At 70.0% G+C, this 57405-nt stretch carries 46 protein-coding genes and 7 pseudogenes (1 of these 53 only partly in view); 33 read left to right on the forward strand and 20 right to left on the reverse strand.

Annotated features, from left to right (window positions below):
- Positions 1-136 precede the first annotated feature (136 nt).
- Entirely contained in the window at positions 137-289 is a 153-nt protein-coding gene (locus AQJ91_RS55805) for a hypothetical protein (RefSeq protein WP_234382683.1), read from the forward strand.
- On the opposite strand, the gene AQJ91_RS20945 is transcribed toward AQJ91_RS55805, so the two are convergent.
- From AQJ91_RS20945 to AQJ91_RS20955, 3 genes are all read right to left on the reverse strand, one after another.
- Positions 279-2276 carry a PE-PGRS family protein gene (locus AQJ91_RS20945; RefSeq protein WP_067023839.1) on the reverse strand — a complete coding sequence of 666 codons (1998 nt, stop codon included), beginning with the start codon at positions 2274-2276 and terminating at the stop codon, positions 279-281. The genes AQJ91_RS55805 and AQJ91_RS20945 overlap by 11 nt on opposite strands.
- A 24-nt stretch (positions 2277-2300) precedes the next feature.
- Positions 2301-4019: a DUF2264 domain-containing protein gene (locus tag AQJ91_RS20950; RefSeq protein WP_067023842.1), complete on the reverse strand. Its 1719-nt coding sequence runs from the start codon at positions 4017-4019 to the stop codon at positions 2301-2303.
- Between the two features lie 72 nt (positions 4020-4091).
- Entirely contained in the window at positions 4092-5135 is a 1044-nt protein-coding gene (locus tag AQJ91_RS20955) for a rhamnogalacturonan acetylesterase (protein WP_067023845.1), read from the reverse strand.
- A 189-nt stretch (positions 5136-5324) separates the two neighbouring features.
- On the opposite strand from AQJ91_RS20955, the gene AQJ91_RS20960 reads away from it, so the two are divergent.
- Positions 5325-7001 (forward strand): rhamnogalacturonan lyase B N-terminal domain-containing protein, encoded by a 1677-nt coding sequence (locus AQJ91_RS20960; RefSeq protein WP_067023847.1) that lies wholly within the window; start codon positions 5325-5327, stop codon positions 6999-7001.
- A gap of 12 nt (positions 7002-7013) precedes the next feature.
- Here AQJ91_RS20960 and AQJ91_RS20965 read toward each other — a convergent pair whose 3' ends face one another.
- Both AQJ91_RS20965 and AQJ91_RS20970 read right to left on the reverse strand, forming a co-directional pair.
- Positions 7014-8426, reverse strand: coding sequence for an RICIN domain-containing protein (locus AQJ91_RS20965; RefSeq protein WP_067023850.1), 1413 nt, complete (start codon positions 8424-8426; stop codon positions 7014-7016).
- A 1-nt stretch (position 8427) separates the two neighbouring features.
- Positions 8428-9516: a glycoside hydrolase family 43 protein gene (locus tag AQJ91_RS20970; protein WP_067023854.1), complete on the reverse strand. Its 1089-nt coding sequence runs from the start codon at positions 9514-9516 to the stop codon at positions 8428-8430.
- A 217-nt stretch (positions 9517-9733) separates the two neighbouring features.
- Between AQJ91_RS20970 and AQJ91_RS20975 the strand changes: the two genes are divergently transcribed.
- Positions 9734-11845 (forward strand): autotransporter, encoded by a 2112-nt coding sequence (locus AQJ91_RS20975; RefSeq protein ID WP_067023857.1) that lies wholly within the window; start codon positions 9734-9736, stop codon positions 11843-11845.
- Positions 11846-11849: 4 nt separating this feature from the next.
- Here the strand turns inward: AQJ91_RS20975 and AQJ91_RS20980 are convergent, their stop codons facing one another.
- Positions 11850-12956 (reverse strand): aminoglycoside phosphotransferase, encoded by a 1107-nt coding sequence (locus tag AQJ91_RS20980; RefSeq protein ID WP_067023860.1) that lies wholly within the window; start codon positions 12954-12956, stop codon positions 11850-11852.
- A 262-nt stretch (positions 12957-13218) separates the two neighbouring features.
- Between AQJ91_RS20980 and mmuM the strand changes: the two genes are divergently transcribed.
- The 4 genes and pseudogenes from mmuM to AQJ91_RS21000 all read left to right on the forward strand — a co-directional run.
- Positions 13219-14139 (forward strand): homocysteine S-methyltransferase, encoded by a 921-nt coding sequence (mmuM, locus tag AQJ91_RS20985; RefSeq protein ID WP_067024325.1) that lies wholly within the window; start codon positions 13219-13221, stop codon positions 14137-14139.
- 112 nt (positions 14140-14251) lie between these two features.
- Positions 14252-15340 carry a LacI family DNA-binding transcriptional regulator gene (locus AQJ91_RS20990; RefSeq protein ID WP_067023863.1) on the forward strand — a complete coding sequence of 363 codons (1089 nt, stop codon included), beginning with the start codon at positions 14252-14254 and terminating at the stop codon, positions 15338-15340.
- Positions 15341-15649: 309 nt separating this feature from the next.
- Entirely contained in the window at positions 15650-16030 is a 381-nt protein-coding gene (locus AQJ91_RS20995; protein WP_234382686.1) for a hypothetical protein, read from the forward strand.
- A 450-nt stretch (positions 16031-16480) separates the two neighbouring features.
- A pseudogene (locus AQJ91_RS21000) lies at positions 16481-16813 on the forward strand (helix-turn-helix domain-containing protein); the annotation flags it as partial.
- Here AQJ91_RS21000 and AQJ91_RS49750 read toward each other — a convergent pair.
- Positions 16813-17454, reverse strand: a pseudogene (locus tag AQJ91_RS49750) (aldo/keto reductase); the annotation flags it as partial. The pseudogenes AQJ91_RS21000 and AQJ91_RS49750 overlap by 1 nt on opposite strands.
- 22 nt (positions 17455-17476) lie before the next feature.
- Here AQJ91_RS49750 and AQJ91_RS21005 point away from each other — a divergent pair.
- Positions 17477-18379, forward strand: a complete 903-nt coding sequence (locus AQJ91_RS21005) for an acyl-CoA synthetase family protein (RefSeq protein ID WP_159054617.1) — start codon at positions 17477-17479, stop codon at positions 18377-18379.
- Positions 18379-19491: a glycosyltransferase family 2 protein gene (locus AQJ91_RS21010; RefSeq protein ID WP_067023872.1), complete on the forward strand. Its 1113-nt coding sequence runs from the start codon at positions 18379-18381 to the stop codon at positions 19489-19491. Before AQJ91_RS21005 ends, AQJ91_RS21010 begins: the two co-directional genes overlap by 1 nt.
- A gap of 54 nt (positions 19492-19545) precedes the next feature.
- Here the strand turns inward: AQJ91_RS21010 and AQJ91_RS21015 are convergent.
- Positions 19546-19935, reverse strand: a pseudogene (locus AQJ91_RS21015) (family 43 glycosylhydrolase); the annotation flags it as partial.
- A 389-nt stretch (positions 19936-20324) separates the two neighbouring features.
- Between AQJ91_RS21015 and AQJ91_RS58315 the strand changes: the two are divergent.
- Positions 20325-20591 carry a hypothetical protein gene (locus AQJ91_RS58315; protein WP_407696888.1) on the forward strand — a complete coding sequence of 89 codons (267 nt, stop codon included), beginning with the start codon at positions 20325-20327 and terminating at the stop codon, positions 20589-20591.
- On the opposite strand, the gene AQJ91_RS21020 is transcribed toward AQJ91_RS58315, so the two are convergent.
- From AQJ91_RS21020 to AQJ91_RS21050, 7 genes are all read right to left on the reverse strand, one after another.
- The gene (locus AQJ91_RS21020; protein WP_234382689.1) at positions 20473-22221 is read right to left on the reverse strand and encodes a carboxylesterase/lipase family protein; all 1749 of its coding nucleotides are present in this window, start codon (positions 22219-22221) and stop codon (positions 20473-20475) included. The two genes, AQJ91_RS58315 and AQJ91_RS21020, sit on opposite strands and share 119 nt — an antisense overlap.
- Before the next feature lie 151 nt (positions 22222-22372).
- Complete coding sequence (locus AQJ91_RS21025) at positions 22373-23614, reverse strand: alginate lyase family protein (protein WP_067023878.1); 1242 nt, start codon at positions 23612-23614, stop codon at positions 22373-22375.
- 26 nt (positions 23615-23640) lie between these two features.
- A complete protein-coding gene (locus AQJ91_RS21030; RefSeq protein ID WP_067023881.1) occupies positions 23641-26970 on the reverse strand; it encodes a putative Ig domain-containing protein in 3330 nt (1109 codons plus the stop codon).
- 14 nt (positions 26971-26984) lie between these two features.
- The gene (locus AQJ91_RS21035; protein ID WP_067023884.1) at positions 26985-28769 is read right to left on the reverse strand and encodes an Ig domain-containing protein; all 1785 of its coding nucleotides are present in this window, start codon (positions 28767-28769) and stop codon (positions 26985-26987) included.
- 23 nt (positions 28770-28792) lie between these two features.
- Positions 28793-29665, reverse strand: coding sequence for a carbohydrate ABC transporter permease (locus AQJ91_RS21040; protein ID WP_067023887.1), 873 nt, complete (start codon positions 29663-29665; stop codon positions 28793-28795).
- Positions 29662-30663 (reverse strand): carbohydrate ABC transporter permease, encoded by a 1002-nt coding sequence (locus AQJ91_RS21045; protein WP_067023890.1) that lies wholly within the window; start codon positions 30661-30663, stop codon positions 29662-29664. The genes AQJ91_RS21040 and AQJ91_RS21045 overlap by 4 nt, the downstream gene beginning before the upstream one ends.
- Positions 30660-32009, reverse strand: coding sequence for an extracellular solute-binding protein (locus AQJ91_RS21050; RefSeq protein WP_067023893.1), 1350 nt, complete (start codon positions 32007-32009; stop codon positions 30660-30662). Before AQJ91_RS21050 ends, AQJ91_RS21045 begins: the two co-directional genes overlap by 4 nt.
- A 436-nt stretch (positions 32010-32445) precedes the next feature.
- Here AQJ91_RS21050 and AQJ91_RS21055 point away from each other — a divergent pair, with 436 nt between their 5' ends.
- The 14 genes from AQJ91_RS21055 (at position 32446) to AQJ91_RS21115 (ending at position 45463) form a co-directional block, all read left to right on the forward strand.
- Positions 32446-32634 (forward strand): hypothetical protein, encoded by a 189-nt coding sequence (locus AQJ91_RS21055; RefSeq protein WP_067023896.1) that lies wholly within the window; start codon positions 32446-32448, stop codon positions 32632-32634.
- The gene (locus tag AQJ91_RS21060; protein ID WP_067023899.1) at positions 32625-32951 is read left to right on the forward strand and encodes a hypothetical protein; all 327 of its coding nucleotides are present in this window, start codon (positions 32625-32627) and stop codon (positions 32949-32951) included. Before AQJ91_RS21055 ends, AQJ91_RS21060 begins: the two co-directional genes overlap by 10 nt.
- Positions 32952-33193: 242 nt before the next feature.
- Positions 33194-34207, forward strand: coding sequence for a hydroxyacid dehydrogenase (locus AQJ91_RS21065; protein WP_199847985.1), 1014 nt, complete (start codon positions 33194-33196; stop codon positions 34205-34207).
- A 297-nt stretch (positions 34208-34504) separates the two neighbouring features.
- Entirely contained in the window at positions 34505-35593 is a 1089-nt protein-coding gene (locus AQJ91_RS21070; RefSeq protein ID WP_067023906.1) for a LacI family DNA-binding transcriptional regulator, read from the forward strand.
- Between the two features lie 410 nt (positions 35594-36003).
- Positions 36004-37344: an ABC transporter substrate-binding protein gene (locus AQJ91_RS21075; protein WP_067023909.1), complete on the forward strand. Its 1341-nt coding sequence runs from the start codon at positions 36004-36006 to the stop codon at positions 37342-37344.
- 10 nt (positions 37345-37354) lie between these two features.
- Entirely contained in the window at positions 37355-38239 is an 885-nt protein-coding gene (locus AQJ91_RS21080) for a carbohydrate ABC transporter permease (RefSeq protein ID WP_067023912.1), read from the forward strand.
- Positions 38239-39177 carry a carbohydrate ABC transporter permease gene (locus tag AQJ91_RS21085; RefSeq protein ID WP_079085088.1) on the forward strand — a complete coding sequence of 313 codons (939 nt, stop codon included), beginning with the start codon at positions 38239-38241 and terminating at the stop codon, positions 39175-39177. The genes AQJ91_RS21080 and AQJ91_RS21085 overlap by 1 nt, the downstream gene beginning before the upstream one ends.
- A complete protein-coding gene (locus AQJ91_RS21090) occupies positions 39174-40799 on the forward strand; it encodes a glycoside hydrolase family 43 protein (RefSeq protein WP_067023914.1) in 1626 nt (541 codons plus the stop codon). The genes AQJ91_RS21085 and AQJ91_RS21090 overlap by 4 nt, the downstream gene beginning before the upstream one ends.
- A gap of 162 nt (positions 40800-40961) precedes the next feature.
- Positions 40962-42005, forward strand: a complete 1044-nt coding sequence (locus AQJ91_RS21095; RefSeq protein ID WP_067023916.1) for a LacI family DNA-binding transcriptional regulator — start codon at positions 40962-40964, stop codon at positions 42003-42005.
- Between the two features lie 168 nt (positions 42006-42173).
- Positions 42174-42515 (forward strand): helix-turn-helix domain-containing protein, encoded by a 342-nt coding sequence (locus AQJ91_RS49755; protein ID WP_079085089.1) that lies wholly within the window; start codon positions 42174-42176, stop codon positions 42513-42515.
- A 54-nt stretch (positions 42516-42569) separates the two neighbouring features.
- Positions 42570-43172 (forward strand): maleylpyruvate isomerase N-terminal domain-containing protein, encoded by a 603-nt coding sequence (locus AQJ91_RS21100; RefSeq protein WP_067024332.1) that lies wholly within the window; start codon positions 42570-42572, stop codon positions 43170-43172.
- Positions 43173-43379: 207 nt separating this feature from the next.
- Positions 43380-43814, forward strand: coding sequence for a VOC family protein (locus AQJ91_RS21105; protein WP_067023918.1), 435 nt, complete (start codon positions 43380-43382; stop codon positions 43812-43814).
- A gap of 568 nt (positions 43815-44382) precedes the next feature.
- Positions 44383-44946 carry a DoxX family membrane protein gene (locus AQJ91_RS21110; RefSeq protein WP_067023920.1) on the forward strand — a complete coding sequence of 188 codons (564 nt, stop codon included), beginning with the start codon at positions 44383-44385 and terminating at the stop codon, positions 44944-44946.
- 19 nt (positions 44947-44965) lie between these two features.
- Complete coding sequence (locus AQJ91_RS21115) at positions 44966-45463, forward strand: VOC family protein (RefSeq protein WP_067023922.1); 498 nt, start codon at positions 44966-44968, stop codon at positions 45461-45463.
- A gap of 69 nt (positions 45464-45532) precedes the next feature.
- Here the strand turns inward: AQJ91_RS21115 and AQJ91_RS21120 are convergent, their stop codons facing one another.
- On the reverse strand, positions 45533-45862 hold the full coding sequence (locus AQJ91_RS21120; RefSeq protein WP_067024335.1) for an ATP-binding protein: 330 nt from the start codon (positions 45860-45862) through the stop codon (positions 45533-45535).
- Between AQJ91_RS21120 and AQJ91_RS55810 the strand changes: the two are divergent.
- From AQJ91_RS55810 to AQJ91_RS21135, 3 genes and pseudogenes are all read left to right on the forward strand, one after another.
- A pseudogene (locus AQJ91_RS55810) lies at positions 45851-46228 on the forward strand (DUF5753 domain-containing protein); the annotation flags it as partial. The gene AQJ91_RS21120 and the pseudogene AQJ91_RS55810 overlap by 12 nt on opposite strands.
- Positions 46225-46416 carry a DUF397 domain-containing protein gene (locus tag AQJ91_RS21130; RefSeq protein WP_067023923.1) on the forward strand — a complete coding sequence of 64 codons (192 nt, stop codon included), beginning with the start codon at positions 46225-46227 and terminating at the stop codon, positions 46414-46416. The pseudogene AQJ91_RS55810 and the gene AQJ91_RS21130, both read left to right, overlap by 4 nt.
- 46 nt (positions 46417-46462) lie before the next feature.
- The gene (locus AQJ91_RS21135) at positions 46463-47485 is read left to right on the forward strand and encodes a DUF5954 family protein (protein ID WP_067023926.1); all 1023 of its coding nucleotides are present in this window, start codon (positions 46463-46465) and stop codon (positions 47483-47485) included.
- 53 nt (positions 47486-47538) lie between these two features.
- Here the strand turns inward: AQJ91_RS21135 and AQJ91_RS55815 are convergent.
- A pseudogene (locus tag AQJ91_RS55815) lies at positions 47539-48609 on the reverse strand (IS200/IS605 family accessory protein TnpB-related protein); the annotation flags it as partial.
- Between the two features lie 294 nt (positions 48610-48903).
- On the opposite strand from AQJ91_RS55815, the gene AQJ91_RS21140 reads away from it, so the two are divergent.
- Entirely contained in the window at positions 48904-49308 is a 405-nt protein-coding gene (locus AQJ91_RS21140; RefSeq protein ID WP_079085091.1) for a VOC family protein, read from the forward strand.
- Here AQJ91_RS21140 and AQJ91_RS21145 read toward each other — a convergent pair.
- Positions 49288-49976: pseudogene (locus AQJ91_RS21145) on the reverse strand (DUF6597 domain-containing transcriptional factor). The gene AQJ91_RS21140 and the pseudogene AQJ91_RS21145 overlap by 21 nt on opposite strands.
- Positions 49977-50030: 54 nt before the next feature.
- The gene (locus AQJ91_RS21150; protein WP_067023930.1) at positions 50031-50969 is read right to left on the reverse strand and encodes an AraC family transcriptional regulator; all 939 of its coding nucleotides are present in this window, start codon (positions 50967-50969) and stop codon (positions 50031-50033) included.
- Positions 50970-51050: 81 nt separating this feature from the next.
- On the opposite strand from AQJ91_RS21150, the pseudogene AQJ91_RS55820 reads away from it, so the two are divergent.
- A pseudogene (locus tag AQJ91_RS55820) lies at positions 51051-51143 on the forward strand (NmrA family transcriptional regulator); the annotation flags it as partial.
- 7 nt (positions 51144-51150) lie between these two features.
- Here AQJ91_RS55820 and AQJ91_RS21155 read toward each other — a convergent pair.
- Complete coding sequence (locus tag AQJ91_RS21155; protein WP_079085092.1) at positions 51151-52290, reverse strand: YihY/virulence factor BrkB family protein; 1140 nt, start codon at positions 52288-52290, stop codon at positions 51151-51153.
- Between the two features lie 257 nt (positions 52291-52547).
- On the opposite strand from AQJ91_RS21155, the gene AQJ91_RS21160 reads away from it, so the two are divergent.
- The 4 genes from AQJ91_RS21160 to AQJ91_RS21175 form a co-directional block, all read left to right on the forward strand.
- A complete protein-coding gene (locus tag AQJ91_RS21160) occupies positions 52548-54182 on the forward strand; it encodes an acyl-CoA dehydrogenase family protein (RefSeq protein WP_067023936.1) in 1635 nt (544 codons plus the stop codon).
- Positions 54183-54418: 236 nt separating this feature from the next.
- On the forward strand, positions 54419-55708 hold the full coding sequence (locus AQJ91_RS21165; RefSeq protein ID WP_067023939.1) for a helix-turn-helix domain-containing protein: 1290 nt from the start codon (positions 54419-54421) through the stop codon (positions 55706-55708).
- A gap of 190 nt (positions 55709-55898) precedes the next feature.
- On the forward strand, positions 55899-57185 hold the full coding sequence (locus tag AQJ91_RS21170; RefSeq protein ID WP_067023941.1) for a hypothetical protein: 1287 nt from the start codon (positions 55899-55901) through the stop codon (positions 57183-57185).
- A gap of 75 nt (positions 57186-57260) precedes the next feature.
- Positions 57261-57405, forward strand: the start of a protein-coding gene (locus tag AQJ91_RS21175) for a GNAT family N-acetyltransferase (protein ID WP_067023945.1). The gene runs 428 nt beyond the window's last position; 145 of the gene's 573 nt are visible here — the first part of the coding sequence; the start codon lies at positions 57261-57263; its stop codon lies off the right edge, out of view.

Below are 57405 nucleotides of genomic sequence, written 5' to 3' on the forward strand. Positions count from 1 at the left end.
CTGAAGCCCCAGGGTTCCTCGCAAGAATCCGCTGAAGAACGCCAAGTGCGCGAGCGGCACCTGCACCGGTACCTTCACGGGCACGCGCTTCCGGCTCATCGACTGGAACGGCAAGTTCCAGAGCGCGACCAAGGTCGTGAGCGCGCGGATCACGGGTGGTGACATCGCGGTACAGAAGGACGGCACGCTGACGTGGGCGTACGTCCCGGTCACTCCGTCCTACGCGAGCGCGCTCAACGGCGCGTCGCCGACGTCGACGACCCTGCGGATCGCGAAGCTCAAGCCGTAGCGCCAGGGCCCTGGCTCAGCCGCTCGGCCATCCGGCGCATGACCTCCTCGGGCAGTGCCGGGTTCCGGGCGGCTGTCTTCGCGGTGGCGGTGTCCCGCAGCAGCCGGGTCAGGGCGTGGGCCGGCAGGTGGGGGTGGCGGGCCGCCGCGTGACGTATGTACTCGTGGGGGTCCTCCAGCAGTCGCATCGCGCCGACGGCCGACAGCCGTGGATCGGCGGCGGCACGGTGGCGTACCTCCTCGCTCACGTCCCGGCTGAGCCGTTCCACCAGGTCGGGCGTCGACTCCGGATCGTCCAGGGCCAGCCTGCGCATCCGCGGGCTGGGATCGTCGGCGTACCGCAGGAGGTCCTGACGGGGGAAGTTCGGGTGGCCGCGCGGGCGGTCGGGGGCGCTGAGGCTGCCGGTCCACCACTGCCACACCTCCAGCAGCATGTCGGCGGGCGCGTCGTCGCAGGATTCGGCGAGGAAGAGGCGTACGACACGGTCCTCGTCGTGGGCGAGGCGCTCGACGACGTCCGGCGGCAGGTGCCGGGCTCGGGCGACGCTTCTGCGTACGAGGGGGTGGGTGGAGGCGGCCAGGCGGCGCATGGCGTCGGTGTCGTCGTGGAGGGCCACGATCCAGTCGAGCTCGTAGTAGTGGACGCCCGGGTCGAAGTCGATGCGGATACCAGCGCGTTGGTCCTCGGTGAGATCTGCCCGTGTGGACACCGCGAAGCGGACGGCGGGGTCGGGGTCGTCGCCCAGCAGCGCGACCAGGTCCGGGTCCAGGCGCGGGTTGGCGGCCAGGGAGCGGCGCTCGGCGGACTCGCCGTGCCGCGCCAGGTGTTCGGCGAGGTCGCGTTCCAGGCAGTACGTCTCCAGGTCACGGGTCGTGAGGTCCTGGGCCTCGAACACCGACCGGGGCATGGGGTGCTCCCGGTGGTGCAGCAGCAGCGCCGCCGCGCGCACCCTGCTGTCGGGATCGGCCAGGAGTGTCTGCCGCCCCGGGCCGTTGACATGCGGCCAGACCACCGGACAGGCCGCGGCCCGTACGGCGCCGTCGGGGTCGGCGGCGAGGGCGGTCGCCAGGGCGGGGGGCAGGCCCGTGAGGCGGGCGGCCTCGGCGCGGACACGCGCGGACGGATCGGCGACGAGCCTTCGGTAGGTGTCCTCGGTGAGTTCGGCGCAGCGGTCCGCGGCGAGCAGGGTGAGGACCCACCGGTGCCGGTCGTTCTGCTCGCCGGTGATCACGCGGGCCCACTGCTCGGGGGTGATGTGCGGCTGGCACTCGGCCGCCCGCCCCCGGATCTGCCAGTCCGGGTGGGCCAGGGCCGCGTCCACGACCTCCGTCGGCAGCGGGCTGTAGAGGACGGAGGGGGCCCTGATGAGCAGTTGGGTACGCACGTCCACCGGGAGGGACGGGTTGAACGAGAGGCCTTGTGCCCACGCGTCGAGCAGCTTCTCGGTGGGCCCCGGCCCTTTGAACAGCCACTCCCAGGCGGCAGCCCACAGCTCGGGCGTCTCCCGTCCGGCTTCCTGCGTGGCCTGCTCCTGCCGCTCCGTGATCCGGTCGACGGTGACCAGCCAGACGGACTCCTCCTCGGTCGTGACCCCCACCATGGCGTCCCCGTCCAGCGACAGCGTGACGAACTCCGGCTCCCCGGGCCGCTCACCCAGCACGCCGGCGAGATCCCAGCCGACGGTGAGCCGGACCCGGGTCCAGCGCCTGGGCATACAGCCCGTCCAGTTGCCGGCGACATCGATGAGGAACACCCCGTCCCCGGCGAGGAACCCCGACTCAGACGCCAGCCGGTGCCACTCCCGGTTGAGCTCCTCGACCAGATCGGGCCGGTCCGAGCGAACCGTCACGGTCGGCTCGGTCTCCCACCGGACCATGCGGTGCCACGCGGACCGCGGAGGCAGCACCTCCTCGACCCGCGAGTCCCCCACGATCTCCAGCCCGGCCCGCCGCAGCAGTCCGGCGAGCTCATCTCTCCCACCCGTCATGATCCCTATAGTGCCGGAGACGGCTCAGGCGACGTCCACCCCAGAGCCGTCCAGCCGGACCCGCACCTCGGTCCCGTCACTCCAGCGGACCGTCAGCTCCCCTTCTCCGTCCGCCTCCACGGTCACCGTCTCCGCCAGCGGAACGGGATCGGCCTCCGCGGTCAGTCGCGCCAGCGCGACGAACAGCGTGTCGCCCTCGCCCGTGACGCCGGTGAGCTCGGCTCCCAGTCCGATCGCGGGCAGCAGCTCAGCCCGGACGCCCTCCCTCCCCCACGCTCGAATCCGCTCGCGCGGGGGGACCCCCATCGCCCACCCGGTGACCCGTACCGTCGTCCCGGGTTCCGCGCCCGCGACCAGATGAGCCCGCACCTCCACGGCGCCGCGCGCCAGCACGACGCTCGTCACCTGCGCTCCCCCGCCCGCCGAGTGCCGCGAGGCCACCCAGCCGTCGCCCACGCCCAGCGGCACGATGTCCGTACGGCTCGGATCGTCGCCCACGATCACGCTGTTGTCGTACGCCGGTGAGGGCTCCGTCACCGTCGAGTAGGCGAGGCGCGTGTAGTACGGGTCGTAGCGGACGTCCTCGCTGCCGTGGTTGTGGAGGCGCACCAGGCCGTCCGAACTGGTCGCCTGGATCAGCCAGTTGGGGGCTGCGATCGGCGTGATCGCGTCGGACCGTTCGGCCGGGCCCGGTGTCTCCTGCGCCGTCCACACCTCGTGGTCCGGCGGGAGGAGCAGGCCGAGGAAGCCCTTGCTCGCCCAGTACGGGGATGCCGGGCCCGAATAGCCTTGCAGGACCGCCTCGTCGGGACCGTGCCAGCCCAGGGTGAGCAGGCCGTTGGCGTCCACCGCGCCCCGGTCCAGGAAGTACTTCAGCGCCCCGGACGCCAGCCGCCGCGTCTCCCCCGGCGCCAGCGGCGTACGGCCCGTCAGGGCACCCAGCCACAGTGGGGCCGTGGTGGCGAAGCGGTAGGTCAGGGAGCGGCCCTGGTGCATGGGGGCGCCGTCGCCGCCGAACAGGCGGGCGTAGTCGGCGAGGTGAGCCTCCAACCGTCCACCGTATACATTCAGCAGTCGGCTGTCGTCCGCCAGCCACGCGTGCAGCACCGGATACAGGTGCATCGCCCAGCCGTTGTAGTAGTCGTACTTCCGGCCGTCGCCGTCCGTGTACCAGCCGCCGCCGACGTACCACTCCTCGATGCGCTCCAGTCCCCGGTCGATCGCCTTGCGGGACTCGTCGGCCTCGTAGCCGATCTCCTGGAGGAAGCCGCCGACCGTCACCGGGAACAACTCCCAGTTGCACGGCCAGGCTTCGGCGGTCAGCGCGTCGCCGAGCCAGGCCGCCGCCCGCTGCCGTACCGAGTCGTCCAGCCGGTCCCACAGCAGCGGCCGCGTCAGCCGCAGGGCGAGGGCGATCGACGCCGCCTCCACCAGGGGCTGGCTGCGGTCCTCGATGCGGGGCCAGACGCCCGCGACGCCGGCCGCGAGTCCGTCGGCGTACCGCTGCAGTGCGGTCTCGTCGCGGCGGAAGGCCGCCAGGAGGAGCGTACGGGCATAGCCCTCCAGGCCGTCGGAGAGCCGTCCGGACCAGCTCGCCCGGTCGCCGGGGAAGTGGTACAGGGCGCGGTCCTCGGTGGCGTACGGCTCCACCGCGGCCAGCAGGGCGTCGGCGGCCGCCTCCCAGTGGGCGCGGGTGTAGCCCGTGTGCGGGCTGCGGGTGCGGTCGTCGGGGGGCAGGTGCATCGGCTCTCTTTCTTGCTCCACTTGCTTCAAAGGCCTGGGGCGCCCCGGTTCCGGTCGAGGCGCCCCAGGGGCTCATTGCACCCGCACCAGCCCCTCGGGCACCAGATGCCGGGCGACGAGTTCGTCGCGGACCAGGTTCGCGTACGCCGTGGCCCCGTGTACGGAGGTGTGCGTGTTGTCGCGCTTCTCGTTGTACAGGTACAGCGCCTTGGAGGCCTCGACTCCGAGGGACTCCACGAGCGCCTTCGTCTTCGCCGTCAGGTCGATCAGCGGGACGTCCTCGGCCTCCGCGACCGAACGGATGACGGCCGGATGGTCCACGCCCAGGCCGTTCACCAGCAGCGCGGTGTTGTTGTTGAGCGTGCCGTCGGCGTTGAACCAGCGGCGCACGATGGGGGTGACGAGGACCGGCTCGCCGCCCTTCTCGCGGACGCCCTCCACGAGTGTCCCGAGATTGGCGCGGTATGTCGCCTCGTCGGTCGTCTTGTCGTTGTGGGCGAGCTGGATCAGGACCAGGTCGCCGGGGCGGATCTGCGGCTGGACGGTGGCCCACAGCCGCGAGTCGGACAGGTACGTCACCGTACTCTCCCCGGAGTCCGCATAGTTGGCGACGGACAGGCCCTTGCGGAGGTACTGCGGGAGCTGCTGGCCCCAGCCGGTGTACGGGGCGCCGGGCTGGTCGCAGACGGTGGAGTCGCCGACGAGGAAGATCTGGCGGGCGCGCCGGGCCGGGGTGACGCTGATGTTCGCGAGGGCGGGGGCCGAGCCGCCGAGGACCAGGTCCAGGCCGGGGGTTCCGCCGGCGCCGGTGGGCTCGCCCTCGGGGGTGCGGACGTTCACCGTGAAGCTGCGGGCGACGGGCTCGCCGGCCGGGGCGGGGGTCTCGGGGAGCAGGGCGCGCCGGGTCTCGCCGGCGACGCTCGTGCTGGACGCGGTGTCGCCGCCGAGGAGGACCTTCACGTCGTAGGTGCCGGGCGGGACGTCGAAGTGGCATGCGGTGGCGGTGCAGTTCTCGATGCCGAGGGGTCTGTGTTCCTGCTGTGCCTGAGCGGGTACGGCCGACAGGCCGGTGCTCAGGGTCACCACCGCCAGTACGGCGAGGTTGAAACGTCTCATTGCGGCTCCTCCGTCAGCGCGACAAGGCCTGGCGGCTGGACGGTACCGCTCCTGGCAAGCGCTTTCTAGACCTCGGCACATTTTCACAAGATTGCCAACTTCGAGGATGCGAAAGCCCTTTCGCGAAATCGATTCAACTGTCAACCTGCGAGACACCCGCACCCCACACCTCTCGAAGGAGGCACCCCCATGTCCGGATCCTCGAACAGACCGGTCCGACGCCGTACCTTCGTGCTCGGCTCCGCGGCCGCCGCCGGCTCGGCCGCCCTCGCCGGACCGCTCTCGAACTCCGCGTCCGCCGCAGCCTTCGGCTACTCGGACGACGGCTCGAACTACGTCGTCGACACCGGCGCCAACCTCGTCTTCAAGGTCGGCAAGTCCAACGGCGACCTGACCTCGCTGGTCTACCGCGGCACGGAGTACCAGGGCTACGGCGGCATGAACTCGCACATCGAGTCCGGCCTCGGCTCCTCTACCGTGACGATCAGGCAGTCCGGGTCGACGATCCTGATCTCCGTCGCGTACGGCACGCTCAGGCACTACTACGCGGCCCGCAGCGGCGAGAACAACATCTACCTGTGGACCAACAAGGCCGACACCTCGGTCTCGGCCACCCGTTACATCCTGCGCGTCAAGAAGGGCCTGTTCCTCAACGACGAGCCCGACTCCTACACGTACACGAACAGCACCATCGAGGCCTCGGACGTGTTCGCGAAGTCCGACGGCCAGACCCGCTCGAAGCACTTCTCGAAGCTGCGGGTCATGGACTACGACTACGTCGGCTGGAGCAGCGGCGGCGTCGGCCTGTGGATGGTGCGCAGCAACCACGAGAAGGCCTCCGGCGGCCCGTTCTACCGCTCCCTGCTGCGCCACCAGAGCGCGGACGGCGGCGGCCTGTACGAGATCCTGTACTACGGCCAGAACCAGACCGAGGCCCAGCGTTTCGGTCTCCAGGGCCCGTACGTCATCGCCTTCACGGACGGCGGTGCTCCCTCCTCTTCGCTGTTCCCGGGCACCCTGACCACGTCGTGGGCGGACTCGCTCGGCATGTCCGGGTACGTCGGCGCGGGCGGCCGGGGCCGGGTGGCGGGCGTCGGGATCACGGGACGCAACACGGCGTTCCCGTACACCGTCGGGCTCGCCAACTCGGCGGCGCAGTACTGGGGGTCGGCCCGGGCCTCGGACGGTTACTTCTCCATCGGCGGGGTGCTGCCGGGGACGTACACGCTGACCGTCTACAAGGGCGAGCTGGCTGTATACAGTACGACGACGACCGTATCCGCCGGTGGCACGACCACGCTGAACTCGATCGCCATCCCGTCCTCCAACGACCCGGGCAACGCGAGCGCGATCTGGCGGATCGGCGACTGGAACGGCACGCCCGGCGGCTTCAAGAACGCCGACCTGATGACGTACGCCCATCCGTCCGACGTCCGGGCCGCGTCCTGGACCGGCAACGTGGTGATCGGCAACAACGAGACGGCGTCCTTCCCCTGCTACATGTGGAAGGACGTCAACAGCGGCCTGCTGGTGTACTTCAGGCTCACCGCGGCCCAGGCCGCCGCCGCGCACACCCTGCGCATCGGCGTGACGACGGCCTACGCCAACGGCCGCCCGCAGGTCACCGTCAACGACGCCTGGACGTCGGCCATCCCCTCGCCGCCCACCCAGCCGAACACCCGGTCGCTGACCAACGGTTCCTACCGGGGCAACAACCACACGTTCACGTACAACGTGCCGGCGTCCGTCTGGAAGACGGACACCAGCCAGTACAACGTGCTCAGGATCGACGTGGTGAGCGGGTCGGGGACGACCGGCTTCCTCAGCGCGGGGACGGCGATCGACGCGCTTGATCTGCTGTCCTGATCCGACGGACCGTCATGTTCCGCGCGTCCACTGCTGGTTGGCCGCTCCGTTGCAGCTGTACGTGATGATCGCGGTGGAGTTGGCGGTGGACGCGCCGTTCACGTCCAGGCACTCACCGGTCGCGCGGGACCTGATGTTCACGTAGGAGCCGGTGGTGGTCAGCGACCACTGCTGACTGGTCGCCGAGGCGTTGCAGTTCTCCTGGGTGACCGTACTGGCGTTCTCCTGCACGCACAGGGAACTGCTCCTGACCATCAGCTGGTAGTAGCCGCTGCCGACGGACTTGAACCAGTACTTCTGGTTGTTGCCGCCGTTGCAGTCGTACTGCTTGACCTGGGCGCCCTGCCACAGCGACTGACTTGTCACGTCCGCGCACCTGGAGGAGTGGCGGGCGACCAGCGTGTTGTACGTGGCGCTGGTGCCGCTGACCGAACCGGTGGCCGTGTCGACGGTGACCTCGGGGGTCCAGGACATGGACATCGTGGTCGAGTTCGAGAAGGTCAGCGGCAGCCAGACGTAACGGGAGTCGTTGACCGTCCCGCCGAAGGAGTTGCCCCAGCGGTCGCCCATGTAGAGGTACGAGGTGCCGGAACTCCCCTGCACCGGGAGGACGTACATGGTCTGCGAACCGTAGGTCGTCGAGTCGCCGATGTTCCGCATGGCCGTCCAGGGGCCGGCGAGGCTGGTGGCGGTGGCGTACTGCTGCTGGTTGGGGCTCCAGCCGGTGGCGCCCGAAGTCAGCATGAAGTAGACGCCGTTGCGCTTGAACAGGGCCGGGGCCTCGCGGTGGCCGCCGTGCCAGGGGTCCGCGACGAGGCTCGCGATGCCGGTGTAGTCGGCGGTGAGCCGGTAGATGTGCAGGTCGTAGTTCTCGCGGGCGGCGGAGATCATGTAGCCGGCGCCGTCGGTGTCGACGAAGACCGTGATGTCGCGGGACATGTGCTGGCCGAGCGGGCGGAAGCTGCCCTGCCAGGTGTAGTCGCCGTCCACGGTGTCGGAGACGGCGACGGCGGCGCGGGCCTCGCTGTAGTCGGTGCCGTTCTCCTTGTGCATCCACATCACGAACTTGCCGGTGGACGCGTTGTACATGACCTTCGGGCGCTCGATGTTGGCGGTGGCCAGCTCGGGGGCGCTCGACTCGGTCAGGACGTGGTTGCGGAACTCCCAGTTCTTCAGGTCGGTGGAGCGGTAGGCGTCCACGTACCGGAAGGTGTTGTCGGCGTTGCGGTGCTCGCCGAACCAGTAGTAGTAGTTCCCGACCTTGAGGACGCCGCCGCCGTGGGCGTGCACGGGATTGCCCGAAGTGTCCGTGAACTGGGTGCCGTTGGTGATGGTCTGGGGTGCGGCCTGGGCGGGTCCGGCGGTGGCCAGGGCGCCGGCGAGGGAAAGACAGAGGGCGAGCAGAACCGCGTACGCACGTCTCATGTCACGCACTCTCCTTGAGGGCCTCTGAGGCGGTGTCCGCCACCGGGATGCCGAAGTTCGGGGTGCCGTCCGCGTTCCAGCGCAGCTTCTGGATGCGGGTGTGGCGGTTGGGGTCGTTCAGGGGGTCGCCGGTGATCTCCTTGTACTGGCGGGCGTGGTAGACGAGGACGTCGGTGCGGCCGTCCTCGGCGACGGTGAAGCTGTTGTGGCCGGGGCCGTACTGCTTGGTGGTGTCGTTGCTGGTGAAGACCGGGGTCGGGGACTTGGACCAGCTGGCGGGATTCATCAGGTCGGCGTCCGCGTCGACGGTCAGCAGGCCGAGGCAGTAGTTGTGGTCGGTGGCGCTGGCCGAGTACGTCATGAAGAGGCGGCCGTTGCGGGCGATGACCGAGGCGCCCTCGTTGACCTTGAAGCCGATGCACTCCCAGTCGAACTCCGGTGTGGTGAGCCGGATCTGAGGTCCCGTCAGAGTCCACGGGTTCGCCATCCTGGAGAGGAAGATGCCGGTGTTGTTGTCCAGGCCGGGCTCGTGCTGGGCCCAGGCGAGGTAGCGGCTGCCGCGGTGGGTGAAGGTGGTGGCGTCGAGGGAGAAGGTCTCCCAGGCCGTCTTGATCTGACCCTTCTCGACCCAAGTGCCCTTGAACGGGTCGGGGTTGGCGTTCTCCAGGACCCACATACGGATCTTCCACACGTCCTCGGCGGGCGCCGCGGCGAAGTAGATGTACCACTTGCCGCCGATGCGGTGGATCTCCGGCGCCCAGATGTGCGCGCCCATGTCGCCGGTGGCGTGCTTGGTCCAGATCGCCGACTCGGCGGCGGTGGTGAGGCCACCGAGGGTGCGGGAGCGGCGCAGGATGATCCGGTCGTACTCGGGGGCGGTGGCCGTGAAGTAGTAGAAGCCGTCGGCGTGCCGGTGGATGTGCGGATCGGCGCGGTTGGGGACGAGCGGGTTCACGTACGGGGCTGCCTTCTTCGGGCTCGGGGCGGCGGCGGCCACGGTGGGGGTGGCGGCGAGGGCGCCCGCGGCCAGGGCGCCCTTCAGCATCAGTCTGCGGCTGGGGATGTCGGGCACGTCGTCGTCGCGGCTCATGCGGACTGCCTCTCAGTGGGGGCTCTCAGAGGGGCTCTCAGAGGAGATGGTGTTCGAAATAGCGGACCACATCTGCGATTACGAACGCCGAAAAGGTAAGGGCGTGGAACCAAGAGGTCAACGGGTCGGACGCGACAAAAAGAGAGCGCTTTCCATCTCGCGGAACCGGAACGTCGATTTTCTGTTATCGGCGGCGTTCCCGTTCGTCTCCTACGGTGTGCACAGCCATACCCACAAGACAGCAGCAGCCGTAGGCGCCCTCGCGGCGGTCGCCGCCCTGACCGTCGCCGCTCCCCCCGCGGTGGCCGCCGGTGCCCGGGACGTCACCGCCGACGTGCTCGCCGGCCGGGACGTGACGCTCGGCGGCGACACGGTGGTCACCGTGCCGGCCGGTACGACGACGTACGACGGCGTGTTCCGCGGCGAGGGGACGCTCACCGTGCGCGGCAGCGGGACGCTGATCCTCACCAGGAACAGCGACATCACGCTGCCCAGGTCCCGGCAGCGGCAGAAGGTGTCCACGCAGGGCGGCAACCACCCGTACGTCACCGTGTCCAACCCGGACCCGCCAGCGATCACCGTCGAGCGCGGCGCGACGCTGCAGTACGGCAACGGCGGGTCGACCGGCGTGATCGGCCACTTCCCTTACAACACACCGGCGTTCCGGCTGAACCAGGACAACATCCGGGTCGACGGCACCCTGCGCCTCTCCCTGAAGAACACCGACTACAACCTGGGCACCATCAGCGGCTCCGGGCTGATCACCCAGCCGCGGTTCCTCTGGGCCACCTGGGACCTGTCGGGCACCCACCCCTTCTCCGGCGTGATCGACAACGGCACGCAGCTCAACGCCGGACGACCCGAGTACGCCACGTCGCTGCCGAACATGCGCAAGGTCCTCAACCAGGGCACCTGGACCGTGGACACCCCGCTGGGCCAGACCGTCACCATGGGCATGGACTTCTACCAGCGCGAGTACGGCAGCGACATCAACGTCCAGTCCCGGCCCGGCAGCAAGGTCGTTCTGACCGGCCAGTACAGCTGGTCGAACCAGGGCGGCGACACCAACCCCTCGCTCAGCGACCCGGCCCTGAACTGGACGCCCGCCCGCAAGAACATCAACAAGCGCGGCACCAACATCAAGGGCGCCAACGTCCAGTGGGGCGACGGGACGACGAACAAGATCTTCATGCCGGGGACCGCGGAGACGGTCTACATCAACCTGCTGGCCGCCCGGTCCCGTTCACTGCTCACCTTCAACTACAACGGACCCGTGACGCTGGGCGCCCCTATCGGCGGCGGCGTGTTCCACGACACGCTGTCCGCGCCCGGTGCCGGGGACATCGTCATCAAGAGCACGAAGGGCAACGACGTCACCTTCGCCGCCGTCCAGTACTACAACGGCTCGACGACCGTCGAGAAGGGCGCCGTGCTGCGGCTGGGCAGCGGGAGGTCCGGCGGCGACAGCGGGCTGTACACCCAGGGCGACCTGTACAAGGTGGTCAACAACGGCTCGCTGGTGCTGAACAACGTGAGCAAGCCCCTGACCCTGTCCCGGATCGGCGGCAGCGGGTCGCTCACCCAGACGGGGGCCGCGACGACGACGCTGACGGGGTCGGCGGTGACGTACACGGGCACGACGACGGTCAAGAAGGGCACCCTGTCCCTGCGCGGCGGAGCAACTCTGGCCCGCAGCAAGGCGATCCGGCTCACCTCGGCCAAATCCCGCCTGGACGCGGGGACTTCGGGACTGCGAGTGACGGCCACACTGACCGGCAAGGGCACGGTGAAGGGCTCGGTCACCAACGACGGCGTGGTCGCGGGCGGCCTCACCGTCTCCGGCGCCTACACCCAGAGCGCGAAGGGCGAACTGGTCCTGCGTGACCGGCCTTTGAAGGTGACCGGCGCGGTCCGGCTGGCCGGCGACCTCGACCTCGCGGCCGCCGTTTCCAAGCCGGCCAGGAAGATCACGGTCCTGAACCACACCGGTGGCGCGAAGACCACCGGCACCTTCACCGGCCTGAAGGAGGGCGCGAAGCTCAAGCTCGGCGACACCACCTACCGGATCAGCTACCGCGGCGGCGACGGCAACGACGTCGTCCTGACCGCGGTCACCGCGAGCAGCCCGTCACCGAGCGCCGCCACCCGCTCGGAGCCGAAGTCCGGCGCCGCGGCCACGGAGACCCGCACGGCGAACACCGCGAGCAGCGGCCTCGGCTGGTGGCCGTATGTCCTCTCCCTCGGGCTGCTCCTCGGGCTCGTGGTGCCGGCGATGCGACGCCGGCGCGGCGGGCGCCGCGGGGGTGGACGGCACGCCGCCCAGGGATAGGTGATCAGCGGCCGCTCGGCGCCTCGGGGAAACCGAGGCGCGGGGCGAGGGCGCGGGCCTCGGCGGCCCAGCCCGCGAGGAAGGTGAGGGCCGATCCGCGTTCCCGGTAGCGGAGCCCGGCGGAGACGGTGCGGTGACCGCCGTAGTCCAACTGCTCGGCGTCGGCGCGGGCGAGCATCCCGGCGGTGAGCCAGTCGTACTTCACCGCGGAAGCACACACCGCCAGCCGTACGAGGTGCTCGTCGCCGCGCCAGCCGCTCTCGCGCAGCCCGTGCAGGTACGCCTCGTAGGCGGCCGCCGCGTACTCGGGCAGACGGTCGGCGGGCACGAACAGATCGAATACAGAATCCGGCAGATAGTTGCCGAGATCCTCGCCGAGCGCACCGTCGCCGGCGAACGCCCAGTCGAACAGAACACCGTCCGGGCCGTGGGCGCGGACGTTGGCCGGCCAGTGGTCGAGGTGCCCGAAGGCGCGCGGCAGGGACTGCATGACGTCCAGGAACCAGTCCCGGTCGTGGTGCAGCCGGACCATGTCGCGGCGCAGTCCGGCGGGGAAGTGGTCGCGGACGAGCGGCTGCCGCCAGGCCTCGTCGTCGTCGAGCAGGTCCTGGCCGAGGTTCTTGCCGCCGACGTAGTCGCGCAGGAAGCGGCGCGAGAGCCACGGCTCGTCGGACGGGCGCGCGGCACCCTGGGCGACGCCGAGCCGGCGGGCGTGCTCGATGTGCCGGGCGAGCGGCCAGGACGTGCCCGGCTCTCCCGGTACGTCCTCCAGCCACAGCGCGACATCGCCGTCCGGCCGCTCGACGCTGGCCAGCAGCCGGGGGGCGCGGATGCCGTACGGCTGCCAGACCTGCGCGAGGCCGGACTCGTAGACGTGGGCCTCGCGCCGCCAGTAGTTCCAGTGCCGGGGGTCGTCCGAGGCCGCCCAGTGTCCGTCGGTCTCCTTGGTCCGGGTCAGCACCTTCAGGACGGCGGTGCGGTCACCGGCGCGGACCCGCCAGACGCCGGCGGTGACGCCGTCCCACGGGTTGTGCACGAGGGGTTCGGCGGCGGTCCGGCCGGTTCCGAGGACGTCACGGGCCTCGGTGTCCAGTAATGCGGTCTCAGGCATGCGGCCAATCTAGTGCCCCAACAGGCGACATTCGCCCCGTCGCGACGCCCGGCACGCTCCCCCACTGCCTTAAGGGCGTGGGAGGTGCCCCCACTCGCCGCACCGGGCACAAACCCAGGTACGTCCAGTACGAGGGCATGTACCCGGCACGCCGAGAGCACGCACCGGACGCCGCTCCCTAACGGGCGAACGTTGCCTGCCGGGGCACTAGGGGGTGTCCCACATGCTGGACTGCCCTCACACCTCGACTACCGTCGTCAGCATGACCAGCGACACCACCCTCGCCGAAGCCCTCGCCGCCGGGACCGTCGTCCTCGACGGCGGTATGTCCAACCAGCTCGAGTCCGCCGGGCACGACCTCAGCGACGAACTGTGGTCGGCGCGGCTGCTCGCCGAGCGGCCCGAGGCGATCACCGAGGCGCACCTCGCGTACTTCATGGCGGGCGCGGACGTGGCGATCACATCCAGCTACCAGGCCACCTTCGAGGGGTTCGCCAAGCGCGGCATCGGCCGGGAGCGGGCGGCCGAACTCCTGTCGTTGAGCGTGGAGTCGGCCCGGGACGCGGCCTCGCAGGCGCGGGCCAAGGGCGTCGCGCGACCGCTGTGGGTGGCCGCGTCGGTCGGCCCGTACGGGGCGATGCTGGCGGACGGCTCCGAGTACCGGGGCCGGTACGGGCTGACCGTCGACGAGCTGGAGCGCTTCCACCGGCCCCGGCTGGAGGTGCTGGCGGCCGCCCGGCCCGACGTCCTGGCCCTGGAGACGGTGCCCGACGCCGACGAGGCCCGGGCGCTGCTGCGGGCGGTGCGCGGACTGGATACGGCTGCCTGGATCTCGTATACCGTCGACGGTGTACGGACTCGTGCCGGCCAGCCGCTGGAGGAGGCCTTCGCCCTGGTCGCCGAGGTGGACGAGGTGATCGCGGTCGGCGTGAACTGCTGCGCGCCGGAGGACGTGGACGGCGCCGTCGAGATCGCGGCCCGCGTCACCGGCAAGCCCGTCGTCGTCTACCCGAACAGCGGCGAGACCTGGGACGCCGAGGCCCGCGCCTGGCACGGCCGCTCCAGCTTCGCGTCCGAACAGGTCCGCGGCTGGCGGGACTCCGGGGCCCGGCTGATCGGTGGCTGCTGCCGGGTGGGCCCGGAGGCGATCACGTCGATCGCGCGGACGCTGACGCCCGCATAACTCCTGCCCGTTCGCCCTCTCCGCTGCTAGCCTCCGCTCGGGAACCGGTTGCTATCCATGTTGCCGCTGTTCCAGAGGGGCGGGCGACGATGCCCGGAGAAGAGGGGCAAGCATGACGAGGAAGAGTGAGGACGCGGGCCGGAGCACGATCCGGGACGTGGCCGCCCGCGCGGGGGTGTCCGCGTCGACGGTGTCCCGGGTGCTCGGCGGGATGTACCCGGTCAGTTCGGCGACCCGCACCCGGGTGATGCGGGCGGTGCGCGACCTGGACTACGTCGCGGACGCGCGCGCCAAGGCGGTCGCGGGGGTCGCGACGCCCACGCTGGCCTTCGTACTGGAGGACATCACCGGACCGTCGTTCGCGCTCATGGCGCACGGCGTGGAACGCGAGGCGACCCGGCTCGGTCATCTGTGCCTGGTGTGCAGCACGGAGGGCGACGTCCAGAACGAGCTGGAGTTCGTCGAGATGATGCGGGCTCAGCGGGCCGCCGCGGTGATCCTGGTCGGCGGGGCCGCGGACACCGCCGAGTACCGCGACCGCACCCGCCGCATGGCCGACTCGCTGGCGTCGGCGGGCTCGCGGCTGGTGCTGTGCGGGCGGCCGCCGCTGGGCCCCGGGGCGCCGGTGACGGTCATCGAGTACGACAACGAGGGCGGCGCCTACGCTCTCGTCGCCCACGTGCTGGCCCAGGGCCACCGGCGGGTCCTGTTCCTCGGCGGCAAGTCGGACCACACCACGGCTCAGGGCCGCGAGCGCGGCTATCTCGCCGCCCACCGCGCCCGCGGTCTGGAACCCGACCCGGACCTCGTCCGGCACGGCGACTTCACCCGGGACTCCGGCCACCGGCTGATGCGCGGGGCACTGAAGGACGAGCTGGAGTTCACGGCGGTGGTCGCCGCCACCGACATGGTCGCGGCCGGCGCGCTCACCGCGCTGCACGAGGCGGGCGTGGACGTGCCCGGCGACGTCTCGCTGGCCGGCTACGACGACATCCCGTTCGCCCGCGACCTGCATCCCGCCCTGACGACCGTCCATGTCCCCTACGAGGAACTGGGCCGCCTCGCCGTGCGCACCGCGCTGGGCCGCACGCCGGAGAACTCGGACCAGCACCTGCTGCTGGGCACACATGTGGTGGTACGGAACTCGGTGGTGCCGCCTCGGGAATCCGGTGGCGCCCGAGAAGCGGCCTCATTGGGCTAGTGCCCCGACAGGCAACATTCGCCCCGTCGCGACGCCCGGTACGCTCCCCCACTGCCTTAAGGGCGTGGGAGGTGCCCCCACTCGCCGCACCGGGCACAAACCCAAGTACGTCCAGTACGAGGGCTTGTACCCGGCACGCCGAGAGCACGCACCGGACGCCGCTCCCTAACGGGCGAACGTTGCCTGCCGGGGCACCAGCACCAGCTCGGCAGCGGCAAGGCCATCGGCCTCTTCGCAGGTCGGCTGAGGGGGCCGAAGTCCGGAGTAGGCTCATGTGTTTCCTTTGGATCCGCAGTGATGTGCTGTCCGTTGGTCCGGCACTTCTTGGCCGACTCGTCCCCGCAGCCGGCCGACGGAGCGATCGACGACGACCGGCTGGAGCTGTACACGGCGTGGGCGGTGGCGCTGGGCGAGGTGTCCGGCTGGCAGCAAGCGGTCACCGCGTCGACGGCGGCACCCGCCGCCACCGACACCGTCCGCTGCTCGACCGCGCTGGCACGGTACGGCCCGACGCTGGCGGTGGGCCTGATCGCCGCCGCGCTGGTCTCCGGAACACCCCCGTCCTCCAGCGGGTCCGGCAGCTCCAGCGGGTCCGGCAGCTCCAGCGGGTCCGGCGGCTCGGGCGGCTCGGGCGGCTCCGACGGACGGGTCGGCGGCGGCGAAGGGGGAGGCGGCGGAGGTTCGTGGTGACCGTCCGCGCGCGGAGGCATCTTCCGTAACTCATGAGTCATGGCCATCCAGTAGGACTCGTCAGGGCCGTCTGAATCTTGAAAGGTGACGCCCGTCGACGGGGTTTGCGGGGGCGGCCGCGGGAGGAAGCCGCGGCCGGGCGGGACGCCGTGGACCAGGACGTTGGTCACGAGCTCACTGACGCACACCAGCACGTCGTCCGCGCGGCCGCGCATGCTCCAGTCGGCGAGCGCGTCTCGCGCGAACGCGCGTGCGGCGGGAACGGACTGGCGCTCGCGGCGATAGAAGCGCTCACATGGGGACGAGGGTTGGGGCAGGGGTGGAGCTTCGTCATTCACGGGACGCCAGTCACGCTCCGTGGCCGTCATGAAACAGTGCGTGCGCCCGTACATCCTGTTTGTACGGGCGCACGGCGGTGAAGGTACGTACGCGGGCGGGGAGTTGGACCGCATGAGGACCACGACACGATCACGGACAAGGGCACGGGCACGCAGGAACGCCTCGGCGATGAAGATGGTGGGCGCGCTGCTCGCCCTCTTCCGCGAGGCCGCCGGGCACACACAGAAGTCACTGGGCGAGATCTTCGTCGTGGGCGAACAGCAGATCGCCTCGATCGAGCAGGGCAGACGGCCGCTGAAGCCGGATATCGCCGAGCAGCTCGACGAACTCCTCGGCACCAAGGGGGCGTTGTCGATCGCGCTGAGCAAGATGCCGGAGGTCGATTTCATTCCCCTGTGGGCCGAGGAGTTTCTCGACCGGGAGCGGGAGGCCATCGCGATTTCGCTGCGGGCACTCGCGATGGGCGTCGCGACCGTGGGCTGTGCCGCGAGCCAGGCCAGCGCCACCGCTCCGGCATCGGTTCCGTGCGCATGCGCCACGCTGTCGAGTGCTGCCAGTACCCGCGTGCCCCCAGGCGCCTCAAGGTAGGAAGCCACCTCCTGCGCGCGGGGTCCGTCCAGCGGCGTGCCCGGCCGGTACTTGCCGGTCAGAAAGCCTGAGGCCAGGGCATAGTACGGAGCCGACGATAGCCCGTGCGCGCCGACAAGGGCGGCCAACGGACCTTCGTACAGGCCGCGTTCCATGAGGTTGTAGTGCTGCTGAAGCACGACGTACTTCGCCAGCCCGTCGCGCTCCGAGGCCTTCAGCGCCTCCGCGAGCCGTTCGACGGAGATGTTGGACGCGCCGATGTGCCGCACCTTGCCCTCGCGGATCAGGTCGTCCAGGACCCTGAGGAACTTCTCCACCGGTATCTCCGGCTGGTCGAAGTGCGTGTAGTAGAGGTCGATGTAATCGGTCTGGAGGCGCCGCAGCGACTGCTCTATCGCTCCCCGAATGACCTGGGGAGAGAGCCCCTCGAAGTCGGGGTGCGCGCCCACTTTGGTCGCGATGACGAGGCGGCTTCGATGACCACGGGACTTCAGCCACTACGATGCCGGCGTCCTGTGCATGGACCGAATAGCTGCCGGAATCGCTGCCGAGGGCGTGCTGTTCAACTACATCATGCTGGACAAGGGGCATACCCCTCCGGATGACTCGACCGAAGTGCACGTCGAAAGCCACGCGCATTCCGTCCACAGCGAAATCACGGTGATCGATTATCAGGGGATTCTTGACGTCACGCTCCAGGTGGGCCATGACAGTCTGTCGACGGCACAAGCGAAAGCGGTTCTCGCCGGGATTCCCGTGCTGCTCGAACAGTTCCTCCAGGATCCCGCAGTGCAGCGGCCGGATTTTCGCGGCGTGCTGCCTCGCTGGACTGCGCCGCAGGGATGGATCGACTGGCGTGGGCGCTGGCTGTACAAGCCGGACTTGCAGCAGGCCCTCCAGGAATGTTCCGGCGTTCAGCAGGCAGCGGTGGCAACGGAAGAGCAGGACGGACGAGCCGTACGACTCTTCGGTTGCGTCGTAGGAGATCGCGCGGTCACCCCGGGCGATCTCCGAGAACACCTGCTGAGCACCAGGCAGCTGCCCGGGGTCAGCGTCGTCCCGGACGAGTTCGTGGTCCGCCACGAGGCGCCGTACGACATGGATTCGCTCGATTCCTGGCTGAACAGTCCCGGGGTGACTCTTCGCGGCACCGGCCGTATCAGAGACGGTCATGACGAGGAAGCGGAAGAGAGCACAGAAAAGAGCACAGCCGAGAAGGCGCTGCTGGGGTGCTTTCGGCGTCTCCAGCCACGCACGCACCCTCACCTGTCGCTGAGTTATGCGGAATCGGGCGGAGAGTACACGAAGATTCCAGCTTTCATTGAAGCACTTCATGGCGCCGGTTACGGCGGCCTCTCCGTTCACGATCTATTGAGCACATACACGTTTCGAAGGCTTGCCGAGATGATCACGGAGCACTGATGGCTCAGCAGCAGGATGTCCCCGCGAGCGTGCCCACGGTCGCGGTCATCATTCCGGTCCGCAACGGCGCCGACCATATCGACCAGGCGCTGGCATCGATTGTGACGCAGACCGTTCCGGTCGACGAAGTCCTGGTCGTCGACGACGGTTCGACGGACCGCACATACGAACAGGTGAGCCGCTGGAGCGGCATTCTGCCTCTGAGGGTCATACGCACGGAGCCCACCGGGAGCTGGCACGCGCGGCGCCGCGCCGTCGAAGCCGCCGGCACCGACCTCATCCTCCAACTCGATTCGGACGACATGCTGTTGCCGGGCGCCGTCGCTTCGATGACCCAGGCCTACGCCCGCCGTCCGGGGCTCATCGCACCTCGACGGCTGATGCTGGTCGAAGGAGAGACGGCGGACATCCCACGGGCGATCACGGAGCGCCTGCCGGAGTCGGGCGACCAGTACGCCTACATGCTGGTGCGCAACTACATCGGCATCGGCTGCCTCTACAGCAAGAAGGACTACACAGCGGTCGGAGGTTATCGGCCGGGCCGTTACGCCGAGGACTGGGACCTGTGGCTGCGGTTCGCCGCTGCGGGCATCCCCATCTCGCTCGCCGAGGAACCGACGTACGTCTACAGCGTTCACCGGAAGAACGCTTCCAGCAGCGGCGGCCCCGCACAGGGCGACCAGGAGACGCTGCGCCGATTCCTGCATGTCGGGAGCGAGACACACCGGCGTACTGCCAAGCTGGCGCTGCTGCAGCGCGCCGGCATCGAGTACCTGCGCGAACTGAAGCGGGCAAGCCTTGCGGACATGCCCGTCGATGTCGCCGCGGCCGGTCTGGCCGGGAATGCCGGGATCGACGTCTGGTACGACGATGATCTCGGACACGTCCTCGTGGGTGAGGCCGCGACGGGGGACGGGCGCTGGCTCGTGGTCGTCTCGGCGGATGGCAGCGAGACAAGGCTCCGGTCCATCGTGACGCCCGCCGGAACCCTGGAAGCCAACGAGACCGATCCCGCCCTTCGCTGGGATGGGCGCAACCTCACCTGGTACGGCTGGCTGGCCCACGAGGCGTGGGACGGCCCTGCGGAACTCACGTCACCGACGACGAGATGAGGCGCCCCGCGGCGGCGGGGCATCGCGCCGAAGCCCCGCCGATGACAGGTCGGCCTACTCGCTTGACGGTGAGGCCAGTGGAACGCCGAGGCCCACGGGGGTGCCGAAGTTCGGCGTGCCGTCGGCGTTCCAGGTGAACTTCTGCGCTCTGGTGCTGCGGTTCATGTCACAGCCACCGCTCGAGGAGCTGTTGGTGTGGTAGACGATCCAGTCCTCGGTCCCGTCGGGCGACTTGAAGAAGCCGTTGTGGCCGGGTCCGTACACACGGTTGGCGTCGGACCGCTGGAAGACGGGGTTCGGTGACTTGACCCACGAGGAGGAACTCAGCGGGTCCCCGCCGTTGTAGGTGAGCATGCCCAGCTTGTCGTCGGCCGTGGAGCAGTGGCTGGCGGAGTAGATGATGAAGGTCTTGCCGCCGTGTTGCAGGACCTCCGCGCCGTCGTTGGCGGGTCTTCGAAGTTGAGCGGTGCGCGGACGCCGGGCGCCGACTGGTAAGCCGCGAGGATGTGACAGTTTCCGCGGGAGTGTCACATCCCCGGCTTACGAGGGCCCTGGGGGGCGGACGCCGACCAACAGGGGCGCACCGCTCAAGTTCGAAGACCCTCGTTGGCCGCGCCGCCCACCGTCTCCCAGCTGTAGGTCGGGGTGGACAGCGGCCGGAGGGTCTGTACGGTCGTCGTGTCGGAGTCTTTGACGACTGGACAGACCCGAAAGAGGATGTGACACGGCTTCTGAGCTTGTTCTTTATGGTCTGGCCTGGTTACGTTCGGCGATGGTGCCGGGGCGTCTGGTCGTTTTGCCCACGTCGTAGCGGGTGGCGGGATGCCGGTTCTTTGAGCCGAGCGGGCGTCCGGGGCCGGGCCGGTTGGGTTTCGGCGCACGAGCCGCTACAACGGGGGCAAAACGACCAGACGTCCCGAGAGCATCACCGAACGCAACCAGCTCAAAGCTCGCAAAGGTTAAATAACAAGCTGAGCGTCGTCAGTGCCGACGGACTGCGCCGGGGAGACGGAGACGCCGTACGACTGACGTCAGTTCCGTACCACGCGTGGGCGAACCGTCGGGAGGGGCCGATGCGGGTGTGGATTCCTGAGGCGTGAGGTCGGGTGCGGTTGCGGTCCACAGGGCGATTTCGGCATCTCGTGGGCCGTATGCCGTGTGGGCGGTGTCCGGTCGACCGTCGACTGTGTGACCGGTGCGTACGGTATTCAGTCGGCTGTCGTCTGCACGCGCGATGTCCGCGGTATCCAGTCCACTGCCGACCGTACGCGCCCTGTCCGCGGTATCCAGCCGACCGCCGACCGTACGCCCGGCGTCTGCGGTATCCAGTCCGCCTGCGCCAAAGATCCGTACCGGATGCGCCGCATCCCACACCTCCCACCCCGGATCTCCGGACTCCACGAACCGCACCCACGCCCCGTGCATCGCGTCGGCCAGCTCGGCCGGTGCGTTCTCGCCCGCGAGCTTCGCCGATTCCGGCACGTCCCCCGTGTCGAACACGAAGCCGAGTTCGAGGGCGTGGCAGGCGCCGAGGTCGGGGAGGTTCGACGGCCAGGCGAACTCGTACAGGTACGACGAGCCCGGACGGGCGTCGGCCAGGCGCTGGAGGGGGCGGCGCAGCAGGTGGTCGGCAACCATCTGGCCGACGATCTCGGCGGTGCCGGCGTCGGGGTGCAGGGCTCGGTAGCCGCGCGGGATTTCCGGGCCGGTGTGGCAGCGGGCCATGGCGCCGGCGAGGGCGACCGCGCCGAGGCGGTCGACGCGTTCCAGGAGGCCGCCGGGTACGAGCCACAGCCGGTACTCGTCGCTGGTCCAGCCCATCAGCAGGTCGACGTCGGGTGCGGCGTCGCCGTCGGCGAGGGCCTCCAGGGGGTCGCGCGGGACGAGGTCACCGTCGATGACGACCCCGAAGGCGGGGCCGCCCAGTACGGGGCTGCTGAGTTTGCCCACCTCGGCCTGGGTGCGCAGGAGCAGTTCGCGGTCGACGTCGGCGAAGGCCGCGGCGGTGGCGGGGATCTTCAGCCGGTTGGCCATGCGGCGCACCACGCGCCGTACCTTGTCGCGTTCGGCTGCCTCGGGCGGTCCGCTCTGCAGGATGGCCCGCCGGACGAGTCCCTGGGCTTGTGGGGCGGCGAGCAGGGCGCCGGCGCTGATCGCGCCGGCGGACTGTCCGGCCAGGGTGACCCGGTCGGGGTCGCCGCCGAAGGCGGTGATCGACTCGTGGACCCACTGGAGTGCGGCGAGCTGGTCGCGCAGTCCGGGGTTGGCGGGGGCGTCCGGGAAGAGGCCGTAACCCTCCACGCCCAGGCGGTAGTTGACGGAGACGAGGACGACGCCGTCGCGGGCGAAGGGGCGCCCGTCGTACACGGGGACGGCGGAGGAGCCCCGGGTGAGGGCGCCGCCGTGCAGCCAGACCATGACCGGGAGGCGGGCGCCGGGGTCGGGGGTCCATACGTTGAGGTTGAGGCAGTCGTCGCCGGGCACGACCGGGTCGGAGAGGTACTGCGCGAAGGATTCGGAGTACGGCGGCTTGGGTGCCGTGGGGCCGAAGGCGGTCGCGTCGCGTACGCCGTCCCAGGGTTCCGGCGGTACGGGGGGCCGGAAGCGGCGCGGTCCGAAGGGGGGTGCCGCGTACGGGATGCCCCGGAAGACCGCGACGCCGTGTTCGTACCTGCCGCGTACGGCCCCGTGTGGCGTCCTGACCACGGGGTCTGTCCGGACTGCTGTCATATGCCCACCAGCCTCCTCGCCGCGCTCGTGCACCGTGAAGATCAGAGCAACACATCCGGGCTCGATATTCCGGTGCACGAGGCGGTTTGGGGGCTGTTCGGGGTACACGTGTCACTGATTGCATACACCCGACCGCATACTGCTCACCCTGCTACTTGGCGTACATCAGCGTGCCGAAGCCGAGCTGGTCGAAGCCTCCGCTGTTGGTGCCGTAGTCACCGCCACCTCCCTCCGGGTAGTTCGTCTGGGCGATGCGCTGCAGGTAGGGGACGGACAGGTTGCGGCGGCGCCGGTAGTGGGAGTCGAGCATGGCCCACACCGGGCGGAGCTGGCCCCGCGAGACGTCGGAGATGGCCGTGTGCTCCCGGTAGTCGCAGTTGACGCCGGTTCCCCAGGTGTACTTGGTGAACGGCACGGTCTCGTTGAGGTTGTACTTGGCGACGTACTGAGCGGCCCTCATGAACCGGTTGCCGTCCCAGCCGTACAGGTCCTCGCCCTGGTTCCAGGCCATCTCGCAGATCGCGCCCATCTGGCCCATGCCCATGATGGTGTGGCCCTGGTCGCGGCCGGACTCCTGCCACTGGGCGAGGTTGTCCGGGTGGAGGAACGGCACGGCGTTGCGGATGGCGCCGTTGCCCGCGCCGTTCTTGAAGTAGTTCACGGCCTGGTCGTACTTGGCGCCGTCGTCGCACAGGATGCCGATGGCCAGGACGGACGCCACGTTGCACAGGTCCCAGTTCGCCCAGTAGTTGGTGATGCAGGCGCCATTGTGCTGGGTGAGGAACTGGTTGTTGAGCGGGTAGAACACCTTGCGCATCATGTTCTGGAACCGGCCGAGGTCGAAGCCAGCGTATCCGCGCATGAGTTCGGCCGCGTTGGCGAACTGCCAGCCGTAGATTCCCGCGGCGAGGAACCGGTCGGCGTTTCCGGTGACGGTGGTGAGCCTGGAGGACCAGGCGTTGAGGATCCGCACGGCGCAGTCGGCGTTGTCGCGGGTGCCGCCCACCTGCCAGCGCAGCGCGTTCTGGTAGGCGGCGGCGATGTCGTTGTAGAGGATTCCGTAGTTCTGGCCGTCACCGCCGCGGATGATGGTTTCCTGCGGGTTGGCCGTCCAGGTGGACCGTGAGTGGGAGTTGTCGATCAGGCGCTGCCAGCCGGCCCGCCACGGGTTGTCGCCCGCGGCGACCCGGACCTTGGCACGGTTGATGTCGCCCCAGTTGTGCAGCATGCCGGGGTGGGTGAAGGTGGCCGGGGCCGCCTCGGCCGCGCCCGTGAGGGCGGTGGCCGAGGCGCCGACGGCGAGAGCGGCGGTGAGTCCGCCGGCGGTCTTCAGCAGACCGCGGCGGCTCAGCTCGGGTGCGGGGAGGTGCTTGTGGGGGGAAATGCGGCTCATGCGGTGCAACTCCAATCCATGAAGGATTACATCGGGGTGATGCTCACCTCGTCGAACTCGGCGGTACAGTGGGCCAGTTGGTTGCGGGAGCAGACCACGAGGCCCACGTAGTAGGGGGCGTCACCGAACCCGGGGATCTCGCCGGTGGCGAGAGTGGTCCAGGTGGCGCCGTCATCGGTGGACAGGGCTGCGGTGAAGGCGGTCCCGGTGCGCTTCAGCCGGAGCAGTGAGGGCAGTTCGGCCGCGCCGTTGCCGGTGAAGGTCGACCGTCCGGCAACCGTCGTGCGCAGCATGAGCTGGGCGGTGGTGCCGCCGCTGACGATGGCCCCGGCGGCCTGGTCGAACGGCGAGAGGGACTTCGCCATCAGCAGGCCGACGCGGTCGGCGGTGGCTCCGGTGCGGGAGACCAGCCGGGCGGTGACCTCGCAGTCGCCAGTGACGGGTCGCCGTACGAACTGCCCTGTCATTCCCTGGTTGTTGATGGTCAGGTCGGTGCCGGCGCCGCGCACGACGAAGGTGCCGTCCTGGTGTGCGGTGCTGCCGGGGGTGCGGACGTACACCACGCCGTAGGTGCCGAGGTCGCGCTCGTCGACGACGACATCGCCGAGGTCGCCGTGCGTCCAGGGGGCGGGCGGCGGGGTGCCGACGGTGAGGGTGAGGGTGGCGGTCGCCGTGCCCGCCGCGTTGTCCGCGGTGGTGGTGACCGTGAACTCGCCCTTCGCGGTGGGTGTTCCGGAGATCAGTCCGGTGCGCGGGTCGAGGCGCAGGCCGTCGGGCAGGCCGCGCGCGGCGAACCGGGTGGGCTCGTGCGCGGCCCGCAGCAGATGACGGAAGGCGACGCCCTGGTTCGCGAACGCGGTGTCCCGGGAGGTGAACTCGGGCGTCGACGGAGTCGGCATCTCGGCGTGGGCCGGTTCCGAACGCGGGCCGCGACCACCGGCGTTGGTCTTGACGACGGCGTAGTGGTACGTCGTGCCGGGTGTGCCGGTGGCGTCGGCGTACCGGACGCGGGTGCCGAAGCCGACGGGGGCGATGCCGTTCGCGAGCGTCGTGTACGGGCCCGCCGGGTCCGTGGCCCGCAGCACCGTGTAGGTGGCCGACAGGTCCGGGTCCGTCCAGCCGAGCTCGACGGCGTCGGCGCCGGTGACGGCCCGCAGGTCGGTGGCGGTGTGCGGGGGGCGCGTCGGGTGCCAGACCGCGCCGGTGGCCGACGACGTCACGCAGACGTTGTCGAAGGCGCCGGTGCCGGTCTCGGCGTACTCCTCGTCGACACCCAGGCAGGAGGTGAGGACCAGGCCCGCCTGGGTCGCGCGTCCCAACTCGACCTCGGTGGAGCCGACTTCGGTCCATCGGATGCCGTCCGGGGAGATGGAGCCGGTGCAGCGCCGGCCCCTGCGCTCGACGCGCACCCAGTAGGGCGCCCGCAGCCGGTAGCCGTCTCCCGCGCCTTCGACGTAGGGCGCCTCCAGCGGGGTCGCCGACTCCGGCAGTGTGCCGAGCTCGGAGATCGGGAACGCCGCCTTGCTGGTGATCGTCTGCTGCTGGGAGGGCGGTACGGGCGTGCTGCCGGTGCCGGAGACGGGGGCCCCGGCCGACGGGCGGACACTCCACACGCCGCTCCAGGTGTGCAGCGGCAGGCCCTGGATCAGCATCGAGGCGTGCGCGGCGTCCGGGTCGAGGGAGTCGCGGACGGTGACGCCGATCTTGGAGTACTGGGAGCTGAGCGGGAACACGATCCGCGCGGTGATCGTGCCGTCCCCGTACAGCGGCAGGTGGGTCAGCCGGTAGGTGTCCGCGGTGCCGCTCGCCTCCAGCACGAAGCGCTCGCCGTCGTAGGCGGCGGAGCCGGGGATCCTCACGTTCCCCAGGTCGCGGCTGGACCAGGGCTCGGGGAGGCCGGCGGTGGCCGCGGTCCAGGGGGAATCGGCGCTGGTGCCACGGGAGTTGGTGGCGGTGACCGTGTAGTAGTAGGTCCGGCCGGGGCGGACGTCGTGGTCGGTGAACCGCACCGCCTCGATCCCGTCCGCGAGCTTCTCGTACGGTCCCTCGGGGCTGCCGGCCCGGCGGACCGTGTAGCCGGTCGCCCAGGCCGACGGCAGCCAGGACACGGTGACCGCGTGGTCGTCGCCGACCGAGGTGATCCCGGCGGGAGCCGTCGGCGCGGCGGGCGCGGCGGTGGCCGTCCCGGCGTAGGTGAGCGTGCCCCAGCCGGGGTGGTCCTCCTGGTAGCCCTCCACGACGCGTGCTCCGTCCGTGCCCCGGAAGATGACCTTCTCGGTGTAGGGGGCGGGCTTGCCGAGGCGGCCCGCGTAGTGCGCGTACGCCATCTCCCACAGCGGCCGCCACGTGCCGCGCTGCCGGTTGTTGACGGACGTCTTGACGTACTTGCCGGTGCGGTCCAGGTCGGGGGTGAAGGGGACCGAGTCGTCGCCGAGGTTGTAGCGGCCGAAGTACTCGAAGTTGGCGAGGATCCGGTCGTCCGCGAAGGCGTACAGGTCGACGCCCTGCTGCCAGGCGACCTCGGCGGCGTCCGCGAGGAGGCCGACGGCGAGCTGCTCGTGGGCCTGGTCGCGGCCGGACTCCTGGCCCTGGCCCGCGGCGGTGACGATGCGGTTCAGCACCGAGCCGTTGCCGGAGCCGGCGGCCGCGAAGCGCAGAGCGTCCTCGAACATCACCCGGTTCTCGCAGAAGACCGCGATGGCGAGGATGGTGCGCAGCGCCGCGATGTCCCAGTTGCCGTTGGCGTAGAGGCAGTAGCCGGACAGGGCCGGGTACCAGACGTCGGTGAAGGAGCGCTCGCAGCGGCGTATCGCCTCCGCGGACCAGCCGTCGTAGCCGCTGTGCCGGAGGATCTCGGCGGCGTTGACGAGCTTGAAGCCCTGGATGCCGGCGCCGAGCTGTCCGTCGGCGCCGGTGATCCCGGTGAGGGATGCGGCCCAGGCGTCGAGGATGTCGCGGGCCTTGTCGGCGTGGCGTACGTCGCCGGTGACCGCCCACATGAGGGCGTTGTGGTAGGCGGCGGCCGCGTCGTCGGCGGCCTGGCGGGTCCAGTTGGTGGGGCCGCGGCCCCAGGTGGTGATCTGTCCGGTGTTGCGGATGCCGTAGGTGTACTGGGACCGGAAGTCGGCGGCCATCGCGGCGAAGCCGGTCGCGATCGGGGCGCGGCCTTCCGCCACCGCCGACTTCATCCGCTCCAGGTCCGCACGGGAGTGCAGCAGACCGGGGTGCGCGAAGGCGAATGCCTGGTCGACGGCCTGGGCCCAGGCGGGCGTGGCGAAGCCGGACAGCAGTCCGGCTCCGGCCACCCCCGCGAGGCCCGCCGCACTGAGGAACGTCCGTCGTCTGAGGGATTGCACGGGTTACTCCTGGCTTACGGGTGCTGCACGGTGAGCGTGAGGGACTTGGTCGCCGTGCCCACCGTGTTGGTGGCGGAGACGATGATCGGGTAGCTGCCGGGGACCTGCGGGATGCCGGAGATCAGGCCGGTCTTGTCGTCGATCGCGAGGCCCTTGGGCAGGCCCTCGGCGCCGAACGACGTCGGTAGCGCGGTCGCGGTGATCAGGTGGTTGAAGACCTGGCGTGCGGTGGCCGTGGCCTCTTCGGCGCTGGTGACCTCCGGGGCCACGTCGGAGGCGGCCGTCACGGAGTCCAGGAAGCGGAGGTTCTGGACGTGCTCGTTGGCGAACATCGGCACCGTGTCGGTGGTCAGGTACCAGCGCGGCTTGCCCTTCATGTTGTCGGCGATGACGGTGCCGTTGATCGCCATGTTCTGGAAGGTGAGGTTCTTGACGGGGCGGTCCGCGTCGTAGCCGACGACGACCGCCATGTTGGCCTTGTCGCCGTTGTACGTCAGGTTCCGCACGTACACGTCCTCGATGCCCCGGCCGGGCGCGGCGTTGTACCGGTTGGCCATGACCCGCATGTTGAACAGCTGGCCCCAGGTGAAGTCCTCAACGCGGACGTCCTGGATCCGCACGTTGCGGATGAGGTTGCGGTCGCCGGGGTTCAGGGCGAAGCAGCCCTGGTAGAGGACCTGCGGCTCGCGGTGCTGGAGGACGTCGATGTTGCTGAAGACGATGTTCTCTATGGTCTCCGGCTTCTCCGGGTTGCCGTGGGTGCCCATGTTCACCGGGTGCGCGACGTCGGCCCACAGGGTGGAGTCGCGGACGGTGACGTCGCGGCAGTCGCCGTAGTAGTCCCAGCGGTGGGCGTAGATGGCGATGCAGTCGTCGCTGTTGCGCATCCACACGCCCTCGATCAGCACGTCCTCGCTGCTGAACACGTCGATGCCGTCGCCCCACTGGCCGGAGCTGTAGGAGTGCAGGTTGCGGACGGTGACCTGCTTCGACTGGCCGACGGTGCAGGAGTAGCCGGTCTTCGGGGTGAGGACGAGAATGCCGTCGATCTCGATGTTCTTGGAGAACTGGACGAGGGTGGCGGCGTCCGAGTCCCAGATGATGCCCCGGCCGAGCAGCCGGGCGTTCTCCACGTTCACGAACTCCACGCGGGCCTTGAGCACCGCGCCGCCCGCCAGGTACACCGTCTTGCCGCTGGGCACCTTCACCACGCCGCCCGTGGGGGTGTGGAGGCCGGGGCCGAAGTAGATGACGTCGGGGTCGTCCTCCTCGGGCTGCGTCATCTCGACGGGGTTGGCGTGCAGTTGCAGGTTGCCGTAGATGTCGCCGTCGATCTCGATGGAGAGGTTGCGCGGCTCGGTGAGGCTGAAGGTGATGGTGTCGCCGCTGACCTCGTGCTGGATGTCGTACGACAGCGGGCGGATCCGGGCGGAGGGGATGGTGCCCCTGGACCAGGTGACCTGCACCTCCACGGTGCCGGTGAAGTCGAGGTTGGCGACCGAGGTGGGGCGGACGATGCCGCCGCCGGTCTTCTCGTTGATGGTCTTCGTGGTGGCGCGCAGGACGGGCACCGGCTTCCACTGGCCGCCGGGCGTACGGGCCTTGACGACGTAGGTGGTGTTGATCGGCAGTGTGCCCGGGACGGGGTGGATCACCAGCCGGTCGGCGGCCTCCGGTCTGTCGTCCGCCGCGGCGGCGGTGCCGGCTGCTGTGCCGAGCAGGGAGTACGCGGCGGCGGTGGCACCCGCGGCCTGGATGAGGGTGCGCCGGGCCAGTCCGGTGCTCTGGGTGTCGGTCATAAGAGTCCTTGTAAGAGGCGGAGTCACTTGAGACCGGAGGTGGACATCCCGGCGACGAAACCGCGCTGGGCGACGAGGAAGATCAGCAGGATCGGGACGACGTACATCACGGAGGCCGCGGCCTGGAGTTCGGGGACGGGCGTGCCGCCCTCGTTGACGTAGGTGGTCATCACGGCGACGGCGAGCGTGGTGCGGTCGGTGGACAACAGCAGCTGCGGGGCGATGTAGTCGCCCCAGGTCCAGGTGAAGGCGATGATGAAGCTCGCGGACAGCACGGGCCAGGACTGCGGCAGGAAGATCCGCCAGAAGATCGACGTGTATCCGCAGCCGTCGATGATCGCGGCCTCCTCCAGTTCGCGCGGCATGCCCGCGAAGAACTGCCGGAAGAGGAAGACCAGATAGGGCGCCGCGGACAGGCCCCACAGCACCCACGGCCAGTACGTGTCGACCATGCCGACCTTGGCGAAGATCAGGTAGGTCGGCAGCAGGGTGACCATCTGGGGCAGCATCATCGAGCCGAGCAAAACACCGAACAGCACCTTCTTGCCGGGCGCGTCGAGCCGGGCGAACCCGAAGCCGACCCAGGCCGAGCTGAGAGTGACGAGCGTGGCGTAGAGGAGGGCGATGACCAGGGAGTTGCGGGCGTAGCCGAGGAAGTCGATCTGGGTGAAGGCGTCGGCGAAGTTGTGCCACTGGAAGACGTCGGGCAGCCAGTGCACGGGTGAGGCGGCCAGTTCACCCTGGGTCTTGAGGCCGGAGAGGATCAGCCAGCCGAAGGGGCCGAGGAACAGCCCGGTGACGGAGACGAGGACGGTGTAGAGGACGAGACGCTTGACGCGCACCCGTACGCGGGCTTCGGCCGTGAACGACTTGGGCGGCAGGCTGGTGGCGGTCACTTCTTCGCCTCCGGGTCGACGTTGTAGAACACCACGCCCGACGTGAACTTGAAGATGAGTCCGGTCACGACGAGGATCAGGACGAAGAGCACCCACAGCAGCGCGGAGGCGTAGCCGTAGCGGCCGAGCGCGAAGTACTGGGCGAACACGTGCATCATGTAGAGGTAGTTGGACTGCGGGACCGTGGTGATGCCGCTCGTGTCGCCGAGCGGGGCCAGCAGCAGCGGCATGATGGTCTGTACCGAGGCGATCATCCCGGTGACCGTCTGGAAGAGCAGAACGGGTGACAGCAGCGGCACGGTGATGCTGCGGAAGGTGCGCCAGGCGCTCGCGCCGTCGATGCGGGCGGCCTCGTGGAGTTCGCGGGGTACGTCCTGGAGACCGGCCAGCGAGATGATCATGACGTTTCCGGCGGCCCAGAGCACCGTCATCAGCAGGACGTAGCGGGCGTAGGGGTCGGCTAGCCAGCCGACGGCGTCGAAGCCGAAGAAGGTCAGGACGCCGTTGGAGGCACCGGAGTTCTGGTCGAAGAGCAGCTTGAAGGCGAGGCCGGCGCCCACCGGCGGCACCACGGCGGGCAGATAGAGCAGGGTGCGGAACAGGCCCCGTGCCTTGATCGGCCGGTTGACCAGGACGGCGAGGGCGAGACCCGCGATGATCGACAGCGGTACCGAGGTCACCGCGAACAGACCCGCGCGGCCGAGCGCGGCCCAGGTGACCGAATCGTTCAGCAGCTCGCGGTAGTTGCCGAGTCCGACGTACTTCCAGTTGGGCGAGATGCCGTCGAACGTGGTGAAGCTCAGCCACAGCGCGTACACCATCGGCGCGATGGTCAGCAGCACGAAGCCGATGATCCAGGGCGAGGTGAACATGTAGAACGCCCGGTGCCTGCGCGCGGTCATGGAGGTCTGCGGACCGCCGACCGCCGGTGCGCGACCGGCGCTCGCCGGGGCATCGGGCCGGTCCGCGGCTACGGAAGAGATCTGACCTACCGTCATCCCACTTGCTCCTTACCGCGCTTCAGCTGCTCGTTGATGGACGAGTTGAGGCGTCCCGCGAGGGCGTCGACGGAGATCTGGCCGTTCATCGCGGCGGGGGCGATCTGGTTGAACAGGGCGTCGACCGCGTCCGCCCTGGTGTAGGGGGTGAAGGAGACCACCGAGAAGTGCTTCAGCTCGTTCTCCTGCGCCTTCAGCACCCGCTTCTGGTAGTCCTCCTGGGCCGGCATCAGCGAACGCATCGACTTCAGGCTGGGGATGCCCCAGCCGCCGCCCGCGCGCGCCTTGGCCGGCTCCTCGCCGAAGAACCACTCGAAGACCCGCCACGCGGCGTCCTTGTTCTTCGCCTTCTTCGGCATCCACAGGCCGGTGCCGCCCTGGCAGGCACTGATCCGCGTGCCGCCCGCGAAGAGCGGGGCGGGTGCCAGGCGGGACACCTCCGCCAGCTTCTTGTCCGGGTAGATCATGCCGCCCATCCAGTAGCCGGAGTTCGACATGGCCAGCCGCCCGGCCTGGTAGGTGGGCCCGTCCCAGCCGTTGGGGTCGGGCTGGATGAGGCTCGGCCCGACCTTGGTCCTGCAGTACTCGATGTACCAGGCCAGGGCCTTGCGGGCCTCGGGGCTGGTGAAGTCGACCCGGGAGAAGTCGTCGTTGAAGAGGCTGCCGCCGGCGGACGCCGTCATGGTCGCCATGAGCGTGGCCCGGGTCAGTCCGCCGTAGCTGCCGCCGAAGACGGTGGTCTGGCCGTTCTTGCGCTGCACGAGGCGCTGGGCCTTCTCCAGCCATTCCTCGTACGTGATCGGCTCGGTCTCCGACGGGTGGTCGACACCGGCCTTGTCGAAGGCCGCGGTGTTGTACCAGTACATGGAGTCCTGGGAGAAGTCCTTCGCCATGCCGTAGCGCGGGCCCTTGCCCTGGGTGCGGCCGTCGTACCGCCACAGGTCGTTGACGGGGTCCAGGTCGTCCAGCTTGAGGACGCTGCTCCGGGCGAAGTAGGGGTCCAGCTCCTCGGCCACGTCCCGCGCCGCGTAGAACGGCGCGTCCACGGCACCGACGCCGCGTACCAGGTCGGGCGGGTTGCCATTGGTGATCATCGCGATCAGCTTGGTGATGTCGTACCTCACCAGGACGATCTTGATGCCGAGGTCCTTCTTGGCCTGCTGCACCTGCTCAGGGGTGATGTCGCCGGAGTTGACCATCACGGTGATGGTCTCGCCCGCCCCACTGACCCCGGTGGACACCTGGAGGGCGCATCCGCTCAGCCCTGCCGCGCCGGCCGCGGCGCCTCCTGCGGACAGGGCGAGGAATCGGCGGCGGCTCAGGGACGCACCGGCACGTGGGTGCATGAACGCACCACCTCTCACTTCGTTTCTGTTCGACATTTCGACCAAGACTCGAGGGGTCGACGACGATCGTTTTTGGACAACCGGTTGTTGAGCAGTGGGGCAGAGCTTCTTCCTGTCCGGAAACGACGTCAAGCCTCTTGACGAACTTTCGAAAAGAATGGGTAACCTCAGCGACATGAAGCACGGGACCGCAGGACCTTTCCGGAGCCCGCGACAGCCCATAAAGCTCCAGCCCACAGTCATATTCGCCCGCCGACCCCGACTCCCCGGGCCAAGTCTGCGCGCCGACCGGGAAGGTTCCGCGCCACGTTCCCGTTGATCACCGCGGGGCGCGCCGAGCCGGGCTCGACCACCCTCGCCGACGAGCCGCTCACAGACGGTCCCGACGACGTTTCCAGAAACCGGTTGCCATCGACAGCCATGAACGGAGTCCCGCATGACCCCCGCCGCTCCGCCCGGCCGACCAGGCTGTACGACCATCCGCGTCGACGTGAGCGCCGACGCCGACCCGCCCATCAGCCCGGACCTCGTGGGCGCCTTCTTCAAGGACATCAACTACGCGGCCGACGGCGGACTGTACGCCGAACTCGTCCAGCGCCGGTCCTTCGCGGGGACGTGTACCTGACGCACACGGTGACCGGCGCCCCGGCCGCCGCTCCCCCGCCGGACCCGCTGCGCGGCGGCGGGGTCCGTCTCGGCGCCGTGGACACCGTGGACATCGTGGCCATCGTGGCCGAGTACACGGATCTGCGCGTGACCAGCGGTGACGCCGACTGCACGATCGAGGTGCGGGCCCGGAAGACCGGCGGCGCGGAGGGCTTCCGTGTCGCCTTCGGCGCGGTGGCCACCGGTGACCACTACGTGTGGACGATCGGCGGCCGGCAGAACAAGGGCGTACGCATCCCCGCCGCCGACGCCACGACACCGGGGAAAACAAAGTAACCGATTTCCAGCCAGGGTGGGATCAAGGATTCCGGCCACGGCACGGCACCGGCCGCCCCGGTGCGGCATGCTGCCGCCGCCCTGCCGCTCCCACACACCCCGACATGCGGCTACGCATCGGAAACGCATTCGAGTAACCCACGCTCCCCCGCTCCGCCCAACCGATTGACCCGCCGATCTCGGCAGATCTACGGTAGAAGGCGCTTTCTGAAAATGTTTCCACTCAGTGTGTCAGGAGAGTCATGCCCAGCCCGCACCCGCCGAGGGCCGTGTTCGCGATGGATCCGGTGCACCTCCCCCTGCTCTTCCCACCACCGCTGCTGACCCGGCTGCGGCAGGCGTCCGACCTCGACCCCGACCTCGTCGTGCAGGACCTCACCGACCCGAAGGCGGCCGACGCCCTCGCCCGGGCCGACGTACTGATCACCGGCTGGGGCTGCCCCCACCTGGACGCCGACGCCCTCACCGCCGTACCCGGGCTGCGCACCGTCCTGCACGCCGCGGGCTCGGTGCGTTCGCTGGTCGGCGACGCCCTGTGGAAGCACGGCGTCGCCGTCTCCAGCGCGGTCACCGGCAACGCGCTGCCCGTCGCCGAGTACACGCTGGCGATGATCCTGCTCGCCGGAAAGGACACCTTCACGCACCACGAGCGCTTCCGCACCACGCACACCTATCCGACCAGCGCCGAGACCGCCCACACCGGCAACGTCGGCCGCCGCGTCGGCGTCATCGGCGCCTCCCGCGTGGGCAGACGACTGCTGGAGCTGCTGCGGCCGTTCGACCTCACGGTGCTGCTGCACGACCCGTACGTCAGCCCCGCCGAGGCCGCCGAACTCGGCGCCGAACTGCTGTCGCTGGAGGACCTGCTGCGGCACAGCGACATCGTCAGCCTGCACGCCCCCGACATCCCCGAGACCTACCGGATGCTCGACGGCGACCGGCTCGCCCTCATCCGGGACGGCGGGTTCCTCATCAACACCTCGCGCGGCGCCCTGGTCGACCCCGAGGCGCTCACCGACGAGCTGGTCTCCGGCCGGCTGCACGCGATCCTCGACGTCACCGAACCCGAGCCGCTGCCCGCCGGATCCCTGCTGTACCACCTGCCCAACGTCTTCCTCACCCCGCACATCGCCGGCTCCCTCGGCAACGAACTGGAGCGGCTCGGCCGCATCGTCGTAGAGGAACTTGAACGCCTGGCCGCGGGCCTGCCACTGGTCCACGAGGTACGGCACTCGGACCTGTCCCGTGTCGCCTGATCCGGGCGCCGCCCCTCCTTCGGCTCGTTCGCCTACTGGGCGCTTTCAGCCGGTGTCGGGAGCACGACCGTGCTCACCCCTTCGGGCCTCCGCTCGCTGGCGCTCCCGACACCGGCGCGCCCCTTCGGCTCTCTCGCGGCCGACGCGTCGGGACAGTGGGCCTTGGTGGGCCCTCGCCGGGCGCTGTCCACAGGCTCTCTGGGCCGGAGTAACAATGGGATACGGTTTCCACACCAGCGTCGGGCAAGGTCCTGCACGTGGGTGTGATGGGGCCACGACGGTGAAGGAGCCGCAAGGGTGAGTCAGCGCAAGGCGTCGAACGACGTCGGTCGGGCCACCATCCGGGACGTGGCGGAGCGCGCGGGTGTCTCCGTCGCCAGCGTGTCGCGCGTCCTGTCCGGCAACTACCCGGTGTCGGAGGAACTGCGCCGCCGGGTGATGAAGGTCGTCCAGGACCTGGACTACGTCACCAACGCCCACGCCCGTTCGCTGGCCGGCGGCGGTACGCCCACGGTGGCGATCCTGATCAACAACATCACCGGCGCCGCGTTCGCCCACGTGGCCAAGGGCGTCGAGGGCGCCGCCACCCTGCGCGGCTGGCTGTCCCTCGTCGGCACCACCGGCGACGATCCCGAGCGCGAGCTCGCCCTGGTCAACCTCATGCGCCAGCAGGGCGTGGCCGCCGTGGTGCTGCTCGGCGGCGCCTACGACTACGACGAGTACCAACTGCGCATGGCCCGTTTCGCCCGTTCCCTGGACGCGGCCGGATCGCACCTCGTACTGGTGGGCAGGCCACCGCTGGAGGGCGACGTACCGGCCACGACGGTCGACTACGACAACGAGGGCGGCGCCTATGCCATGGCCAGCCATCTGCTGTCGGCCGGCCACCGCAGGGTCCTCATACTGCCGGGGCATGCCGAACTGACCACCGCGCAAGGACGGCTGAAGGGCGCCGAGCGGGCCTTCGAGGCGTACGGCGTGCCCTTCGACCCGGGCATGGTGCGGCACGGCCCGTACGACTACGAGCACGGGTACGAGGCCGTCGAGGAGAGCCTGCGCGAGGGGCTGGCCTTCACGGCCGTGCTCGCCGGCACCGATGTGGTCGCCGCGGGCGCCATGCAGGCCCTGCGCGCGGCCGGGCTCAGGGTGCCCGACGACGTGTCGATCGTCGGCTACGACGACATCCCGCTCGCCTCCCAGCTGACGCCCCAACTGACCACGGTGCACGTGCCGTACGAGGAGATGGGCCGCGTCGCCCTGCGTGCCGTGGCCGACCGACGCGAGGGCAACGCGAGCCGCCGCAAGGGCAGCGACGGCGACCATCTCGTGCTGGGCACCCATGTCGTCGTACGCCACTCCGTGCAGCCGCCTGCCCAGCGCGGCTGACGGAATCGACGGTCGGCGCACCGTCCGTCGGAAACACTGCAGACGATCGTTACGTAAGCGTTTTCCCGAGGTTTTGCGGGGTCGTCCGGGCCCCTTCGAAAGCGCTCTCCACGCCCGGCCCAGGTTGCACTGAAACGCCCCTGAGCTGGGCACATGCCGCCTCGTCCGCGATCACTCGACGCGCGCCCAGGCATAACCCCCCGGACAAACCGGCGTAACAAATTTGGGCCGCACCTCTTGCTATGTGCGGAGGCATCGGCCTACCGTCCCTGCAACCGCTTACTACAGCTTCCGCTTGGCCGACCCCCCGCAACCGCGAGCCGACCGTTTCCGGTCCGCCGTTCTGGCCAGCACCACCCGAGCCGCCGCCGTTCTGCAAGAACGCTCTCATTCCGAAGGATCACGGTCAGATGAACTTCACCACCCCCCGGAGAAGGTTCGCCTCCGCCGCCGTCGCGGGAATCGCACTCACCGGTCTGCTCGCCGCCTGCAGCGGCTCCGAGTCCGGAGACGACGACACCGCGGACTCCGCGGGTCCGGTCACCCTCGACTTCTGGGGCTGGGCGAACGGCCAGGAGGCCGTCGTCAAGGCCTTCAACGCCTCGCACAAGGACGTCCAGCTCAAGTACACCAAGGTCACCGACCAGCTGACCATGCAGAAGCAGCTGACCAACGCCGTCAAGGCCGGAAACGCGCCCTGCCTGATGCAGAACACCGGCGAGTACGTGACGAGCTGGGTCTCGCAGGGTGCCCTCGCCGACATCACCCAGTACGTCGAGGGCGACAAGGACAAGTTCAACCCCGGTTCGTGGGCCACCGGCCAGGTCCAGGGCAAGGTCTACGGCATCCCCACCGCCTCCGCGCCGGCCTTCACCATCTACCGCACCGACATCTTCGAGAAGTACGACCTGGAGCCGCCCGCGACCTGGGACGACTTCATCGCAGCGGGCAAGGTGCTGAAGAAGCACGACATCAAGATCACCAACTACGCCGGTGAGGACCCGAGCACCCTGGAGGTGCTCGCCATGCAGGCCGGCGCCCACTGGTACTCCGTCGAGGGCGACTCCTGGGTGGTGAACTTCGAGGACGAGGGCACCCTCAAGGCCGCCGAGGTGATCCAGGAGATCATCGACAACAACCTGAACTCCAAGCTCTCCTTCGCCGACTACGCGGCCGTGCAGCGCAACTACGACACCGGCGGCACCGCGACCCGGCAGATCTCCACCTGGCAGATGTCCGGCATGGTGCAGAACTTCACCAAGTCCTTCGGCGACTGGGCGCTGGCCCCCTGGCCGACGTACAAGGGCGAGGCGGCCAAGACGCCGGCCGGGACCAACCAGAGCGGCAACCTGACCCTGGTGTCCGAGCAGTGCAAGAGCAAGAAGCAGGCCGCCGAGGCGGCGCTGTGGATGTCCACCGACGCCGGTGCGGTCAAGACCATGGCAAGCCCGGAGACCGGCAGCGGCGTGATGCCGGCGCTGGCCGACAGCGAGTCGTTCGTCGCCGAGGCGATCTCCGAGAAGCTGCTCGGCGACAACTACGAGCCGGCCCAGAAGGTCGTGACCGACAGCCTGGGCACCGTCACCAACGACTGGACCTTCGGCCCGAACTGGACCGCGATGTTCACGGAGATGCAGGACGAGTGGGCCAAGGTCGTCAGCAAGGACCAGAAGGTGACCGACCTGCTCGCCCACATGCAGGAGTGGACGGTTCGCGACCTCCAGCAGCGCGGCATCAGCGTCAAGGGCTGAGGCACACTCGATGATTCGCTCCCAGCGCTGGAAGGGTGCCGCGTTCACGGTGCCCTTCCAGCTTGGCTTCGTCTTCCTCTACCTGCTTCCGATCGGCTACGCGGTCCACCAGTCGCTGTTCCTGCAGAAGCAGTCCGGACTGGGGCTCGGCGGCGCGACCACGGAGTTCGTCGGGCTGGAGAACTACCAGCAGGGCCTGACCGACTCGGCGTTCATGACCTCCATCCTCAGGGTGGTGCTGTTCGCCTGCGTCCAGATCCCGTTCATGCTGGTCATCAGCCTGGTGCTGGCGCTCTTCCTGGACGCGGTCACCGCGAAGGTGGCCGGCCGGTTCCGGATCATGCTGCTGGTCCCGTACATGATCCCCGGGGTGGTCGCGGCCATCGTGTGGATCAACCTGTACAGCCCCGAGGTGGGTCCCCTGACGCCGCTCGGCGCGCTGTTCGGGTTCGACTGGAACTTCTTCGCCCCCTCGATGGTGTGGCCGGCCATCGGCAACCTGCTGACCTGGCACGGCATCGGCTACAACATGGTGATCATCTACTCGGCGCTGCAGGGCGTGCCCCGTGAGCTGTTCGAGGCCGCGCGACTGGACGGCGCCTCCGAGCTGCGGATCGCGCTGAGCATCAAGGTTCCGTTCGTGCGTGGCGCGCTCATCCTGACCGCGCTGCTGTCGATCATCCAGATGCTCCAGATCTTCAACGAGCCCGCGCTGTTCCGGAACATATCCCCTGAGACGGTCAGCGACAGCTTCACCCCGATCATGATCATCTACAACCAGGCATTCAACGCCGCCAACTACAACTACGCCGCGGCCCTGTCAGTGCTGCTCGCTCTGATCCTCGGCGTCGCGTCCTTCCTCTTCTACCGGCTGACCTCGAGGGAGGCGGACTGATGGCGCTGACGGAAAGCCGTAAGGAAAACGGCACTGAAACAGCTGCCGGGCCACCCGGCGGGCGCACCGTCCGCCGGCTCACCAGCCCGGACCCGGCCGCCCGCTCCCGCGGCGGCCAGCGCTTCGTCCTCCTCGGTCTGGCCCTGGCCAGCGCCTACAGCCTGTTCCCGGTGTACTGGCTGATGATCGCCGCGACCAAGGACCGCGTGGGGCTCTACCAGAGCAACGGGCTGTGGTTCTCCGACTTCCACCTGTGGGACAACCTGCAGCAGGTGTTCACATACGAGGACGGCATCTTCCTGCGCTGGACCGCCAACTCGTTCCTGTACGCCGGTGTCGGCTCCCTCGGCGGCACGCTCATCGCCCTCGCCACGGGCTACGGCCTGGCCCGCTTCGACTTCCCGGGGCGCGGTGTGGTGTTCGCGGCCGTGGTCGGCTCGTTCCTGATCCCGATCGCGCTGCTCACCCTGCCGCTGTACCTGATGTTCTCGAAGATCGGCCTGGTCGACACCCCCTGGGCGATGCTGATCCCCTGCCTGATCAACCCGTTCAGCGTGTACCTGGCCAAGGTCTACACGGAAGCGGCGATCCCGTTCGAGCTCCTTGAGGCGGCCCGAATCGACGGCGCCGGTGAACTGCGGATCTTCTTCAGCATCGTGCTGCGGATGATGACCACGGGCGGCGCCACGGTGTTCCTGCTCGCCTTCGTCAACACCTGGAACGCGTTCTTCCTCCCCCTGACCGTGCTCCGCGGCCAGGAGAACTGGACGCTCAACCTGGGTCTTTACAACTGGTCCGGCAAGCGGCTGGAGTCGGGCATCGATGTGACCAGCCTCGTCCTGACGGGCGCGCTGCTGTCCATCATCCCGATGGCGATCATGATGGTCGCGATGCGCCGCTACTGGCGGAGCGGCGTCACGATGGGAGCCCTGAAGTGACGTTGCTGCACAACCCCGTCCTGCGCGGCTTCGCCCCGGACCCGTCCCTGGTCCGGGCCGGCGACTGGTACTACGTGGCGACGAGCTCCTTCGAGTGGTTCCCCACGATCCCGATCCACCGATCCCGTGACCTGGCGCACTGGGAGTACGCGGGCCACGTCCGCGGCGCGGTCCCCGGTGACTCGCTCGCCGGGGTCCCGGACTCGGGCGGCATCTGGGCGCCGTCGCTGAGCTGGGACGGGGAACGGTTCTGGATGGTGTACACAGTCGTCCGTTCAGTGGGTACGCCGTACTTCGACCTGGACACGTACGTGTCCACGGCCACGGAGGCGGGCGGCAAGTGGAGCGCCACGCGTCGGATCGCCAGCCACGGCTTCGACCCCGCGCTGTTCCACCACGAGGGGCGGCTATGGCTCCTCAACATGCAGAGCGATCACCGGCCGGGCGGGAATCGCTTCGCCGGGATCGTCCTGACGGAGCTGGACCGCGAGACGCTGGCCCCGATCGGCGACACCCATCTCCTCCTCCAGCACGAACGGCTCATCGAGGGACCGAAGCTGCTGGAGCGCGACGGCTGGTTCCACCTCGTACTCGCGGAGGGCGGCACGGGAGTCGAGCACGGGGTGCTGGTCGCCCGGAGCCGTTCGATCACCGGCCCGTACGAGCTGGACCGGCAGCCCCTGCTGACGACGCGCGACGACCCGTCGGTGCCGCTGCAGAAGGCCGGACACGCGGAGCTGGTGGAGACGCCGGGCGGCGAGTGGGTGATGAGCCACCTCACGGCACGTCCCTTGCGGACACCGGACGGCCCGCGCTGCCCGCTCGGCCGGGAGACGGCGATCCAGGCGGTGACCTGGGACGAGGAGGGGTGGCCGAGGCTGCGGCATGGGGGGTGGCATCCGGTGGTTGGGGTCGAGGTCGACGTAGGACTGCATACCGTCGACTCGACGCATACGGTCGACGAGCCACTGGATCCAGCCGACCATCCAACGCATACAGCCGACCCCCTGGGCTGGCCATGGAGCACCCTCCGCGCATACCCCGACCCGTCCTGGGCCGACGCCACCACCCGCCCCGGCTGGCTCCGCCTGCGCGGTCGTCACGGTCCCGAGTCGCGCTGGGCGCACAGTCTGCTCGCCCAGCGGATCACCGAGCACCGTGCGGAGGCCGAGGTCACCGTCGAGGCGCGGCCGCGCACCTTCACGCAGGCCGCCGGACTGGTCCTCCGGTACAGCGCCGAGGCGTATCTGAGCCTCGACCTGACCTGGGCGGAGCCCGACGGCGAGGGGCAGCACGGTCAGCAGTGGCAGGGCGGTGGGCGGACGGTGCTCAGCCTCGTGGAGCGCGAGGAGGACGGCACCCGGCTGGCGGCCGTGGTCGAGGTCGACGCCGAAGGCCCGCTGACACTTGGCGTGACGGTCGACAACGGCGCGGCACGGTTCTGGTACGTCAAGGACGGCGCGCGCACGCCGATCGGGCCGCCGCTGGACTTCACGAAGCTCTCCGACGACTACGGATCCAAGCTGCGCTTCACCGGGTCGATGGCGGGCATCCATGCCGTGGACCTGGTCGACGCCGCGTTCACGGCCGACTTCACCGGATTCCGGCTCACCTGTTGGTAGCCGTCGCTGCGTTCGAAGTTTCGAAACCTCAGGAGCAAGAAGACCTTCGAAGTCCGACCTCTTCCCGACCTCTTGCGCCGAACCTAGGGTAGGAAGCGCTTACTGTTTCCGGCTGGTCGAAACTTTTCATGGCCCTCGGGCGGGCCGGAGAGGTGGTTCCCGATGGTCCGTACGGGGAGTGCGAGCATGACGGCGGGGCCGACCCTGGCGGTCGTGGCCCGCGAGGCCGGCGTGTCCGTGCCGACGGCCTCCAAGGTGGTCAACGGCCGGGAGGACGTCGCCCCCGAGACCCGCCGCCGGGTCACCGAGGCGCTGGACCGGCTCGGTTATGTGCGCAGACCCCGGTTCGACGCGGCGAAGTCGCCGGGCCTGGTCGACCTGGTGGTGCACTCGCTGGAGAGTTCCTGGTCGGGTGCGGTGCTGCACGGGGTGGAGGCGGCCGCGCACGACGCCGGCCTGGAGGTGGTCGTCTCGGCCGGGCTGAACCGGACCCGCGGCGGCCGCCCGGAGCGCGGCTGGCTGGACAAGCTGACCGCGCGCGGCTCGTCGGGGGTGCTGTTCAATCTGGCCGAGCTGACGTCGTCGCAGTACGCGTGGCTGGAGCAGCATCGGATCCCGTTCGTGATGATCGACCCGGTGCTGGAGCCGCCGCCTGGTGTGGTGTCGGTGGGTGCGGCGAACTGGCACGGCGGTGTCATCGCGACCGAGCACCTGCTCTCGCTGGGGCATGAGCGGATCGCCGTCATCGCCGGTCACCAGCGCAAGATGTGCAGCAGTGCGCGGGTGGCCGGCTTCCGCTCGGCGCTCGCGTCGGCGGGGGTGCGGCATCGTCCGGAGTACGTCCGTCACGCGGGCTTCGACGAGACCGTCGCCCACCGCCGGATGCTGGAACTGCTGGATCTGCCCGAGCCGCCGACGGCCGTCTTCGTCTGCTCGGACCGGATGGCGCTGGGCGTCTACGAGGCCCTGGCGGAAGGGGGGTTGAGCGTGCCGGACGACATGAGCGTCGTCGGCTTCGACGACCTGCCGGAGTCCCGCTGGGTCACCCCGGCGCTCACCACGGTCCGCCAGCCCCTCTCCGAAATGGCGGCGACGGCGCTGCGGCTGCTGGTGCGGATGATGGACGGCGACCGCCCGGAGAGCACCCGCACCGAGCTCTCCACCCGCCTGATCACCCGCGCGAGCACGGGGGCGCCACGCGCCTGATCCTCGTAACACGCCGCATCGCATGTGCCACCGACCGCCGGATTCATTCACTTTCGTTCAGATGCGGAGGTGGGGAACTCGGCGGGACGAGCGGGCGTCCAACGATGCGGCGGGGAGGGGGCCGTTGCCTGGGGGCGGGGCGGCGGCGAGTGCTTGGGGGGGGCGACCATGGCGCGCTGGCGGCCGCTGCCGGATTCACTGCCGAGGGAGGCACGCCGCCTCGTCGAACAACTGCGGGGGCTCAAGGACCGGACGGGGCTGAGTCTCGCCGAGCCGGCCCGGCGGACCGCGTACAGCAAGTCGTCGTGGCAGCGGTATCTGAGCGGGACGAAGCAGCCGCCGCGGGGTGCGGTGCAGGCGCTGTGCCGGGTGGCGGGGGCGGATCAGGCGCGGCTGCTGGCGTTGTGGGGTCTGGCCGATCCGGTCTGGCCGCGGGGCGTGGTGCTTGGGGCTGATACTGGCGGAGTCGCGTATCCAATTGTCGCCGATTCGGCTGTGGTTCCGGCTTGATGGTTACGGTGTGCTGTTGTCGGGGCGGGACTGGCGGTGGCTAGGATCGGCCTCATGTGTGGCGACGACGTCCGAGCAGCAGCCGGGACGGCAATGTCCTTCCTCCAGCCGCACGCCGTCCGTGACTGGTCGGTTTCGGTACCGGGCTTGGACTTCACCGTGGCCTCGGTGATGGCACACGCCGGCCAGGGGCCGTTGTGGTATGCGCTGGATCTCACCGGCGGCCCGGCGGACGACGCCGCGTTCGAGATCAAAATTCGGCCTGATGCCGGGCCGGAGGCGTTGCTCAGGAGCCTGCGCAACGCGGCTCACCTGTGTGCGACGACCGTGGACAGCCTTCCGGCGACGGCGCGCGGTTTCCATCCGTTCGGGGCCGCTGACCCGTCCGGATTCGCGGCGATGGCCTGCGATGAGATCTTGGTCCACACTTACGACGCGGCCACCGGTCTCGGCGAAGACTTCCGGCCCGACCAGCGCCTCGCGCGACGGGTTCTGACGCGGCTGTTCCCCTGGCATGCTCCCGGCGCCGACGCTTGGGCGACCCTTCTGTGGGCCCACGGCCGCCTGGACCTTCCGAACGCGCCGCGCCAGTGCGACTGGCGCTGGCACAGCGCGCCGATCGCCGAATGGGACGGGACGACTCCCCGCAAGGTTTGACCGAGTGCTCTTCGCCGAAGTCACCAGCCTGCTCGCGCCGGGCGACCGCCGACGTTGAGCACGGGCGGGTTGCCTCCCGTACGCTCCTTCGTTTACTGGGGTCGGCTCAAGGTCCCACTCATCGCCAGGAGTCGGCCGCATACGCCACAACCCAGCCAGAGGCGGGCCTGTGGAGACGACGAAAGACCCCGCCTCTACGATGGACCGATGGCGTCGATCAAGCAGTTCCAAGTCACCTTCGACTGCGCAGAACCTGAGCGCGTCGCTCGTTTCTGGTGCGAGGTGTTGGGGTACGTCGTACCGTCGCCACCGGAGGGGTTTGCTACTTGGGACGATTTCGATCGCGCACTGCCGCCTGAGCGTCAGGGTTCGGCGTTCGCATGCATTGATCCCTCAGGTGTGGGCCCGCGACTGTTCTTCCAGCGCGTCCCCGAAGGCAAGGCCGTCAAGAATCGACTGCATCTTGACGTGCGGGTCGGCACCGGGCTCGTGGGTGAAGAGCGCCTGGCCGCACTTGAGGCCGAGTGCGCACGGCTGGTCGCGCTCGGCGCGGTACGCGGGCGACTGCTGCTTGCCGATGGCGTCAACGAGTCGTGCCTCCCGATGCAGGACATCGAGGGCAACGAGTTCTGTCTCGACTGAGTGGCCGCGAACGCGGCACCTTCGCGAGTCGACTGGTGCAGTTCGCCATCACAAGGGTCGCCGTACCGCGGCGCGCCAACGGTCCTGATCCAGAACCACCTTTCGGTGTCCACGAGCAGGGACCGGTACGGGGTGGGCGCCGACCGCGTCAACGACATCAACGACGACCAGCTGAGGGTGATCCGGACTCTGCTGGGCACCCTGCTCTGCTGATCCGCCGGGCCGGTGCCGAGCACCCCGACGCCCCGGTCCGCTACATCACCCTCCGCCAGTCCATCCGGCCCGCCCCCGACGACGACGGTGGGGCCCGGGCCACCGCTGGCCACGTCTGCCTGGGCTTCCAGTCCATGCGGGCCCGTACCTCAAACAGCGGCCCCAGCTTCCCGGACCCGCACCGCGAGCGTCCTCTTGGGGAACGCTGTATTTCTCGGCCCTCCCACGATCGCAGCGACCACTCCCACTTGCTTGAACTTTGGAACATCACCTACAGTCGGGAGTGAAGATTTAAGTTTCAAGCACTGCTCCCCCAAGCAGTCTCCTCAACGGCCCCCAGAAAGGTCAGCCCCTCGTGGCCTCCACGCTCGGCTCCCGCTCCACCACCGACCTCTCCCCCCACACCCAGCGGCACGCCCCGCTGCACGCCTACGACCTGGGGCTGCTGATCATGCGCCTCGCGGTGGGCGTCCTGCTGGTCGGCCACGGCACCCAGAAGCTGTTCGGCTGGTTCGGCGGCGGCGGCCTCGAGGGCACCGGTCAGTTCTTCGAGCTGAGCGGCTACACGGCCGGCAAGACCATGGCGTTGATCGCCGGTCTCACCGAAACCCTCGGCGGCCTCGGTCTCACCCTCGGCCTGCTCACCCCGCTGGCCGGAGCCGCCGTCGTCGGCACGATGATCAACGCCATGACCGTGAACTCGGGCGGCGGCTTCTTCATGATGGACCAGAACGGCGGCATGGAGCTCGACATCCTGGTGGCCGCCACCGCCGCCGGCCTGGCACTGGCCGGGCCCGGTCGCATCGCCGCCGACCGCTTCCTGCCCGTACTGCGCAGCCACCGCGTCGTGTACGGAGTCTCCGCGGTGGTACTCGGCGCCGTGACGGCAGGTCTCGTCCTGCTGTTCGTCCGCAACTAACACGGCGAGGGTGCCCACCATGTCCGTACGCCGGCTCAATCACGCCGTCCTCTACATCCGGGACGTCGACCACGCCGTCGCCTTCTACACCGACGTACTCGGTTTTGAGACCGCACACCGGATACCCGGCCGGGCAGCCTTCCTGCGGGCCCCGGACAGTGCCAACGACCACGACCTCGGACTGTTCGCGCTCGGCGCGCAGGCGCCGGGACCGCAGCGCGGCGCGGTGGGGCTCTACCACCTCGCCTGGGAGGTCGGCACGCTCGGCGAACTCGCCGAGACGGCACGCCGGCTCACCGAGCGCGGGGCGCTGGTCGGGGCGTCCGACCACGGGATGTCGAAGTCCCTGTACGCCAGGGACCCGGACGGCAACGAGTTCGAGGTGATGTGGCGGGTGCCGCGCGAGGACTGGCCGACCGGCGAGGTCATGGCACCCCAACCGATCGACCTCGCCGCCGACCTCGCACACTGGGGCGCCGACCTCCCGACGGGGGCCGCGGCGGGCTCCGTCACCTAACCGAGCAAGTCCGGCGTGCACGAAGGGCGTTCGTCGACCAGTGCGTGAGCACCGGTCGACGGGCGCCCTTCATCTGCGTGCGAACTCGCACCACACCGTCTTCCCCGGGTTCCGCTCCCCCACCCCCCACTTGTCCGCCAGCTCCGACACCAGCAGCAGCCCGCGCCCGCCCTCGCCCGGCTCCCGAACGTCCGCCTGCGGTATGGCCGGTACGCCGTCACCGCTGTCGTGCACCTCGACGCGCACGCCACCGTCGTACGGCAACGGCAGGAGCCGGAGCAGGAAGCCGCGGCCGGGCGGTACGCCGTGCACCAGGGCGTTCGTGGCGAGTTCACTGACGCACAGCACAATGTCGTACGCCCGTTCCCGCACGCCCCAATCAGCGAGAAGATTCTGCACCGCAAGGTGCCGCCGACGACGAGCTTCGTGGTCTGGGAGGCGGCGCTTCAGGACCAGTTGGGCGGAAAGGCGGTGTTCATCGAGCAGCTGCGGCACCTGCGGGAGTACGCCGACCTGCCTGGTCTGACCTTGCAGATCATGCCGCTGGGGCGCACCTCTCATGCCGGGCTCGACGGGCCGTTCATCCTGCTGGAGACCCCCGAACACCAGCGGCTCGCCTACACCGAGACCCACCGCGGCAGCCAACTGGTCGCTGATCCCGATGAGGTAGGGATCCTTACCCAGAAGTATGCGATGCTGCGAACACAGGCCCTCAACGCCGAAGACACGAGGGACCTGCTGGATCGTCTTCTGGGAGAGCAATGAGCGGCACCGCACTTGAGTGGTTCAAGTCGAGCTACAGCGGCAGCGAAGGCGGCGCATGCCTGGAGGTCGCCGTCCAGCCCGCCACCATCCACATCCGCGACTCCAAGACCCCCACCACCCCACACCTCACCGTCACCCCCGCCGCCTGGGCCGCCTTCCTGAGTCGATCCAACAACATGGCTTGTTGAGTCGGTTCAGCCCCGGTATGCACCCGAATCCCGCAACAATGCGTGTATGAGCGATGACTGGCAGCAACAGATCGACGCGCTGCACGAGGAGTTGATCCGCCGCGACGACCCCGCCGCCTGGGTGCGGGAGGCCGACGCCATCGAGGCTTCCCGGCGGTATCCCCGGCTCGCGATGCGCGGGCCGGTGTTCGGGATCGCGGTGCGGGATCCCGCGGCCGGGGCCGGGTGGCGCGTACTGAAGCCGGTGGTGGACGGGATGCCGCAGGTGGCCCGGGACGGGCTGCAGTCGCACCTGTTCTTCACCGCGAAGGACGACACCGACGACCGGGCCGTACGGCGTGGACTGCTCGCGGCCGTGGCCGTGTTGGAGCGCGAGTCGGTGAACGAGGTGACGGCCTGCGGGGTGCGCTACCGGGTGGTGCGCGGGGACGAGTTCCTGCGGGTCGGCGACGACGGCCCCGAGCCGCCCCGGCCCACCGACCCGGAGCCGGTGGAGCGGTCGTGGGACCGGAAGGCCCGCGACACCCCGTCCCTGGACGTCGGCTTCGTGCTCGATCCGGACCGCACCGAGGGCCCGTCCGCGGGCGCGTTGAAACTGGGACTGCGGGACTTCACGTACACGGGCGCCCGCTTCCCCCATGACGTGCGCACCGACTCCGAGCGGGCGGTCACCACCCATCCGGAACTCGTGCTGCTGCCCACCGGCTTCAGTCTGGTCGAGCGCGGGGAGCACGGCGGCTGGCGGCCCTGCGGCACCCTGATGTCCACCCCGCACGACGCCCGGCGCCTGCTCTACGACGGACTGGCCGAGATCTGGGGCCTGCTGTACCAACTGGACGACGCCAAGAAGGTCAGGTACGCGAAGGCGGCCGAGGAGTACCGGGAGCTCGGCCACGCGGACAGGTTCCGCGTCGATGACCGCGAGTTCCGGATCTGCCGTGTCGAACGCATCCTCCGCACGGGCCCGGACGGCCCGGAGACCCCACGGCCCTCGGACATCGACGAGTACGGCCCGATGAAGATGCACCCGACGATGGACGAGGACGGGAACCTCACGTACGACGAATGACGAACGACGACGAATGACGATGTGGGGGGACCGGTGGGCCACCACTTGTACCGGAGGCGGGTCAGGGCGTGGCGGACCTGGGCGTCGCGGTGCTCGGCGGTACCGGAAAGGTCGTAGAAGAAACGGCGCGGGGCACCAATCGGGTTGCCGTGGATATCGAGGCTCCAGGCGGCGAGGTGGTCGGCGTTCATGTCGACGCCGATCACGCCGTGGGCGAGCGCTGCCTCGACGGGGAGGGTGGGGGTGGGAGGGATCTGCCAGGACGCGGTCACATACCAGCGGTCCCGGCTCGTATCCAGGTGGATGCGGTAGGCGATCGCCCGGTTGGCCGCGACACGGTCGGCCCACTCGGTGCCCCGGTGCGCGAACGTGACCCTGCACGCCAGGACGTAGCGGCCGTGCGGGGCGTTCGCCAGACGAGCCAGCGGTACGGGAAGTTTGAGGCTCACCTCGCCGTCCGGGCTGATACGGATCGTCTCGTTGCCGTACCGCTTTCCGGACTCCCCCTCCGCCTGACAGAACCAGCGCTCCGCCTCCCGACACCCGCGCCACTGCGACTCAGTGAGCTGGGCCGCCTCCAGGTGATGGCGGGTACGGGCCAGACGTTTGCCGCCCCGCACGACGTGGACGACTCCGGCCTCCCGGTCGGCCCGCGCGGCGGTCAGCCGGTCCTGAAGCACCCGCAGCCGCCGGGACTTGGCATGCCACTCCCGCCGCGACCGACAACCCCCCGGCGCCCGCCTGGAACCCTTCTTCCCGACCGGCAGGGACAGCCGGTGCTCGATAGTGCGGATGCCGGCTTCCAGGTTCTGAATGTGCGCCAGCTGACAGCGACGGGCCAGCGCCCACTGGTCGTGAGTGGCTTTGGTGATCGCCCCCGCCCACCGCGAGGACGAGACCGGCGTCAGCTCCCGTTTACGCACCGCCCACGTGTCAGCGGAGTGCTCCAGACCGTCCCGGCAGCGTGCTTTGACGTCCTTCGAGGCCAGCGATCCCAGATGCGCGCTGACCAGACGCAGCACCTTCTCATCGTCCGGCGTCAGGTGCTTGAGCCGGGTCCGGAGCGCCACACCACTCGGACCACACGCGACGAACGACGACGCCACGCTCCTCAGCTCACCCACCCCGTCACCCCCGCTGTGGCCCCACCCGAAGAACCCGTCACCGCACCCAACGAGCACCATCCACGCAAGGTCACGCATTCGATGCAAGAACGTCAGTTCCCACTGAAAACCAGCGCCACGGCCCGCGGCTTACGGCACGACACAGACCACCCACACTCACTCCCGCTCACCGGAACACCCTTGAACACACTCCAGCGGCAGCAGCTACAAACCCCCTCACCCGGCCGTCCTGCCGCACCGTCGGCGTCCGATTCGTTCAAGACCCACCGCCGCGGCGCTGCCTACGGTGGTCCCATGACTCCACGATTCGACGCAATCGGCATGGTGGCCTCGGACATGGCCGCCTCCGTCGCCTTCTACCGCCGGCTCGGGTTCGCGTTCCCCGAAGGGGCCGAGGAGCAGCCGCATGTCGAGGCCGAACTGCCCGGCGGGCTGCGGCTGATGCTCGACAGCGAGGAGGCTGTCCGCTCGTTCGTGCCGGAATGGCAGCCGCACACCGGCGGCGGCCGCACCTCGCTGGCCCTGCTGTGCGCCGATCCGTCCGAGGTCGACTCCGTCTACGAGGACATGGTGGGTGCCGGGTACCACGGTGGGCTCAAGCCGTGGGACGCCGAATGGGGCCAGCGGTACGCGAGCCTGCTCGACCCGGACGGCAACGGCGTCGACCTGTTCGCACGGCTACCCGGAGCGGGCCAGTAGCTCACCGAGCGGCATGCCCGCCAACTCCCGGACGTCCCGGGCGAGATGGGCCTGGTCCGCGAACCCGGACCGGGCCGCCGTCTCCGCGAACGGCACGCCGACGCGGGCCAGGGCCAGCGCGCGCTGCAGACGCAGCACCCGGGCCAGCATCTTCGGGCCGTACCCGAAGGCCACCAGCGAACGCCGGTGCAACTGGCGTGCGCCGAAGCCGAGTTCATCGGCGGTCGCGGCGACCGGGCGCCCCGCGTCGAGGGTCTCGACGAGCCGCCGTAGCAGCGGGTCGGGCGGTTCGGCCCTGGAGGCCACCCGCATGGCGACCTCTTCGAGACCGCTCGCCGGATCGGCGGCCGCGTTCACCTGCGCGGTGAGGCGCCGCACCTCCGGCGCCGGCCACAGGTCGGCCAGCTCCACCCGCCGGTCGCGCAGTTCGTGCGCGGGCACGCCCAGGAGCGCGGGCGCGGTACCGGGGTGGAAACGGACGCCCGCCCACACACTCGGCTCACCTTCGGTGACGTACGCCCGCGTGTCGGCCCGGCCACCAGCAGCCGCCCCTCGTTCCAGAGCAGATCCATGCACCCGTCGGGCAGCACACGCCCAGGGCTGGTTCCAGCCGGGGTGTTGGTCCAGACGACAGCCCCCGGGAGCCGGGACACCCTCTGCGAGTACACACAAACCAGGCTATGCCGAAGCCGCGCCCCTTTTAGGGGCGCGGGGCTGTGACATTACGGCGAAACCCGCCCCCGATGCTCCTGCGGACTCACCCCGTAAATCCTCTTGAACGCACTGGACAACGCAAACGCGCTCCCATACCCCACCTGCCGGGCAATCGCCTCCAACGTATCGTCGCTCTCGCGCAGCCGATCCGCCGCAAGAGCCAACCGCCACCCCGTCAGATACGTCATCGGCGGCTCACCGACCAGGTCGGCGAAGCGCCGTGCCAGCGCCGCCCGCGACACCCCCGCCTTGGCCGCCAGCGACGCCACCGTCCAGGGATGGGCGGGATCGTCCTGGAGCAGCCGCAGGACCCGGCCGACGACCGGGTCCGCGAGCGCGGCGTACCAGGCCGGTGCCGCCGCCTCCGGGCGCGAGAACCAGGCCCGTAGTGCGGCGATGACCAGCAGGTCGAGCAGCCGGTCCAGGACGACCTCCTGGCCGGGTTCGTCGCGGACGACCTCCTCCATGAGGTACGGCGTGAGGGGGCAGTTCCACACGTCGGCCGTGAGGGACAGCAGCGGCGGCAACGCGTCCAGCAGACGGCCGCTGATCTCGCCCTGCCACAGATACGTGCCGATCAGTATCACGGCCGAGCCGTCGACCCGGTCGCCCCAGGTGCGGATGCCCAGGTCCATGACGCCGTTCAGGGAGCGGCCGTCGGGGTAGCGGCACTCCGCGCCCGGCAGGATCACGGCCTGGGGCGCGGTGCCGGGATCGTCGGCGCAGGTGTACGGGTCGGGGCCGCGGGCGATGGCGAGGTCACCGGCGCGCAGCCGCAGCCGCTCCCCCGAGTCCGGGATCACCCAGGCGTCGCCGCGGACCATCAGCATCACCGTCAGCGGGGCGCGGTCCTCGACGCGCACGCACCACGGCGGTTCGAAACACGCGCGGATCATGAAGGCGCCACGCGCGCGTGGACCCTCCAGCAGGCCTGCGAGTGCGTCCATGGCGTCAGCGTAGACGCCTGCGCATGGGGGTGTGCCGTTCAGCGATGGGAGCGTGGGGCGTGCGGCCGTACCGGGAGCCGGGTGGCGGAGGCCGCGCGGGCGGCGGGGCTGACGGTGCGGGCCGCGTCGCGGGCGCAGGGCTTCGACCTGGAGGATCCGACGGCCTGGGCGGAGGGGCGCTTCAGTGGTCGTCCTGCTTGTGGTGGGGCGGGTGCGTGCTCTTCACATGTGTGCGTAGGCGGGACGTCACGTCGTCCGGGGGGAGGAAGCGGGTCCAGCGTTCGGGGAACTCGGAGGGCATGTCCGGGTCGTCTGGGTCGGGTTCGTGGGTCGCGGAGGTGCGGGCGACGTACTCGGCGACCTGGGCCTCGCGCATCCGCTCGTTGGCGGCGCGGGCCGCGGCCGTCGCGGCGGCCGGCCAGACACGGTCGATCGCGGCGTTGACCGCGGCGCCGACGAGCACGGCGAACGCGGACACGCCGATCCAGAGGAGCACGGCGACGGGGGCGGCGAGGGAGCCGTAGATGGTGGGCCCCTCCACCGTGCTGGTGAGGTAGATGCGCAGCAGGAAGCTGCCGAGCACCCACATGCCGAGGGCGACGAGCGCGCCGGGCACGTCCTCGATCCACGGGGAGCGGACGGGCACGGACACGTGGTAGAGCGTCGTCAGGAAGACGATGGACAGGACGATGACGACGGGCCAGTAGAGGACCTGGACCAGCGTTTCCGACCACGGGACGATGTTCACCATCGCGTCCGGCCCGGCCACCATCAGCGGCAGCGCGATCGAGCCGATGATCAGGGCCACGATGAACAGTGCGAAGGCGACCAGCCGGGTCTTGACGATGCCGCGGACGCCGTCGAGGCCGTACATCACGGTGATGGTGTCGATGAAGACGTTCACGGCGCGGGAGCCGGACCACACGGCGAACAGGAAGCCGATGGAGATGATGTCGGGCCGGCCGCCCTTGGTGACGTCGTGCAGGATCGGCTGTGCGATCTCGGTGACGCCCTTGTCGGACAGGACCGTGCGCGAGGCCTCCAGAATGTTGGTCTCCACGCTGGCGATGGTGTCGGCGCCGGTCCAGGAGTCCACGTAGCCGAGCAGGCCGATCATGCTGAGCAGCAGTGGCGGCACGGAGAGCAGCGTGAAGAAGGCCGCCTCGGCCGCGAGGCCCAGGATCCGGTACTCCATGCAGGAGTTGACGGTGTCCTTCAGCAACAGCCAGGCGGTCCTGCGCTTGGAGACGTTCCGGTAGAGGGCACGCGCCCGGTGGAGACGGCCGGAGGGCCTCTGGGGGGTTTCACTTGCTGGCTGCACAACCCAAAGGTATCCGCCGTGCCTGCCTGCCCTCATCCCCCGGGCCCCCCGACCTGCGAGGGTGCGCCCGTGGGGGCCCGTGTTTCCCTCCGGGCGCGCAATGCGGCAGAGATCGCCGGGTAACCCATGAGAAACCCACTCGGTGAAATCGAACAGACTTTCTACAAGGCGGCCACCGCCCCACGGACCAGAGCGATCGTCGGGGGCATCGGACCGCCCAGGCCGGACCGGGACTGATCAGAGGTAGGTTCACACTCATGGCAGGCAGCACGCACACCGTGATCAACCAGCCCCCGCCCCTGGTCGGCCATGACGTCTACACCGGCGACCGGGCCCTGACCGCGGCCGTCGAACGCCACCTCGACCCGGAGCTCCTCGGCGAGGCCCGCGACGAGCTGGCCGCGCTCGGGCGGACCTGTGGGTCGGCGCAGGCGCAGGAGTGGGGGGTGCTGGCCAACGAGAACCCGCCGAAGCTGCGTACGCACGACCGCTACGGCCACCGCGTCGACGAGGTCGAGTTCCATCCGGCCTGGCACCGGCTGCTCGGCAAGGGCGTCTCCGCCGGGCTCACCGCGGCCTGGGCACGGCCCGGCGGGCATGTGCGGCGGGCGGCCGGGTTCCTGATGTGGACGCAGGTCGAGGCCGGCAACGGCTGCCCGCTGTCCATGACCCACGCCGCGGTGCCCGCCCTGCGCACCGACCCCGGCCTCGCCGCCGAGTGGGAGCCGCGCCTGACGTCCGTGATCTACGACCAGGAGCTGCGGCCCGCCCGTCTGAAGGCCGGGGCGCTGTTCGGGATGGGCATGACGGAGAAGCAGGGCGGCAGCGATGTACGCGCCAACACAACCGCCGCCACCCCGCTCGCCGAGGCCGGGACCTACGCGCTGACCGGGCACAAGTGGTTCTGCTCCGCGCCCATGTCGGACGGGTTCCTGGTGCTGGCGCAGGCTCCGGAGGGGCTGACCTGTTTTCTCGTGCCGCGTGTGCTGGAGGACGGCAGCCGCAACGTGTTCCGGCTCCAGCGGCTCAAGGACAAGCTGGGCAACCGGTCCAACGCCTCGAGCGAGGTGGAGTTCGACGGGACGTGGGCGCGCCGGGTCGGTGAGGAGGGGCGCGGGGTGCGCACCATCATCGGGATGGTGGCGGCGACCCGGCTCGACTGTGTACTGGGGTCGGCTGGGCTGATGCGGCAGGCCGTCGCGCAGGCCGTCCACCACTGCACGTACCGCGAGGCGTTCGGCGGCAAGCTCGTCGACAAGCCGCTGATGCGCAACGTACTGGCCGATCTGGCGCTGGAGTCGGAGGCCGCGACCACACTGGCGCTCCGGCTCGCGGCCGCCTACGACGACGGCAGCGAGCAGGAGCGGGCGCTGCTGAGGATCGCCGTACCCGCCGCCAAGTACTGGGTGACCAAGCGGTGTACGCCGGTGACGGTCGAGGCCGCCGAGTGTCTGGGCGGCAACGGGTACGTCGAGGAGTCGGGCCTGCCCCGGCTGGTGCGCGAGTCGCCGCTGAACTCGGTCTGGGAGGGCGCCGGAAATGTGCAGGCGCTGGACGTGCTGCGGGCGCTGCAGCGGGAGCCGATGGCTCTCGACGCGTATCTGCGGGAGGTCGGCAGGGCGCGTGGCGCCGATCACCGGCTCGACGGGGCGATCAAGGGGCTGCTGACCGAACTCGCCGATCTGGAGGGCGTCGAGGGGCGAGCCCGGCGGATCACCGAACGGCTGGCGCTGGTGCTCCAGGGGTCGCTGCTCGTCCGGTTCGCACCGCCGGAGGTCGCCGACGCGTTCTGCGCCTCCCGGCTGGGCGGCGACGCGGGCGCGGCCTTCGGGACACTGCCGCACACCCTGAACCTGGCGTCGATCGTGGAGCGGGCCCGGCCAGTGGGCTGACCTGCGCGGACGCGGTGCGGGGGTGGTGCTGCGCCGACACGGCACCACCCCCGCCGCCTGGCCCATTCGAGGCCGCGAACGCCGCTCGGCACGGCGTTGCTCAAGTTTCAATCAGGCCCGGACGGTTCACCAGGGTTGCAGAGGGTTGCAACTTGTTGGTGTCTGTGCGCGGAGTGTATGCCTCCGCCGGAACCGAACGGCACTATGAGGACGACCCATCTCTCCCAGGAGGGCCAGTGGCGCTGTCACCGACGGACGTGACGCAGCTCGCCGCCGTGGACTCGGCGCGTGCGGCGCGGGTACTCAACGAGGTCCGCTCCGCCACGCTCTCCGGACAGCGCGCGCCCGTCGCCCCGCGCCCGGTGATCGAGCAGTCCTGGGAGCGCATGCTGCGCAGCGGGGTCGACCCCGACCACGACTTCAGGACCGGGCTGCTGCCCCGGGAGGAGGTGCAGCGGCGCCGGGAGGCCTCACCGCTGCGGCACGTCCTGCCGGTACTGCGGGAAGGGCTGCTGTCGGTGGCGGACATCGCCCACCACATCATGGTGATCACCGACCAGGAGAGCCGGGTGCTGTGGCGGGAGGGCAGCTCCGCCGTGCTGCGCAAGGCCGACGGCACCGGGTTCGAACTCGGCGCCGACTGGCGGGAGAGCGTCATCGGCACCAACGGCATCGGCACCCCGGCGGTGGTGCGCCGGCCCGTACAGGTCTTCGCCGCCGAGCACTTCGTGCGCTCGCAGACCTCCTGGACCTGCACCGGCGCCCCCATCACCGACCCGCGGGACGGCCGGCTGATCGGCGTGGTCGACATCAGCGGGCCGCTGGAGACCATGCACCCGGCCACGCTGGCCTGGGTCGACTCGGTGGCCAAGCTCGCCGAGGCCCGGCTGCGCGAACTGCATCTGACCTCGCTGGAGCGGCTGCGCGCGGTGGCGGCGCCGGTGCTGGCGCGGCTCGGCGGGCGGGCCGCGGTGGTGGACCGGGACGGCTGGTCCGCGGCGGTGACCGGGATGCCGTACACGAACCGGATCACGCTGCCCAAGTCCCTGTCGGCGGGCCGCCGGTGGCTGCCGCCGCTCGGGCTGTGCTGGGTGGAGCCGCTGGCGGGCGGCTGGCTGCTGCGGGTGGCCGGCGAGCCGGTGCCGGGCGGTGCCGCCCGGATCGCGCTGGATCTGACGCAGCCGCGCCGCTGGTCGGTGACGGTGGCCGGCGGCGCGGGCTCCTGGAGCCGTGAACTGAGCCCCCGGCACGCCGAGTTACTGTACGTCCTGGCCCTGCACCCCGGCGGGCGCAGCGCGGCGGGGCTGGCCGAGGACCTGTTCGGCGACGCCGGGCGTACGGTCACCGTGCGGGCCGAGATGTCCCGCGTACGGCGCTATCTCGGGGCGTTTCTCGAGCACCGGCCGTACCGCTTCCGAGAGGACGCGGAGATCGAGGTGCTGCTGCCCGACGACCCGCGCGAGCTGCTGCCGCACTCGACGGCGCCCGCGGTGGCGCGGGGGCGGGCCCCCGTCGACGCGCCCTGAGCCGGCCTCCCTCCGCCCGTCCGGCGAGTGTGCCTCCGTCCGGCCGGCGGGGTGGCATCTTCCGCATATTTGCAGGTTCTTCGTCCCCGGGCGCCTCCGACTGCCGTAGCATCCCTTACGGGCCACCCCACCTGCTCCTTTGGTCAACGCACGGACCAATAGCCGCAGTTGGCTCGCCTCGGGAGGATTCATGAAGCAACGCGGCAGACATCGCCGGCGCAAGCAGGGCCGCGCGCTGCGCGCCTTCCTGGCCGGTACCGCCCTCGCGCTCACCGCGGCCGCCACCATGATCAGCGCCTCGCAGGCGACGGTGGGTGACGATCCTGGGGCCCTGAAGCCTCTCGCCTCCGCCGAGACCACCGGTCTCCGGCTCCAGGAACGGCTGGCACCGCAGGCCACGCTGGACCGGCTCGCCGCCGCGATGGGCAAGCCCGTCGGCGTCAGTGCCGTCCTGGAGAGCGCCGACCTCGGCCTGCGTGACGCGGCGGACTGTACGGCCACGGAGCGCACGGCGCTGCCCGTCGCGCCGACGGCCACGCAGGCGTACTGCTGGGACACCGCCGACACCCGGTCCTGGCGGGCCGGCGCCGTCACCACGTCCGGGGACGCGGACGACGACGGCTGGTGGGGCGAGAACCGCGTCGTCCTCTCCGGCTGGAGCGAGGGCGGCGCCGACCGGGGCCTCGCCCGGGTCGCCTTCGTCGACGCGAACGACCAGGACCGCCTGACGTACACCTCCGCGCTCCTCGTGGTCCCCGTCGACGGCGGCCGGAACTACCGAGGGCTCGCCTCCCGCCTCTCCGGCATGGTCTGGTACCAGGACAAGCTGCTGGTCACCGCCGCCGACAGGCTGTACGTCTACGACATGAACCACGTCCAGCGCGCCACCGTCGACAGCGCCGCGGTCGGCAAGGTAGGGGACGGCTGGTCGGCCCACGGCTACCGGTACGTGCTCCCCGCGGTCGGCTCCTACCACCTCCCCGGCGACGGCACGGCTCCCCGCCTCGGCGGCATCTCCCTCGACCGCAGCACGGTCCCCGACAGCCTGGTCGCCGCCGAGCACACACCGGCCGACAGCGACCGGCGAGCCCGCCTGTGGCGCTACTCCTTCAGCTCGGACGCGGACCGCACGGGCCTGCTGAACACCGACGCCGCCGGGCAGGTGCGGCCGGCCGAGGCGTACGAGACGGAGGCGGCCGGCATCGAGGGCGTCCTGTCGTACGCGCCGGCCGACACGGACCGCTCCACCTGGTACCTGGGCCGCGCCCCCGGCAGCACGGACCGCCAGGGCAGCCTGTGGCGCCAGGACACGACCGGCGCGAAGGCGACCCGCTGCGGCTACTCGGACGCACCCCGCTGCTGGGGCACCGAGGCCGGGGCCCTGTCGTACTCGGAGGCGACCGGCGAGGTCTGGTCCCAGTCGGGCCGGGTGCTGTTCGCCGTACCGCTGGCGTCGATCGAGAGGGACCTGGGGTAATTCCCCGACCGAGTGGGGCACCCTCCCCCCACCCCCGATCGACAGACCGACCCCCCGGATGATTCCCTGACCGCCATGACCAACATCCCCGTGACCACCTGGTCCCTGGAGCAGACCGCGCCCACCGACCTCCTCCCGGCCGCCGCCCCGGAAGGGGACGTGCGGATTGTGCGGGCCGAGGTGGCCTCGCCCGAGTTCAGTCGGTTTCTGTATGCCTCCG

Source organism: Streptomyces dysideae (genome assembly GCF_001514305.1).
In the GTDB taxonomy this organism is placed as follows: domain Bacteria; phylum Actinomycetota; class Actinomycetes; order Streptomycetales; family Streptomycetaceae; genus Streptomyces; species Streptomyces dysideae.

Bases quoted from the DNA above. Each gene is read 5' to 3' on its own strand.
- AQJ91_RS20945 (WP_067023839.1), bottom strand. From the start codon at position 2,276: ATGACGGGTGGGAGAGATGAGCTCGCCGGACTGCTGCGGCGGGCCGGG.
- AQJ91_RS20950 (WP_067023842.1), bottom strand. From the start codon at position 4,019: ATGCACCTGCCCCCCGACGACCGCACCCGCAGCCCGCACACGGGCTAC.
- AQJ91_RS20955 (WP_067023845.1), bottom strand. From the start codon at position 5,135: ATGAGACGTTTCAACCTCGCCGTACTGGCGGTGGTGACCCTGAGCACC.
- AQJ91_RS20960 (WP_067023847.1), top strand. From the start codon at position 5,325: ATGTCCGGATCCTCGAACAGACCGGTCCGACGCCGTACCTTCGTGCTC.
- AQJ91_RS20965 (WP_067023850.1), bottom strand. From the start codon at position 8,426: ATGAGACGTGCGTACGCGGTTCTGCTCGCCCTCTGTCTTTCCCTCGCC.
- AQJ91_RS20970 (WP_067023854.1), bottom strand. From the start codon at position 9,516: ATGAGCCGCGACGACGACGTGCCCGACATCCCCAGCCGCAGACTGATG.
- AQJ91_RS20980 (WP_067023860.1), bottom strand. From the start codon at position 12,956: ATGCCTGAGACCGCATTACTGGACACCGAGGCCCGTGACGTCCTCGGA.
- mmuM (WP_067024325.1), top strand. From the start codon at position 13,219: ATGACCAGCGACACCACCCTCGCCGAAGCCCTCGCCGCCGGGACCGTC.
- AQJ91_RS20990 (WP_067023863.1), top strand. From the start codon at position 14,252: ATGACGAGGAAGAGTGAGGACGCGGGCCGGAGCACGATCCGGGACGTG.
- AQJ91_RS21005 (WP_159054617.1), top strand. From the start codon at position 17,477: ATGGACCGAATAGCTGCCGGAATCGCTGCCGAGGGCGTGCTGTTCAAC.
- AQJ91_RS21010 (WP_067023872.1), top strand. From the start codon at position 18,379: ATGGCTCAGCAGCAGGATGTCCCCGCGAGCGTGCCCACGGTCGCGGTC.
- AQJ91_RS21020 (WP_234382689.1), bottom strand. From the start codon at position 22,221: ATGACAGCAGTCCGGACAGACCCCGTGGTCAGGACGCCACACGGGGCC.
- AQJ91_RS21025 (WP_067023878.1), bottom strand. From the start codon at position 23,614: ATGAGCCGCATTTCCCCCCACAAGCACCTCCCCGCACCCGAGCTGAGC.
- AQJ91_RS21035 (WP_067023884.1), bottom strand. From the start codon at position 28,769: ATGACCGACACCCAGAGCACCGGACTGGCCCGGCGCACCCTCATCCAG.
- AQJ91_RS21045 (WP_067023890.1), bottom strand. From the start codon at position 30,663: ATGACGGTAGGTCAGATCTCTTCCGTAGCCGCGGACCGGCCCGATGCC.
- AQJ91_RS21050 (WP_067023893.1), bottom strand. From the start codon at position 32,009: ATGCACCCACGTGCCGGTGCGTCCCTGAGCCGCCGCCGATTCCTCGCC.
- AQJ91_RS21055 (WP_067023896.1), top strand. From the start codon at position 32,446: ATGACCCCCGCCGCTCCGCCCGGCCGACCAGGCTGTACGACCATCCGC.
- AQJ91_RS21065 (WP_199847985.1), top strand. From the start codon at position 33,194: ATGCCCAGCCCGCACCCGCCGAGGGCCGTGTTCGCGATGGATCCGGTG.
- AQJ91_RS21075 (WP_067023909.1), top strand. From the start codon at position 36,004: ATGAACTTCACCACCCCCCGGAGAAGGTTCGCCTCCGCCGCCGTCGCG.
- AQJ91_RS21080 (WP_067023912.1), top strand. From the start codon at position 37,355: ATGATTCGCTCCCAGCGCTGGAAGGGTGCCGCGTTCACGGTGCCCTTC.
- AQJ91_RS21085 (WP_079085088.1), top strand. From the start codon at position 38,239: ATGGCGCTGACGGAAAGCCGTAAGGAAAACGGCACTGAAACAGCTGCC.
- AQJ91_RS21095 (WP_067023916.1), top strand. From the start codon at position 40,962: ATGGTCCGTACGGGGAGTGCGAGCATGACGGCGGGGCCGACCCTGGCG.
- AQJ91_RS49755 (WP_079085089.1), top strand. From the start codon at position 42,174: ATGGCGCGCTGGCGGCCGCTGCCGGATTCACTGCCGAGGGAGGCACGC.
- AQJ91_RS21100 (WP_067024332.1), top strand. From the start codon at position 42,570: ATGTGTGGCGACGACGTCCGAGCAGCAGCCGGGACGGCAATGTCCTTC.
- AQJ91_RS21105 (WP_067023918.1), top strand. From the start codon at position 43,380: ATGGCGTCGATCAAGCAGTTCCAAGTCACCTTCGACTGCGCAGAACCT.
- AQJ91_RS21115 (WP_067023922.1), top strand. From the start codon at position 44,966: ATGTCCGTACGCCGGCTCAATCACGCCGTCCTCTACATCCGGGACGTC.
- AQJ91_RS21130 (WP_067023923.1), top strand. From the start codon at position 46,225: ATGAGCGGCACCGCACTTGAGTGGTTCAAGTCGAGCTACAGCGGCAGC.
- AQJ91_RS21135 (WP_067023926.1), top strand. From the start codon at position 46,463: ATGAGCGATGACTGGCAGCAACAGATCGACGCGCTGCACGAGGAGTTG.
- AQJ91_RS21140 (WP_079085091.1), top strand. From the start codon at position 48,904: ATGACTCCACGATTCGACGCAATCGGCATGGTGGCCTCGGACATGGCC.
- AQJ91_RS21150 (WP_067023930.1), bottom strand. From the start codon at position 50,969: ATGGACGCACTCGCAGGCCTGCTGGAGGGTCCACGCGCGCGTGGCGCC.
- AQJ91_RS21160 (WP_067023936.1), top strand. From the start codon at position 52,548: ATGGCAGGCAGCACGCACACCGTGATCAACCAGCCCCCGCCCCTGGTC.
- AQJ91_RS21170 (WP_067023941.1), top strand. From the start codon at position 55,899: ATGAAGCAACGCGGCAGACATCGCCGGCGCAAGCAGGGCCGCGCGCTG.